Here is a 55,781-nt window from a genome sequence, read left to right as displayed (position 1 = left end):
GGACGAGCCCGTCCTGCGTCGAGTACAACAGCCCGCCGGTGATCGCGTAATACCGGCCCGAAAGCGGGTACAACAGCGCGGCGCTCTCGGCGCTGAACGCGTCGGGGCCGATGCCGGCGATGGCGTAGGCGGCGACGGCGACCCAGGCGACGCGGGCCCCGTACCAGCCGTAGCGCGTCCAGAGCCACGAGCGCTCGCGGAGCGCGGTGTCGTAGTAGAGCAACGATCCGGCCGCGAGCGGGACGAGGACGGTGTGCAGCGTGGCGTTCGCGGCGCCGATACCCAGCGGCCCCAACAGGGCGTCTACGTCCGGCGCGGCGGCGGCGACGACGACGACAGCGAGCGAGCGCCGGTCGAACGCCGCCCCGAGCAGGGCGACGCCGACGAGCGCGCCGACGGCGACACTGAGGAGGGTCGGGGGCATACCCGAGGCGTCGTGCTCGACCGGCATAGCGTTGTCCCGGAAGGGCGAGTTGCACCGCCCGCCCCTGTACGCTTATGCCGGCGGCCGACGCACTCCGGGACATGCGCGAGCCACGGGCGGAACTCGCCGAGCGGATCGCCGGCGAGGTGACGCTCTCGGACGACCCGGGGGCAACGCTCCGGAAGTGGCGCGAGGAGTTCGACGTCACCCAGACGGCGCTTGCCGAGGAGCTCACGGTGTCGGCCTCCGTCGTTTCGGACTACGAGAGCGGCCGGCGCGAGAACCCCGGGATCGGCGTCGTCCGCCGGGTCGTCGAGGGGCTGTTGGCGATCGACGAGCGTCGCGGTGGCGACCGGGTCCGCCAGCACGCCCGGGTCGTCTCCTCGGGGTTCGATCAGGCGGTCGTACACGACCTCCGGGAGTACCAGGCGACGGTGCCGCTGTCGCGGTTCTACGCCTCGATCGACGCCTCCCAGGTGGTCGCGGGCGACGCCGAGACGATCGCGGGCCACACCGTCATCAACAGCGTCGAGGCGATAAAGCGGCTCTCGAGCGAGGAGTTCTACCGCCTGTACGGCCAATCGACGAACCGGGCGCTCGTGTTCACCGACGTGACGCGGGGGGAGTCCCCGCTCGTTGCGCTGCGCGTCGTCACCCCCACGCCGTCGGCGGTGGTCCTCCACGGGATCGAGGGCGACGCGCTCTGGGAGCACGCGCCGGCGCTTGCGAGCGCCGACGGGGTGTCGCTCGCGACGACGACGACGCCCCTGAAGGCGCTTCTGGACGCGCTCCGCGAGTTTCCCTGATAAAATAACGTTATCCGGCTCGACGCCGTATCAGGCGTATGCACGTGACAACCGTTCGCGGCGTCGACATCCCGACGGTCGGACTCGGGACGTGGCGTCTCACCGGCGAACAGTGCCGCGAGACGGTCCGGACGGCGCTGGAACTCGGCTACAGACACATCGACACCGCCCAGCAGTACGGCAACGAGCGACAGATCGGCGGCGCGCTCCGCGACAGCGGCGTCGACCGCGAGGACGTCTTCGTGACGACGAAACTCGGCCGCGGGAACCGGGGGTACGACGACGTCCGCCGCTCGACCGAGGAGAGTCTCGCGAAACTCGGCACCGAGTACGTCGATCTGCTCTTGATCCACTGGCCGGACCTGACGACGCCGCTCGGGGAGACCCTCGCCGCAATGAACGACCTCGTCGCCGACGGCAAGGTCGGACACGTCGGCGTGTCGAACTTCGGGCTCGACCGCCTCGATCGCGCCCGGGGGCTCTCCGAGAACGAGATCCTGACCGACCAGGTCCAGTACAACCCCTACTGGACGCAGACCGATCTGCTCGACTACTGCCGGATCCACGACGTGGCGCTGACGGCGTACTCGCCGCTCGGTCACGGCGGGGCGCTCTCGGACCCGGTCCTCGAGGAGATCGGCGACCGCTACGGGAAGACGGCCGCACAGGTCGCGATCCGGTGGCTCGTCCAGCAGCCGAACGTCGTCACTGTCCCGAAGGCGACGAGCCGCGAGCACCTGGCCGAGAACGTCGACGTCTTCGACTTCGAGTTGAGCGACGCCGAGTGCGAACGCATCCGACAGCCCTCGAAGTCGCGGGCGCTGTCGAGTTTCCTCACGGGCCGGCTCCGCCGCGCCGCGCCGTAGCGGATCGGACGCGTGCGCCCGAAGGCGTGCGCACAGAGCGTCCGGTCCGGGCCGAATCGCTTCGGGGGAGCGTACCGCACAACGCTTTTTTACCGAATAGGCGACCATCCGATACGGATGGTCCCCGATACCTCTCCCTCCGGCGCGATCGACAGGCTGGAAGACGGCACGTCCGGCACGCTTCTCAACGCGCTCGTCGGCGGTGCCGTCGGCATCGTGCTCTCCTTTGTGCCGCTCTCGACGCTTCTCGGCGGCGCGGTCGCCGGCTACTTGGAGCGCGGCGGGAGCGACGGGATCGAGGCCGGCGCGATCGCCGGCGCGATCATGCTCGTCCCCTTCGCGGCCGCGGGGCTTGTCGTGTTGCTCGTCGTGTTCTCCGGTGGCGCGCCGCTCGGGTTCACCGTGATCGCGGTGTTGGTACTGCTTTTCGGGGCGCTGTACACGGTCGGTCTCGGCGCGCTCGGCGGGTATCTCGGGGCGTACGCCTACGAGAACTACTGAACGGGGCCTCGGGGCAGAGCGGGGCGGGGCGGCCGCCGGAACGGTGGGACTTATCAGAGTCCCCGGGTTTGTCATAGCCATGAGCGATATCGTCGTCACGCTGCCCGACGGCTCGGAGCTCTCCGTCGAGTCGGGGTCGTCGGTCGAGGACGTGGCACACGAGATCGGACCGGGGCTCGGCGAGGACACGGTCGCCGGGGTCGTCGACGGCGAACTCACCGACAAGGCCGACCCCCTCGAGGAGGACTGCGAACTCGTCGTCGTCACCGAGGACAGCGACGAGTACCGGCGGGTGCTGCGGCACTCGGCGGCGCACGTCTTCGCGCAGGCGCTCCAGCGGCTCCACCCCGAGGCGAAGTTGGCGATCGGCCCGCCGACCGACGAGGGATTTTATTACGACGTGACGGGCGTCGACCTTTCGGAGGACGACTTCGGACCGATCGAGGCGGAGATGGAGTCGATCATCGAGGCCGATCACACCATCGAGCGCGTCGAGCGCGACCGCGAGACGGCCCTCGATACCTACGCCGACAACGAGTACAAACGCGAGATCCTCGAGACCGAGGCGGCGGGCGAGGGGACGGTCTCGTTTTACGTCCAGGACGGCTGGGAGGACCTCTGTCGGGGCCCCCACGTCGAGTCGACGGGCGAGATCGGCGCGGTGAAGCTGCTCTCGATCGCGGCGGCGTACTGGCGCGGCGACGAGGACAACGACACGCTCACCCGGGTCTACGGGACGGCCTTCGAGAGCGACGCCGAGTTGGAGGCGTTCCTCGAGCGGCGCCGGAAGGCCGAGGAGCGCGACCACCGGAAGTTGGGCAACGAGCTCGATCTGTTCTCGATCCCCGACGTGACCGGCCCGGGGCTCCCGCTGTATCACCCCAACGGCAAGACCGTCCTCCGGGAGCTGGAGGCCTTCGTCGACGGGTTGAACGACGCCCAGGACTACGAGTTCGTCGAGACCCCCCACCTGTTCCGGACGGAGCTATGGAAGCAGTCGGGGCACTACGACAACTACGTCGACGACATGTTCCTGTTGGACGTCAACGACGAGGAGTACGGGCTCAAGCCGATGAACTGCCCCGGGCACGCGACGATCTTCAACGAGGGCAACTGGTCCTACCGGGATCTCCCGGTCCGCTACGCCGAGAACGGGAAGGTCTACCGCAAGGAACAGCGGGGCGAGCTCTCGGGGCTCTCGCGCGTTTGGGCGTTCACGATCGACGACGGCCACCTCTTCGTGAAGCCCGAGTCGATCGAGCGGGAGGTCAACACGATCATGGAGCAGATCAACGAGGTGCTCGAGACGTTCGGCCTCGAGTACGAGGTCGCGCTGGCGACCCGCCCCGAGAAGTCCGTCGGCTCCGACGAGATCTGGGAGCAGGCCGAATCGCAGCTCCGGGACGTCCTCGACGCGAGCGGGATGGCCTACGACGTCGAGTCGGGCGACGGCGCGTTCTACGGGCCGAAGATCGACTTCGCCTTCGAGGACGCCCTCGGCCGGAACTGGGACGGCCCGACGGTCCAGTTGGACTTCAACATGCCCGAGCGGTTCGATCTCTCCTACACCGGCGCGGACAACGAGACGCACCGGCCGGTGATGATCCACCGCGCGCTGTACGGCAGCTACGAGCGCTTTTTCATGGTGCTCATCGAGCACTTCGACGGGAACTTCCCGACGTGGCTCGCGCCCGAACAGGTCCGGATCCTCCCGGTGTCGGACGACAACATCGGGTACGCCAAACAGCTCAAAAACCGGTATCTCGACGCCTTTCGCGTCGGGATCGAGGACCGCTCGTGGACGGTCGGCAAGAAGATACAGGCGGCGCACGACGACCGCGTGCCGTACATGATCGTGGTCGGCGACGACGAGGAGGCGGCCGGAACCGTCTCCGTCCGGGACCGCTTCGAGGACGAGCGAAACGACGTCGACGTGGCGACGTTCGTCGAACACCTCGAAGGCGAGGTCGAGGCGAAACGGATCGAGCCGGACTTCGTCGGCGACCCGTAGGGTACTCGCCGCGCGCCGTCCGTCGCCCGTTGGCGCTACTCGTCGTCGTCCTTGAGGTCGTCGAGTTCGGCTTCGATCTCGGGGTCGCTCGCCCCGCGTTCGGCGTCGGGTTCGGCTCCGTCTTCGAGTTCGATGTCGACGTCTGTCTCGCCGTCGGCGTCGGTTTCGGCTTCTGTCCCGTCGGCGCCCGCCTCGGATTTCAGCGTCTCCAGTTCGGCGTCGACCTCGCCGGTCTGGCGGATCTCCTCGAGTTCGCGGTCGAGGTCGCTCTCCGTCGAGAGCGCGCTCTCGAAGGCCCCGCTCTCCTCGAGTTCGTCCATCGCGGCCGCCCGCGCTTCCATGTCTTCGGTGTCCTCGCGGGCCCGCTCGATCGACCGGGAGATGTTCTCCATCTCGTCGCCGGCGCCCGTCATCGCCTCGCTGACGCGGGCGCTGGCCTCGGCGGCCTCGTAGCGCGCTTTCATCGTCTCCTTTTCGGTCCGGAACTCCTGGATCCGGTTTTGGAGCTCGTTTTTCTTGTCGACGAGGTTGTCCTGGGTGCCCTGGAGGTCCGCGATCTGCGTCTCGAGGTCCTCGATCTGGTTCATCTTCTGTTTTTTCTTCTCCAGCGCGCGCCGGGCCAGATCGTCCCGGTCCTGCTCGACGGCCTGTCTGGCCTGTTCGTTGTGCTTTTCGACGTTCTCCTCGAGGCGGCGCTTTTGGATCTCGAGGCGCTTCTTTTGGGTCGTCAGGTCGGCGATGCCCTTCTTTACATCCTGCAGTTCGTCTCTGAGCTGTTCGTAGGAGTAATCGAGCGTCTCCTGCGGATCCTCGGATCGGTTCAGGACGGCGTTGACTTTCGACCGGATGACGTACGATGCCCGCGAGAGGATGCCCATATATCCCGGTCTTGTGCCCGCAACGATTAAAAGCCTACTCCGGCGCGGACGAACCCCCGGTCCGAAAGGAGAGATCCAGCGCCGGCGCGCTGTGGGTCAGCGCGCCCAGGGAGACGACGTCAACGCCGGTTGCGGCGTAGGCGGCGACGTCGTCGAGGCCGATCCCGCCGCTGGCCTCCGTCAACACCCCATCGGGCAGCGCGGCGACGGCCGCGTCCGTCTCGGCGGGGCCCATGTTGTCGAGGAGAACGGCGTCCGCGCCGGCCGCCGCGGCGGTCCGGGCCGTCTCGACGCTCTCGGCTTCGACCTCGATCAGCGTCGCGAAGGAGGCGCGCTCGGCGAACCGCTCGACGGCGGCTTCGACGCCGAGTTCCGCGATGTGGTTGTCCTTGATCATCGCCATGTGCGAGAGGTCGAGCCGGTGGGTGTCGCCCCCGCCGGCCGCGACGGCGCGCTTTTCGAGCCCCCGGAGGCCGGGCGTCGTCTTTCTGGTCCCGGCGACCGCGACCGAGTCCGACACCTCGCGGGCGGCCGACACCGCCGTTCGGGTCCGCGTTGCGATCCCCGAGGCGTGGCCGGCGACGTTCGTCGCGACCCGCTCGCCGCGGAGGAGCGCCGCCGTCGGACCGGACACCGAGAGCACGACGTCGCCGGGGGCGATCGCCTCGCCAGGGGGCGTCCGGGTCTCGACGGTCGCGCCGAGAGAGTCGAAGACGGCCGCGGCGGCGTCGGTGCCCGCCGCGACGCCCTCCTGTTTGGCGACGAGCCGGCCGGTCGAATCGCCCGGGACGTCGTTCGTCACGTCGTGGTGACCGAGGTCCTCGCGGAGCCACCGGTCGATCCGGGCGCGTTCAATCGGCATCGGCATCGGCACCGGCGTCGACATCGTGATCGACGTCAGCGTCGGTTCCGGCACCGACGGGCGGCTCTTCGGTGCGGTAGTGACAGCCGCGGGACTCCTCGTTGGCCGCCGCGGCGCGGGCGACGAGCAGCGCGGTGACGCAGGCGCTTCTGAGTTCGTACAGCGAGCGGCTCGTCCGGGTGCGGGCGTAGGCGTCGAGTTCGCCTTTGAGCCGCCGCAGCGCCGACACCGCGCGGTCGAGCCCGGCGGCCATCCGCTCGATCCCGACGCGCTCGTCCATCACGCGCCGCAGCCGGCGGAGCTTCTCGTCGGCGAAGCTGTCCGCCAACGCGGGGTCGCTGTCGCGGAACCCCGGCGCGTCGACATCCGGGACGCCCTGGCACGCGGCGGCGGCGTTTCCGGCGCGTCGCCCCCACACGAGCGCCTCGAGCAGGCTCGTCGAGGCGAGTCGGTTCGCGCCGTGGACCCCGGTGCGGGCGCACTCGCCGACGGCGAAGAGCCGATCGAGAGAGCTCCGGCCCCGGGTGTCGACGTCGATGCCGCCACAGAGGAAGTGCTCGGCGGGCGCGACCGGGATCCCCGCGTCGCCCGTCTCGGGGTCGACGCCGCGCTCGACGCAGGCGGCGTGTAGCTCCGGGAACGACTCGGCGAACGACAGCGGCGAGACGTCGAGCGTGACCCTGCCGGTCCGGGCGCGCTCCCGGCCGACGGCGCGGGCGACGACGTCCCGCGGCGCGAGTTCGGCGTCCTCGTGGTACGACGGCATGAAGCGCTCGCCGTCGCCGTTCCGCAACAGCGCCCCCTCGCCGCGGACCGCCTCGCTGAGGAGGAAGGTGCCGGTCCCGGCGCCGTCGCCGGCGAAGGCGGTCGGGTGGAACTGCACGTACTCCATGTCGGCCAACTCGGCCCCGGAGAGCGCCGCCATGGCGATCCCGTCGCCGGTCGCGGTCGCCGGGTTCGTCGTCCGCTCGTAGCACGCGCCGATGCCGCCGGTCGCGAGGACGGTCGCCGCCGCCCGGTACGGTTCGGGATCGCCGCCGCGGGCGAGCACCGCGCCGCCGACGCGACCCTCGGCGCAGAGCAACTCCAGCGCCGCCGTGTCCTCGAGGATCTCGACGCGGTCGTGGCCGCTCAGGCGCTCGAGGAACGGGACGAGGACGTGTCTGCCGGTCGCGGCGTCGACGTGGAGGATGCGGGGCTCGCTGTGGGCGGCCTCGCGGGCGTACTCGGGGTCGGCACCGCCGTCGAACGAGACGCCGAGTTCGTCGATCAGGACCTCACGAACGGCGGTGTCGGCCTCCCCGACGAGGACGTCGACCGCCTCGGGATCGGCGAGGCCGTCACTGGCCTCGATAACGTCGTCTTTGAACGCCGCCGGATCGCCGCGCGAGACCGCGATTCCCCCCTGCGCCCAGTAGGAACTCGACTGTTCGGGCCGCTCGGCCTTCGTCGCGAGGGTCACGTCAGCGCCGGCCTCGGCGGCCGAACGCGCCGCCGCACAGCCGGCAAGACCGCTTCCGACGACGAGGACGTCGGTCGTGTGCGCCATCGTCAGACCTCCAGCATCCGCTCTAGGGCGACCCCGGCCAGTTCCTTCTCGCGCGGCGGGACCTCGATGACGTTTCGCTCCCGGCCTGCGGCGAGTTCCTCGAGAACCCACGTCAGGTAGTTGGGATCGATCTGTCGCATCGCGTTGCAGTCCATGCAGGCGTCGCCGCACAGCGGCACGACGTTCACCTCGGGGTGCCAGCGCCGGAGGTGGTTCGTGAGGTGGATCTCGGTGCCGATCGCCCACGTCTCGCCGGGGGCGGCCTCGGCGACCGTCTCGCGGATCGTCGACGTGGAGCCGACCCGATCGGCCGCCTCGACGACCTCGCGGCGGCACTCGGGGTGGACGACGACCCTCGCGTCGTCGTAGGCGTCCCTGATCGCCCGGACGTGGCCCTCCTCAAACCGCTCGTGGACCTGACAGTAGCCGTCCCACAGCACGATGTCGGCCTCGGCGACCGCCGCAGCGTCCTCGGCCTCGGGGTCCCAGGGGTCCCACTCGGCGACCGAATCGCCCATGCCGAGGCGGTGGGCGGTGTTCTCGCCGAGGTGCTTGTCCGGCAGAAACAGCACCGTATCGCCGCGGTCGAGGGCGTACTCGAAGGCCCGGTGGGCGTTCGACGAGGTACAGACCAATCCGCCCTGTTCGGCGCAGAACGCCTTCAGGTCGGCGTAGCTGTTCATGTACGTCACCGGGACGATGTCGTCGCCGTCGGCGGCGGCGGTGAGTTCGTCCCACGCGGCGTCGACCTGCAGCGCCTCGGCCATGCCGGCCATCGGGCAGGACGCCTCCATCGAGGGGAGGACCACCGTCTGGTCGTCGTCGGTGATGATGTCGGCGGACTCGGCCATGAACGTCACGCCGGCGAACACGACGTACTCGGCGTCGGCGTCGGCCGCCTCCCGGCTGAGCTGGTAGGAGTCGCCGACGAAATCGGCGTGTTCGACGATCTCGCGGCGCTGGTAGTTGTGACCGAGGACGACGACGTCGTCGCCGAGTGCCTCCGTCGCCTCGGTGATGCGTTCGTTCCGCTCGCTCTCGTTCAGATCCCGGTACCGTTCGGGAAGCTGTTCGAGGTCGTCGTATTTGAAGAGACTGAGCTCTGATTCGAGGTTCGTGGTCTCCATTTCAGGCATCTTCGGGCACCGTTCGGTGATACGACAAACAGAACGCCGTTGTGATAAATTTTTGTCTTCAACAGTCCGCCTGCTTGAATTTGATTGTATGTGTACGGCCACATGCGTGATAGAACTGATCCATACCGCCGAACCGAACGGACGGTGTCGTGTGATCGCAGCGCCGGCCGTCGAGTCCCGGTGTCACTCCGGGCGGATCGACCGAGCGCCCGCCGGTTCCGGGCGGCGAGCGCGGCGTCTCGGCCGGGACGGAAGCCATTAGTTGCGGCCACCCGACGCCCCGCCATGGATACCGACGCGCTCCTCGAGGCCGTCCGCGAGGGCGACATCCGGCTGCACGAACTCGAAGCACACGCCGACGCCGACACCGCAACCGCGGTCCGGCGTCGCCTGCTGGCCGCCGAGACGGGGGCCGATCTCGAGACGATCGGCGCGTACGCCTTCGACGCCGCCGCCGCCGAACCGAACATCGAAAACGCCCTCGGCGCGGCGCAGGTGCCGATGGGCGTCGTCGGCCCAATCGACGTCGACGGCGGGGCGGTCGAGGGCGAACCGCGGCTGCCGCTCGCAACGACGGAGGGCGCCCTCGTCGCGTCCGTCAACCGCGGCTGTGCGGCCATCCGGGCCGGCGGCGGCGCCACCGCCCGCGTCCTGAAAAACGAGATGACGCGGGCCCCGGTGTTCCGCGTCGACGACGTCGCCGAGGCCGGCGAGACGGCCGCCTGGATCCGCGAGAACGTCGCGCTGTTGGCCGAGGCCGCCGAGTCGACGACGAGCCACGGCGAGTTGCGCGAGGTGACGCCGTACGTCGTCGGCGACAACGTCTTCGCGCGGTTCGGCTACGACACGAAGGACGCAATGGGCATGAACATGGCGACGATCGCGACCGAGGCCGCCTGCGAGCGCGTCGTCGAGGCGACGCCGGCCGAACTCGTCGCGCTGTCGGGGAACCTCTGTAGCGACAAGAAGCCGGCCGCGATCAACAGCGTCGAGGGGCGGGGGCGGACCGTCGCCGCCGACGTCGTCCTCCCCGAAGAGACCGTCGAGGGGTACTTCGGGACGACCCCGGCGGCGATCGCGGAGGCAAACACCCGAAAGAACCTCGTCGGGTCCGCGAAGGCCGGTTCGCTCGGCTTCAACGCCCACGCGGCCAACACCGTCGCGGCGGCGTTCCTGGCGACCGGTCAGGACATGGCCCAGGTCGTCGAGGGGGCGAACGCGATCACGACCGCCGACGTCCGGAGCGGGGGCGATCTCTACGCGAGTCTGACCATCGCCTCCCTCGAGGTCGGAACCGTCGGCGGCGGGACGAACCTGCCGACGCAGTCAGAGGCCTTGGACGTCGTCGGCGTCGGCGGCGGCGGCGACCCACCCGGATCGAACGCCGACGCCCTCGCGGAGGTCATCGCGACCGCCGCCCTGGCCGGGGAGCTGTCGCTTTTGGGCGCGCTCGCCTCGAACCATCTGGCGAGCGCCCACGAGGAGCTCGGGCGCTGATCACGCGTCGGCGCCGTCGGCGTCGTACACGCCCTCACGGACGAAAAGCACCGGACACGAGGAGTTCATCATGATCCGGTGGGACGTGCTGCCGAAGACGGCCTTGCCGGTCGGCGAGCGCCGGCGGCCGCTGAGGTACAACACGTCGCCGTCGACGGCGTCCGTCTCGGCGAGGATGGTCTCGCCTTCGGCGCCGATCGCGCCGCGGATCTCGAAGGGGACCGACGCCTCGGTGAGCGCCGCCGCGAGCGAGTCGACCCCCTCGAGTCTGGCGGCGAGTTCGGTCGGGGAGGGCCGCTCGTCGTCGAAGCCGGCCTCCTCGAGGCCGCTTTCGTACGCCGCTTCGGTGAACGCGTGCAGGAGGACCACGCGGGCGTCCGACGGCACCGCGAGATCGAGGATCGCCTCGGTCAGTTCGTCGGTCCGGGCGTCGTCGTTCGGCCCGACGGCGACGACGAGTGTCTCGAGCGTCATACCGGCTACCGAACGTCGCCGCGTAAAATACCGACCGGTTCCGGGGCGAAACGGGTGGTGTTTTTTATCAGGGCGTCGAAACGGGGCACGACCGGATGGCCGACGAGCACGAACAACCGACGGACGAATCGGTCCGAGAGGCGGTCGAGCGGTCCCGGAGCGGCGCGCCGGCGGTCGGCGCGGTCGTCCGCGACCGCTTCGAGACCGACGAGGTGTTTCAGCGCATCATCGCGGCGGCCGACGAGGAGATCGACACCGGCACCCGGGAGCTGTTTTTCAGCGCGCTGGCCGGCGGGTTTGCGATCACGCTGACGTTTCTGATCTACGCGTCGATGAGCGCCAAATCCGACAGCGCGGTCGTCGCCTCGCTGCTGTACCCGATCGGGTTCATCTACATCATCCTCGGCGGATACCAACTGTACACGGAGAACACGCTGCCGCCGGTCGCGCTCGTCCTCGAGCGGTTGGCGAGCATCCCGGCGCTGTTGCGCACGTGGGTCGTCGTCGCCGTGGGGAACTTCACCGGCGGACTGCTCGGTGCCGCCGTGCTCGCGTACACCGGCGTGTTCCCGCCGAGCACGGCCGCCGTCGCGGTCGAGATCTCCCGCCACGGGGTCGAAGCCGGGTTCTGGGACCTCTTTTTCAAGGCCGGCTTCGCCGGGCTGATCGTCGCCGGCGTCGTCTGGCTCGATTTCGCCGCCCGCGACACGACCTCGCGGTTCTTTCTCGTGTACGTCGCCTTTCTCATGATCCCGCTCGCCGACCTGTTTCACGTCGTCGTCTCCTTCACCGAGTTGATGTACCTCGTCTTCCTCGGCGAGGCCGCGCTGCTGCCCGGGATGGTCGGGTTCGTCCTGCCGGTCTTTCTCGGCAACACGATCGGCGGGATACTCCTCGTGACCGTCGTCAACTACTTCCAGACGACCGAACGGCGGTTAGAGGCGGCCCGCGAGGACGGCGTCGAACGGCAGTTGTCGGTCCGGGAGCTGATCGGCGGGAGCCGAGTCGGGCGGACGTACGTCCCGGCCGACAAGCCCCCAGCGGGGCGCGAGGAGGGGCCGCGGCGACGGGACGGCGGGGGCTGATGCGGCGACCGGTGACCGGCGACCGGCGATCGTCGGACAGCCGCGCCGCCTGCCCCGAGTTCTTGGGACCCGCGAAAGCGGAGCCCTCAGGAGACCGACCGCACCGTCAGCGCGACAAGCGCCACCGCCCCGACGACGAGCAGCGCAGCCCCGGCCGCAAACAGGCCCTCAACGGGGACGACCGCGCCCACCGCGAGCAGCGCCCACCCGAGCGCGGCGACGGCGTGGACGGTGCCGAGGAGCCGCTTGCCCCGTCGCACGTAGATGCCGCCGCCGCTCAACAGGCCGATCGCGAACACGAACGCCGAGAGGGTCCGGAGTCGGAGCTCCGTCCCGAGGACGTCGACCGGTTCGACGAAGGCGTTCATGACGAACAGGCCGATCCCGGCCGCGAGGGAGCCGACGATGACGAGCGGCGCGGGGTTGGTCTCGGGGGCGCGCTCGGCCATCTCCCCGTTCTCGTCGAAGTCCTCGGGGTCGAACCGGTACTCGTCGCCGTCGGTCACGCGCGATCACGCCCGCTGTCGGCGGGAGGGGTTCCGGCGTCGGCGGTCGCGGTATCGGCGGCGGTCCGTCCGCCGGCGGATCGTCCGGTCACAGCTTCCGGTAGCCCTCCTCGGTCCGCGTGATCTCGCCCGTCTCCCGGAGTTTCCCGATGGCGCGTTCGACGTACTCCTCGGGGACGCCCGCCGCGGTCGCGTACGCCGTGAGCTCCGCCGCGGTCGGCTCCTCGAGTTCGGACAGCCCGTCGAGGACGACCCGCTTTCGGCTCCGGGAGCGGGCCGATTCGCCGTCGGCGCGCGCTTCGGCGGCCGCGACCGCCTCGGCGTCGACGCCCGAGGCGGTCAGAAACGCCACCTCGTCCATCCCCACGTCGTCGATGTCGATCTCTCGGGGGTCGACGAACTCGCCGTCGTCGGCGCGCTCGGCGAGCATCGCGCTCCGGACGCGGGCGGCCGCCTCGGTGGTTTCGGTCTCGGCGAAGCCGCGGAGCTTCTCGAAGCGGTACCGCGAGCGACAGCGCGGACACCGGGTCGTCTCCGGCCGCCCCTCGACGGTCCAAAGCGACCGACAGTTCCGACAGCCGACGACCGTGTACATACCGGGAGTTCGACCGCGGTAAGTTGAATCTGCCGGGTTCGGCGGGGGTCCCCGGGAGGATCAATTACATTATATGTCCTTGGATGGGGTTAAGCTGGCATTATACTTTGAGGGGAAGCCTCTTGAGACGCAGTCACTTACAACTCGGCATGACCGAGCGAACCACTCACACCGCGAGCACCGATGGGCTCGCGGATCCGACCGACTACCGCGCGAACTGCGGTGTCGGCGTCGTCATGGACCTCGACGGCGGGCGGTCCCACGGGATCGTCTCGGACGGTATCGAACTCCTCGAGAACCTCGAACACCGCGGCACGACGGGGGCCGACGAGAACACCGGGGACGGGGCCGGGATCCTGGTGCAGACGCCGCACGACTTTTTCGACGACGAGATCGACGGCCTCCCCGGGGCCGGCGAGTACGCCGTCGGCTCGTTTTTCATGCCGCAAAACGAGCACTCGACGGCGCACCTCCAGGACATCACCGAGAACGTGCTCGAAGGCCACGGGCTCGACGTCTTCGCCTGGCGGGCGGTGCCGACCGACAACGGGACGCTCGGGCGGACCGCCGTCGAGTCGGAGCCGAACGTCGTCCAGTGTTTCGTCCGCTCGGAGCTCGAGGGCGAGGCGTTCGATCGCGCCCTCTATCTGGCGCGGCGCGACCTCGAAAACACCGTCGAGGCGCGCAAGCCGGACGACCACGCCCGGTTTTACATCTGCTCGCTCGACCGGGACACCGTCGTGTACAAGGGGCTGTTGACGGCTGAGCAGCTGTCGTCGTACTACCCCGAGTTGCGCGACGAGCGGGTCCGATCGACCTTCGCGATGGTCCACGCCCGCTTTTCGACGAACACCCTCGGCGCGTGGCACCTGGCACACCCCTACCGGAACATCATCCACAACGGCGAGTTCAACACGATACAGGGCAACATCAACTGGATGCGGGCCAGGGAGAACGACCTCGAGCACCCCGCCTTCGGCGAGGACATCGGGACGCTCTTTCCGGTCATCAACGACCCCGAGCAGTCCGACACCGCCTCCGTCGACAACGCCCTCGAGTTGCTCATGCACGGCGACCGGGAGATGCCGCACGCGCTCCGAATGCTGATCCCCGAGGCCTGGCGCGGCGAGGCCAACCGCGTCTCCGAGGAGCGACGCGAGTGGTACGACTACCACGCCTCGCTCGTCGAGCCCTGGGACGGGCCGGCCCTCGTCGCCGCGACCGACGGCGACCGCGTCGGCGCCGTCCTCGACAGAAACGGGCTCCGGCCGTGTCGGTACGACGTGACGGCCGACAACGAACTCGTGATGGCGAGCGAGGCCGGGGCGTTGGAGCACGACTTCGGCGAGATCGAGCGCCGCGACCGCCTGCAGCCGGGGCAGCTGTTCGTCGCCGACCCCGCGGAGGGTCGCATCGTCCCTGACGAGGAGATATTCGACGACCTCGTCGACGAGAAGTACGGCGAGTGGGTCGAGACCCACCAGACGACGATGGCGGATCTCGGCGGTCCGGACGACCCGAGCCCGCGGGGCGACGTCGGCTCGCTGCGCTCGCGGCAGGCGCTGTACGGCTACACGCACGACGAGTTGGACCACCTCATCGAGCCGATGGCCAAGGAGGGCAAGGACCCGGTCGGGTCGATGGGCGACGACACGCCGCTGAGCGTCCTCTCGCAGTTCAACCGGCCGCTTTTCACCTACTTCAAGCAGCTGTTCGCGCAGGTGACGAACCCGCCGCTCGATTACATCCGCGAGGAGCTCGTCACCTCGCTCGAGTCGCGGCTCGGCCACCAGCGGAACCTGCTCGGGGAGACGCCGGCGCACGCGAACCAACTCGTCGTCGGTTCGCCGGTCCTCACGGACGCGGAGACGGCGGAGATACGGGACCTCGACGGCGAGATCTCGACGGCGGTCGTCGACATCACCTTCGACCCCGACACCGACCTCGAGACCGCGATCAGGGACGTCCGCCGCGAGGCGACCATCGCGGCCCAAGAGCACGACATCCTCGTGTTGTCCGATCGGGGCGCGGGCGCGGAGGCGATCCCGATCCCGGGGCTGCTCGCGACCGGCGGCGTCCATCACCACCTCGTCAGAAACGGGCTCAGAAACCGCGTAGGGCTCGTTCTCGAGTCGGGCGACCCCCGGGCGGTCCATCACGTGGCGACGTGTATCGGCTACGGGGCGGGCGCGGTGAACCCGTATCTCGCCTACCGGTCGATCTCGGACATCGTCGCCGGGCCCGACGGGGCCGACGAGGAGGCGGCCGTCGAGGCGTACATCGATGCCGTCGAGGACGGCCTCCTGAAGACGATGGCCAAGATGGGGATCTCGACGGTCGAGTCCTACCAGGGGGCGCAGATCTTCGAGGCGGTCGGGCTGGACTCCGATTTCGTCGCCGAGTACTTCGAGGGGACGACCGCCCGGACCGAGGGCGCCGACATCGACGACATCGAGTCGGACCTCCGGAAGCGCTACGCGGTCGCCTTCGGCGACGACCCCGACCTCGAGCGGCAGGGCGAGTACGAACACCGCTCGTCGGGGATGTTCCACGAGTGGAACCCCGAGTCCGTCGGGACGCTCCAGAAGGCGGTCCGACAGGGCGACTACGAGCAGTACCGGGACTTCGCCGAACAGATGAACGACCAGACGGAGACGCTCCAGACGCTCCGGGGGCTCTTGGAGTTCGACGCCGAGGAAAGGGAGTCGATCGACGTCGAGTCGGTCGAGCCGGTCGAGTCGATCGTCGAGCGGTTCTCGACGGCGTCGATGAGCCTCGGGTCGCTGTCGCCGGAGGCCCACGAGAACAACGCGATCGCGATGAACCGCCTCGGCGGGAGTTCCGGGACCGGCGAGGGCGGGGAACCGCCCGAGCGGTTCGGGACCGAAAAGGAGTGCAACATCAAACAGGTCGCCTCCGGGCGCTTCGGCGTCACGTCGACGTACCTGGCGAACGCCGAGGAGATACAGATCAAGATGGCACAGGGCTCGAAGCCCGGCGAGGGCGGTCACCTACCCGGCAAGAAGGTCAACGAGATGATCGCCCACGTCCGGTACTCGACGCCCGGCGTCGGGCTCATCTCGCCGCCGCCGCTGCACGACATCTACTCGATCGAGGACCTCAAACAGCTCATCCACGATCTGAAGGCCGCGAACCCCGACGCGGACATAAACGTCAAGCTCGTCTCGGAAGCGGGGATCGGCACCATCGCCGCCGGCGTCGCCAAGGCCAACGCCGACGTCGTGCACATCTCCGGACACTCCGGGGGGACCGGGGCGTCGCCGAAGACGTCGATCAAGAACGCCGGGCTACCGTGGGAGCTCGGGCTGGCGGAGGCGAACCAGATGCTCCGCTCGACGGACCTCCGCTCGCGGATCAGGGTCTCCGTCGACGGCGGCATGAAAACCGGGTACGACGTCGCCGTCGGCGCGCTGTTGGGCGCAGAGGAGTACGTCTTCGGGACCGCTTCGCTCGTTACCTCGGGCTGCGTGATGGCCAGACAGTGCCACGAGAACACCTGCCCGGTCGGCGTCGCCACGCAGGACGAGGAGCTCCGGAGTCGGTTCCCCGGCGAGCCCCAGCACGTCATCAACTACATGACGTTCATGGCCCAGGAGCTCCGGGAGATCATGGCCGAACTCGGCTTCGAGACCGTCGAGGAGATGATCGGCCGCGTCGACGTCCTCGAACAGCGCAGCGACGTCGAACAGGAGAAGGCCAAGAAGCTCGACCTCTCGGCGGTGCTCGCACAGCCGGCCGGCGAGGACCGCTACAAGACCGAAGCGCAGACCCACGAGCTCGACGGAGCCCTCGATTGGGACCTCATCGAGGCCGCCTCCGACGCGATCAAGACCGGCGAACCGGTCCACATCGACCGCGAGATCTCGAACGTCAACCGCGCGGTCGGCGCGACGCTGTCGAACCGGATCTCCGAGCGACACGGGACCGACGGGCTCCCCGAGGACACGGTGCGGATCGACTTCGGCGGCACCGCCGGCCAGAGCTTCGGCGCGTTCCTCCAGGACGGCGTGACGATGCAGCTCACCGGCACGGCCAACGACTACGTCGGGAAGGGCCTCTCGGGCGGGAAGCTGATCCTCAACACGCCCAACGACGCCCCATACGAGCCCGAGGAGAACATCCTCATCGGCAACGTTGCCCTCTACGGTGCGACCCAGGGCGAGGCGTACATCAACGGGATGGCGGGCGAGCGCTTCGCCGTCCGGAACTCGGGGGTCAAGGCCGTCGTCGAGTCGGTCGGCGACCACGGCTGTGAGTACATGACCGGCGGCGTCGTCGCCTGCCTCGGGTCGACGGGCAAGAACTTCGCCGCGGGGATGTCCGGCGGCGTCGCCTACGTCCTTGACCGGGACGGCGACTTCGAGGAGAAGGTCAACTACGGGATGGTCTCGACGACCGACGACCTCGACGCCAGAGACCGGAAGATGCTCCGCCGGCTGATCGAAAACCACGTCGCCGCCACCGACTCCGACCGCGGCGCGTTCGTCCTCGAGAACTGGGAGACCGAACTCGGGAAGTTCGTCAAGGTGATGCCCGACGCCTACGCGGACGTCATCGCCGACCGCGAGGAGGCCGACGTCCGGACGGACCTGCCGAGCGCCGTCGGGCCCGCCGCCGGCGGCGACCACACCGGACAGGCCGCCTCGGACGACTGAGCCCGGGGGCGGGGGCGGGGGCGCGTTCGCCCGAGGGACCCGGAACGCTTAGTTGTCGGGCGGCCCCAACTCCGGTATGGGACTGCTCGGGTCGTTTCTGAAACCCAACCTCTTCCGTTCGAGCGCCGTCATCGGGATCGCCGACGACGCGATCCGACTCGCGCTCGGGGCCTCCGAGGACGCCCACCCCAACGAGTACATGGGGCAACTCCGCGGGCAGGACGCGCGGACGCTCGGGCTCGACCGCGACGGCACCGTCATCACCGACGTGTTGCTCGCGCCGGGGACGAAGACGAGCCCGACGAGCGCGGAGTTCAAGCCGACGTACATGCCGAACGATCTCAGCGGCGTCGGGTCGGTCCACTCCCATCCGAACGGCGTACTCCGGCCGAGCGACGCCGATCTGGCGACGTTCGGCCGGGGGCAGGTCCACATCATCGTCGGTGCGCCCTACGGCCGCGCCGACTGGCAGGCGTTCGACCGGGAGGGACGCCCGATCGATCTCGACGTCTTGGACGTCGAGGTGCCCGACGAGCAGTTCTTCGATTTCACGCAGGCCGACATCGACGGCGAGCTACGATGAAACGGGTCGTCGCACAGGGGACCTTCGACCTCCTCCACCCCGGGCACCTGGCGTACCTGCTGGAGGCGAAGGCGATGGGCGATCGGCTCTTCGTCATCGTCGCGCGCAGCGAGAACGTCACGCACAAGGCGCCCCCGGTGGTCCCCGACCGCCAGCGGCGGGAGATGGTCGCCGCGCTCGATCCGGTCGATGTCGCGCGCCTCGGGGACACCGAGGACTTCTTCGTGCCGATCAGGGAGATCGACCCCGACGTGATCGTCCTCGGACACGACCAACACCACGACGAGGCGCGGGTCGCCGAGCGGCTGGCAGCCGAGGGCATCGACTGCGAGGTCGCCCGCGCCGACGCCCGCGAACCGGGCGAGGGGGAGGAGGTCCTCTCGACGGGTCGCATCGTCGATCGGATCTGCGAGCGGCGCTGTTGAGCCCGGGTCAGGCGGTCGCGTCGGCGCGGACGGCGTCGTAGGCCGAACACAGCTCCTCGCGCACCCGATCGAGGTCGTGGCGGCCGGCCGTCGCCACCGCGTTCTCGCCGAGGCGTCGCCGGAGGCCCGGCGCCCCGGCGAGGCGCTCGAGCGCCGACTCGAACTCCTCGATCGTCTCGCATTTCAGGCAGTCCTCGCCGTCGGTGTAGAACTCCTCGAAGACGGGGATGTCCCGGAGGACGACCGCCGCGCCGCAGGCCATCGCCTCCAGCACCGCGATCCCCTGGTTTTCGACGTTCGTCGGGAACAGACAGACGTCGCCCGCGCCGTAGGCGCCCCGGATGTCCTCGATCCAGCCGGTGAACGTGACGTTCTCCGGGGGCGACCGGACGAGGCGTCGGACCGTCGGGTCGGCGTGGGGGCCGGTGTCGTAGGGGCCGAACCAGGCGAACTCGTAGTCGGTCCGCTCGGCGAGCGCACAGAACGTCCGGACGCCCTTGCGCGCGAACACGTTCCCGACCGCGAAGACGACGAACCCCTCGAGGTCGAACCGCCGGCGGTAGGGCTCGCGGAGCGCCCGGTGCCCGGAGAGGGCGGCGGCGTCGACGCCGTTTGTCACGGGACGGATCGGCGGGGTGACCGGGTAGGCGGCGAGGACCGACGCGGTGTAGGAACTCGGACACAACACGAGGTCTGCCCGCGAGTAGAGCCACCGCAGGTACCGCTCGACGGCGGGGCCGATCGCCGTCGATCCCCGGAAACTGCCGGCGAAGTCCTCCCGCGTGACGTGGGCGTGTACCACGAGCGGGATCCCCCGCCGTTCGGCGTGTTCGGCGACGGCGACCGTTCCCGGCCCGGCGAGGTTGCAGTGGGCGAGGTCGTAGGACTCGACGGCGTCGTCGCCGAGCGCCCACCTCGCCGCGGCCGCCGTCGGCGACCCGCCGGCCCACGGCGACGTCACGAGGCGGTGTTCGCTGTCGGCGAGGGCCTTCCGCTGGTTCTCGACGGCCGTGTGGATCCCGCTCCGACGGAGCCGGTCGGCGACCTCGAGGTAGTTGAGGACGCGCACGCAGCGTCCGTTCCGCCCCATCGGACATAAACGGCCGCATCGCGACGACCGGGAGGGCGGCGGGTCGGACCGGGGCGAACCCGGAACCGAGCGCGAGGGCGGAAACGAAGGCAAAAAAAGACGAAGGCGGAGCAAAACGAAACAGAGCAGAGCGGGACCGGAGACGGGACAAAGCCGAAGACGGAAACGGACGTGGAGGCGAGGAGGAACCGTCAATCCGTGCGGGAAAACGAAGCCGTCTTTGGGTGCCGATGTCTACGAAGGCTATGTCCACTGTACGCGGGGGGATCGCCCGCGAGCACCCCCGGGCGCTCGCGGCTCTCCTCACGGTCGTCGGGTACGTCGTCGTCGTGGGGACGCTGTACGCCGACACCGGGATCTACCCGGAGATCTCGGAGGGGACCGTCGACCTGCTGTCGGACGCGATCGCGGTCGTCAACACGGCGACGATCGGAACGCTGCTTGCGGGCATCTACTTCATCCGGACCGATCAGATCGAGAAACACCGGGCGGCGATGATCTCGGCGTTTCTGTTGATCCTCGTCTTTCTCGTGATGTACCTGCTGAAGACCGGCGGCGGCGGCCGAAAGGAGATCGTCGCGGGCGCGCCGCTCCGGAGCCTCTATCTGGGGATGCTCGGGGTCCACATCCTCCTGTCGGTGCTCGCGGTGCCGTTCGTGTTGTACGCGATCACGCTCGGGGTGACCCGGACGCCGAGCGAGCTGAAACGGACGGCTCACGCGACGGTCGGCCGGATCGCCGTCTCGGCGTGGCTCGTCAGCCTCGTGTTGGGCGTCGTCGCGTACCTCATGTTGACGTTCTACTACGGCCCCGAGCAGATCGAGTTCGTCCGGGGGATGGCGTAGGGCGATGTCACAAAAGGAGGCGATCCGGACGCGGGTCTGGGACCGCCTCGAGGAGGCCGGGCTCGCGCGGTTCCCGTTCCCGCCGCAGGGCCGGATCACCAACTTCGAGGGCGCGGCGGCGGCCGCCGAGCGGGCTATGTCGCTGCCGGCGCTGGCGGAGGCAGAGGCGGTCAAAGCGAACCCGGACGCCCCGCAGCTCCCGCTTAGACGCCGGCTGTTGGATCGGGGAACGACGGTGTACATGGCCGTCCCGCGGCTCACGCAGCGGGCCTGTTTTCTCGAACTCGACCCGGCGGGGATCGACGACACCGACGCCGCTGCGACGGTCTCGAAGGTGTCGGAGTTCGGGGTGCCGAGAGGGCCCGAGGCGGTCCCCGAGATCGACGCGATCGTTGCCGGGAGCGTCGCGGTGACCGAGGCCGGCGTCCGGATCGGGAAGGGCGAGGGGTACAGCGACCTCGAGTACGGGGTTCTCAGGGAGTTCGATCGGGTGGGCGCGGAGACGCCGGTCGTGACGACCGTCCACGACGAGCAGGTGATCTCCGAGGAGGTGCGGCCGGCCCGACACGACGTGCCGATCGACGCGATCTGTACGCCGACCCGGACGATCCGGACGGACGGACCGTTCGCGAAGCCCGACGGCGTGTACCGCGAGGACCTGACCGAGACGCAGCGCGCGGAGATCCCGGTCTTAGAGGCGCTCGAGTGAGCGAGGCGGGGGTCAGTCGGTCCGCGGGAGCGCGTACGCGCCGGCGACGAAGAAGCCGACCGAGAGGGCCGCGAGGACGACGAGGTTTGCGATCGGGTCCGCGCCGACGAGGCCCGCCCGCGCGGTGCTCGCGGCCGGCGTCGACGGGTCGTACGTCGCCGCCCGGAGCCCGCGGGCGAAGTACGTGAGCGGCGACAGTTCGATCAGCGGGACGAACCACGCCGGGAGCATGTCCGGCGGGACGAACGTCTCCGAGAGGAACAAAAGCGGGAGCGCAACGCCGTTCGACGCGGCGATGACGCCGTCCTGTGAGTCCGCGAGGCGACCCAACAGCGCGCCGAACCCACAGAACAGCGCGACGCCGAGGGCGACGTACGCGACGGCGAGCGGCGAGGCGACGAAGGCCGCGCCGGTCGAGAGGACGACCGAAACCAGGATCAGAAACGACGCCAGCCCGATGACAACGACGTTGACGAGCGTCTGTGCGAAGAGCCACTCGGCCCGCGTCAGCGGCGTCGTTGCGAGCTTCTCGAAGCGGTTGCCGGCGCGGTGGCGGGCGACCTCGCTGCCGACGCGGGACAGCGGCGTGAACAGGACGACGACGGCGAGATAGCCCGCCACGTAGTACCCCGGCGGCTCGGCGAAAAGCCCGCCACCGGCCGGGTCGGTCCGGACCAACACGCCGAAGATGAAGACGATGATGACGGGGAAAAAGAAGGTGAAAAACACCGCCGTCCGACGGCGGACGAAGGCGTGCCAGGCGGCGGTGGCCTCGGCCCCGATCCGGCGGGGACGGCTCACGCCTCGCCCCCCGTCGAGACGTCGGTGCCGGTCAGCGCGACGTAGACGTCCTCGAGGGTGGGCTGTCGCCAGGCGAGCCCGTCGTAGGCGACGTCGGCGTCGGTCAAGGCGTCGACGACCGCCGGGATCTCCCTCGGACCGGCCGCCACGGCGACGTATCGCGCGTCCGGGAGCCGCTCGTAGCCGGCAGCTTCGAGCGCCGCCTCCGCCCGCGTCTCGTCGTCGGCCTCGATCACGAGGCGGCTGTCGCCGCCGTGGCGGGCGATCAACGCGGCCGGCGAGTCGATCGCGACGAGTTCGCCGGCCGCGAGCAGCCCGACGCGGTCGGCGAGCGTCTCGGCTTCCGCCATGTAGTGCGTCGTCAGCAGGACCGTCGTGCCGCCGTCGGCGAGCGCCTCGATGAGCCGCCAGAGGTCCCGGCGGCCCGCGGGGTCGATCCCGGTCGTCGGCTCGTCGAGGACCAGCAGTTCGGGGTCGTTGACGAGGGCCGTCCCGACGCAGGCGCGGCGCTTTTGCCCCCCTGAGAGGTCCTCGTAGTGCGTCGTTGCGCTGTCGGTGAGACCGACGTCCTCGAGCACCGAGTCGGGGTCGCGGGCGTCGTCGTACAGCCCCGCGTAGTACGCGATCAGCTCGCGCGCGGTCAGCCGCTCTGCGGGCGCGAACTCCTGGGGGAGCAGCCCGATCCGGTGGCGGGCGACGTCGGTCGGCGGCCGACCGAACAGCGACACCTCGCCCTCGGCGTCGGTGGTCCCGGTCAGCGCGCGGATCAGCGTCGTCTTCCCCGCCCCGTTCGGGCCGATGAGTGCGAATATTTCGCCCGCCGAGATCGACAGCGAAACGCCCGAGAGCGCGACGGCCTCCCCGTACTGCCGACGAACGTTCTCGGCGTTGACGACCATACCCGATTCGAGAGGGGATGCGTCTAAAGGCTGCCGTTCGCGGGTGGCCGAAGAGGTGTGGTCGCTCAGGAGCGCAGCCGCCGGAGCCGCCGGAGCCGCTCGAGCCCCGGCCGGTAGAGCAACAGGAGAACTGTCACAACGAAGACGGCCGTCCCGAGGCCGTAGGTCTGCGTCTGTACCGCCGTCGTCACGGCCGCTCCGCCGACGACGCTGCCGAAGGCCGACGCGATGACCGGAACGGTACAGGAGACGCACGAAAAGAGCCCGAGCAGTCCGCCGGCGACGGCGCCTCTGGCCTCGATCGCGGTCGCGTAGACGAGGTACGCGAGGACGAAGTAGCCGAACGTCGAGTAGGGGACGACGGCGAACTGGACGAGCGAGCCGTCGTACAGCACCGCGGGGTTCCACCCCGGCGGGAGCTCGGTGAACTGCACCGTCAGCCCGACCGCCGGGCCGGACGCCGGGGTGACGATCCCCCCGACGGCGGCCAACACGAGGAAGTACCCGGCCCCGATCGCGGCGGCGGCGTACGTCGTCCGGCTGTCGGCGGGGTCCGGGGTGGTCCGGACGAGCGCCCAGACGCCGACGGTGATCCAGACGATCGGAAAAAACCAGTACGCCGTCGGCGTCCGGCCGCTGACGTAGCTGTACAGGAGGACCGCCAACACGAGCGTATTGGCGGTGACGGCGGTGTAGACAGCGGTGCGACGGGTGGAGTCCTCGAGCGTTCCGACCGCGTTTCGGACGGGCATCATACCGCGAGCCCGTCGACGACGACCGCGACGAGGACGAGACCGAGATACGCGTTCGAGGCGTGGAACGCCCGGAATGCGGCGCCCTCGGACTGTTCGTAGTGGAGCCTGACGACCATCCACAGGAACACGGTGCCGACGAGCACCGTCGTTGCCCCGAAGAGCCACCCGAGGTCCGAGACGGTCGCGAGGACGCCCGCACCCAGAAGCGTCGCCCCGAGGTACAGGAGGATCTGCTTTCTCGTTTCGGTCTCACCGCGGACGACGGGCATCATCGGGAAGCCGCCGCGTTCGTAGTCGTCGCGGTACGCCAACGCGAGGTTATAGAAGTGCGCGGGCGTCCACACGAAGATGAGCCCGGCCAGGACGAGGCCGACCAGACCGATCCGGTCCGCGACGGCGACGTACCCGATCAGCGCCGGGAGCGCCCCCGCAGCGCCGCCGAGGACGGTGTTTTGGACCGTGTTCGGTTTCAGTATGAGCGTGTAGACGACGCTGTAGAAGACGATCGCCGCGAGCCCGAGCGCGGCCGTGAGGAGGTTCACCGAGAGGAACGCCCAAAGCGACGCGACGGTCAGGACGCCGCCGAAGGCGAGCGCGTTCCGGACCGGCACGTCGTGGGTGGCGAGGGGGCGGTCGGCGGTCCGCTCCATCCGGCGGTCGATGTCCCGCTCGAGGACGTGGTTGAACGTTCCCGACGCGCCGATCGCCAACACGCCCCCGCCGAGCGTGAACGCCACGGTGCCGACCGAGGGGCGACCGGCCAGAACCATGCCGGCGGCGGCGACGAGACAGAGCAGCCACATCAGCCGCGGTTTCATCAGCCGGACGTACGCGCCGACGGTCGTTTTGAGCCGCTTGAGGGGCGAAAGCGCCGCGACCGCCGGCCGCTCGGCGTCCCCGTCGGTCCCGATCGCAGGGACCGTCGGCGCCTCGGGGGTCGTCTCGGGGGCGTCGTCGCGTCCGGTCTCCGCCTCCAGGTGCCACGCGAGCGCCGCGACGAGGGCCACAAAGATCGCCATCGCGACGAGGACGTGGAGCCGTTCGACCCCCGAACCGGTCGCCAACACGCCGCCGATGGCGGCCTGGATCGGGTACAGCGCCACGGCGAGCGCGAGGGCGGCCCTGACCCGGCGCGAGCCGTCCGACCAGCCGAGAAGCGCCGCGGCGACGACGACGACGCCGACGGTCGCGGCCGCGAGGCGATGAAGCAGCGCGACGAGGACGGCCGGGTCCGAGAGGTCGCCCGAACACAGCGGCCACCCGCCGCAGGCGGCCGCGGCGTCGGCGAGCGCCGCGGTCGCGCCGACGATCACGAGGACGTACACGCCGACGACGGCGGCCGAGAGGACCGGAACGAACTCGGGCGTACGCATTGTCCTACTGTTCGGTCCGCGAGCACTTACACCTCCCGCTTTCGACACCGCGGGGGGAAGGCGGCAGTTATTTGACCGAGTGTTTCCAAGACCCGATAATGAACGTGCGCCGTATCCTGCCGGTCGCGGTCGTGGGGGTTCTCGCGCTCGTAGCGGTCGAGCCGGCGGCGGCACAGAGCAGCATCAACGACGAGCTCATCACCGATCTCAACACGACGCTTCTGTACGCGGCGATACCGATCGCGATCATCGTCGAGGCGATCCTCATCTACGCGGTCGTCAAGTTCAAGAACAACGACGACCCGAAGCCAACCAGAGAGAACCGCCGCCTGGAGATCACGTGGACGATCACGACGGCGGTCGTGTTGCTCTTCGTCGGACTCGCCTCCTATCAGGTGTTGGCCGTCGAGGAGGTCGGGACGCCGATCGACAGCGAGGACCGGATCGAACCGGCCGTCAGCGAGGACCTCGAGGGGGCCGTCGGCCCCTACGAGGACGAGACGAACGCCGTCGAGGTCGAGGTCGAGGCGTACACCTACGCCTGGGAGTCACACTACGACGAGGGTGCGGTGACGGCGAGAAACGAGATACGCATACCGGCCAACAGGCCCGTCTACCTGCACATCTACTCGTCCTTCTGGCTGCACATGCTGCACGTCCCCGAGTTGGGGCTGAAGCAGTCGGCCTTCGTCGGCGAGTACAACACGATCAAGACGGAGGCCTACGAGACGGGGAGCTACCAGTTCTACTGCACGCAGTACTGCGGCGCGGGACACTCCCAGATGAACGGCGAGTTCATCGTCATGGAACCCGAGGCGTACGACGAGTGGCTCAGCGAGCAGCGAGCCCAGGAGTGAGAGCCGACGGGAGCGGCCGGCGGCATCAGATGGGTTTTTATCGTTCCGGCCGTACCACGCGACTATGAGCATCGAAACCGACGACGGCCGGGGCCACGGCCACGATAGTGAGCACCACCTCCCGGCGGTCGAGGACTGGCCCAAGGGCTTCGGAGAGGCCTCGTGGTGGCCGTTTATCAGCGCTCTCGGCGGCTCGGGGTTCTACATCGGCGCGGCGCTGTACGTCCTGGGGCAGGGACAGAGTCCGATCGTCAGCCCGGTCGCGGGCGGCGCCGTCTTCGTTCTGAGCACGTTCGTGTTCCTCACCGGCCTGTACGGCTGGCTGTACCACGCCTTCATCGTCGATTTCTGGGAGGGCGAGGCCGCCGATTTCGGCTTCCCGCTGAAGCTGACGATGCTTCTGTTCCTCGCGACGGAGGTCGCGACCTTCGGGGCCGGGTTCATCTACTACTTCTTCATCCGCGCGGGGTCGTGGAGTGACCTCCCGCCGATCGTCGCCGACGGCGAGGTGTTGAGCACGCTGGTGATCGCGAACACGCTCGTGTTGATCGCGAGTTCGGTGACGATCCACTACGCGCACCACGCGCTGTTGAACGGCGACCGGACGCGGTTCGTCCGGCTCCTCGGGGCGACGCTCGGGCTCGGGCTCGTCTTCCTCGCGGGGCAGGTCTACGAGTACTACGAGTTCATCGTCCACCTCGGGTTCAGCCTCACCGACGGCGCCTACGGGACGGCCTTCTACGGGCTGACGGGGCTGCACGGCCTCCACGTCAGCCTCGGGGCGGTGCTGCTCTCGATCCTGTTCATCCGGGCGCTGTACGGGCATTACTCCGCCGAAAAGCACGTCTCCGTCAGCACGGTCTCGATGTACTGGCACTTCGTCGACATCGTGTGGGTGTTTCTCGTCGTCGTGTTATACGTCGGCGCGATCGTCTGATCGATCTCGGGCCGACGGTCGGCAACCGACGCGTCTTTTTACCGCCGCGCCGATGGGTGCGTATGAGCACGGAGTCCGAACCGGCGTCCGACCGGTACGACAAGACGAGCCCGTGGCCGATCGTCGTGGTCCTCGGGCTCGTGTTCAGCGAGATCGGGATCGTCTTCGGGTTCTACCCGCTCGCGATCGGCGGGCTCGCGATGTTCGTCGGCAGCGTCTCCGGGATCGTCCACGAGGCGGGCTACGTCGCCTCGCCGTGGCGGCTGCTCTCGGGGCTCGGCGTGGCGCTCTGTGCGGTCGGCGTGCTCATCCTCGCGACGCAGGCGGACGTCACGGCCCCGAGCAGTTTCCTCGGCGCCGTCTCTGGCAACGCGGTCGAACAGCGGGGGATCACGGTGACCGGAACGGGCGTGGTGCTCGCCGCGCTCGGCGTCGCCGCGCCGAGAGTACTGCGGCGCTGAACGCCCGGCTCCGGGGCGTACCCCGACGCCCGCGCTCAAGCCCTGGCACCGACCGTGTAACCTATTACCCATCGCACCTCTAGAGGGCGTAATGAGTGACCGCATCTTCGACCGCGAAACGATGCTGGACCTGTCGGTCAACTTCATACCGCTCGGTATCCTCCTGTTTTTCGTGCTGCTCTTTCTCGTGTTGGCGCCGTTTCCCGGCGATCCGCTCATCGTCCTCGTCCAGATGAGCCTCGTCATCATCCCCGGGATCGCCCTGTTAATGTTGACGTACTACTCGGGGAACGCGATCGAGGGGAGCAGGGACGACGAGCAGGCGGAGCCGGGGTACTCCGAGGCCGACGCCGAGGTCGCCCGATCGGCCGGCGAGGAGTAGCCCCGAGCCGACGCCCCGGTCGGCCCGTGTCGGTGTTTTAACCCTTCGAGCGGCGCGGTGACCGCTGCGCCGCCGGAGTGTCCCCGGAGGCGCCGTCTGTCGCCGGGTCTGAGAGCGCAACCTTTCTGTACCCGCGGACCGACGTACGGAGTAGACAACCATGGTTGCAGAACAGCTCGCGATGGCAGCCCTCGTGGGGGCGGTCTTCCTCGCCGCGCTCGGGTTCGTCGCCCGGGTGAACGGCTGGTGGGGACGCCTCCCGTTCGTCGATCGCACCCGGGTCGCCACCGATGGCGGGCACGCACATGAACCAGGAAGCGGACTCGCACACAAACCCTCCGGGATCACCCGGTGGCTGACGACCGTCGACCACAAGGACATCGGCATCCTCTATGGGATGTACGGCGTCATCGCCTTCCTCTGGGGCGGCGTGTCGGTTATGATAATGCGGTTCGAACTGTTCACGGCCGCGGAGACGTACATCAGCCCCGAGATGTACAACGCGCTCCTGACGAGCCACGGCATCACGATGCTGTTTCTCTTCGGGACGCCGATCATCGCGGCCTTCTCGAACTACTTCGTCCCGCTTTTGATCGACGCCGACGACATGGCGTTCCCGCGGATCAACGCCATCGCGTTTTGGCTGTTGCCCCCGGCGGCCCTGCTCATCTGGGCCGGGTTTTTCACCATCCCGCTCGACATCGCGATCAGCCCCGCACAGACCTCCTGGACGATGTACACGCCGCTTTCGGTCGAGCAGAGCAACCCCGGCGTCGACCTCATGCTGTTGGGTCTGCACCTGACGGGCGTCTCCGCCACGATGGGCGCGATCAACTTCATCGCCACCATATTCACCGAGCGCGGGGACGACGTCACCTGGGCGAACCTCGACATCTTCAGTTGGACGATCCTCACCCAGTCGGGGCTCATCCTCTTTGCGTTCCCGCTTCTCGGGAGCGCGCTCATCATGCTGCTGTTGGATAGGAACTTCGCGACGACCTTCTTCGCGGTGGAGGGCGGCGGCCCGATACTCTGGCAGCACCTGTTTTGGTTCTTCGGGCACCCCGAGGTCTACATCCTTGTGCTTCCGATGATGGGGCTGGTCTCGTGGATCCTTCCGAAGTTCGCGGGCCGGAAGCTGTTCGGGTTCAAGTTCGTCGTCTACTCGACGCTCGCGATCGGCGTCCTCTCGTTCGGCGTGTGGGCACACCACATGTTCGGCAGCGGGATGGACCCCCGCATCCGCGCGTCGTTCATGGCGACGTCGCTCGCGATTGCGATCCCGTCGGCGGTCAAGACGTTCAACTGGATCACGACCCTGTGGAACGGCAAGGTCAGGCTGACCGCGCCGATGCTGTTCTGTATCGGGTTCGTCGCGAACTTCGTCATCGGCGGGATCACGGGCGTCTTCCTCGCGTCGGTGCCGGTGAACCTCATCCTCCACGAGACGTACTACGTCGTGGGGCACTTCCACTACATCGTGATGGGGATGATCGCCTTCGCCGGGTTCGGGGCGATCTACTACTGGTTCCCGATCGTCACCGGCCGGATGTACAACCGGAAGCTCGCGAAGGGGCACTTCTGGCTGTCGATGATCGGCGTCAACATCACCTTCTTCGCGATGCTTCTGGCGGGGTACTTCGGGATGCCGCGGCGCTACGCCACGTACAGCGACTTCAACCCCGAACTCGCCCCGCTCACGGAGATCACGTTCCTCCATCAGGTGATGACCGCCGGGGCCGTCATCATCGCCGTGGGGACGATCCTGTGGCTGCTCAACGTCGTCTGGTCCTGGAAGAAGGGCGGCAAAGTCACCGATCCCGACCCCTGGAACACGAAGGAGTACGGGCTTCACGGCCGCGAGTTCGCGTGGTTCGAACAGCAACTCGCCGCCACCGACGGCGGCGAGACGGAGTCCGAGAGCGCGGTCGCCACCGACGGCGGCGCGGACGGGGAGTCGGTCGCGACGGACGGCGGTTCCGAGCAGGCCTGAAGCGGGCCCGACTCGGAACGGGCGGAATCGGCGTTTCGTTCTGTCCTCTCAGACCGACGTTACGACAAGGACGATCGCGGTGAGCGACATGAGCAACGCGACACCGACGAGGACGAACAGGAGGTACTCCTTCTCGCTGAACTGCCGACGCGGTTCTGTCATACGGTCGGTTGGACACACCGGATGAAAAGCGTTTCAGAACGGACGGAGCGAAGAGAAAGCCTCATCGGCGTGGCATCCGGAGTCGTAGCTGTGAGCGAAGTGAACGGCGGGATCGGCGGACGGCGCGTGATCGTGACGCTCTATGTCGTCGTGATCGGGATCGCGGGCGGGATGGGTGCGGCGATCGGGAGCATCGGTCTGCGGGATCTCGAGGCTGTGACGTTTCTCGGGCTCGTGACGTTTCAGCCCACGCCGGTCGGGCTGGCCGCGTTCGGGATGTTGACGATCGGCACGCTTCTGACGGTTATTTTGGGGCTGGTCGTGGTCGTCTCCCGGCGGTATCCGGAGGCCTGAACGCGCGGCGATCACTCTCGGTTCTGGTTCGGGTCCGGATCCTGTAGCCGCTCCGTGGTCTCGACGAGGGGGTGGTGTGCGTAGTCGACCTCCTCGATGTCGTCGATCGACTCGAGGTCGCTTTTTTTTGCGGTCTCGGCCATGCCGAGATCGACGCGGGTGTCGAGGCGGATCAGGTAGGCGTCCATCTCCTCGATGCCGAGCCTGTCGGCGGCCTTGACGCGGTGGTGGCCGTCGGCGAGGAGGAGAGACCCCGCGTTGTCGATCACGACGAGCGGCTCGGCGAGACCGTTCTGGAGCTCGTATATCCGGCCCTCTAACTCGTCGGTGTACACCTTCGTCTGCGTCGGCGTCAGCGCCGAGAGATCGACCGTACGGCGCTGTTCGTCGGCCTCGACGCCGTGGATGTTTTCGAGCGTCTGTTTCAGTTTCCCGACCTTCTCGGGGGTGGCGCGCTCGATCTGCGAGCGGATGACGTCGGCGTTCGAGATGATCCCGACGAGGTTGCCGGCGTCGTCGACGACGGGGAGCCGCTGGATGCCCGAACGCAGGATGACGCGCGCGGCGTCCGTGATCCCCATGTCGGGGTGCGCGACGATGATGTCGTCCGTCATGATCTTGAATATCGGCTCCCGATCGTCGGCAAGCAGCAGATCTCGCGCGCTGATGAACCCGTTGACGCGGCGGCCGTCACAGACCGGAAAGCCGCTGTGCTCCTCGCTACCGGCGATGCGCTCTGCGACCTCGGCGACGGTTTCGTCCGGCGAGACCGTCACCACGTCGCGCGTCATGTAATCGTTCACCTTCGGCTTGGCGCCGCCTGGGTCCGCGTCGTCGGCCATTGCCACACCGACGGTCCCGCTGAATAAAAAGGCCACCGCCCGCGAGGGTACTCACGGCCCCTCGCCGGCGTCGATGAACTCGGAGTACACGAGGGCGGCGGCGTAGTCGGGCGCGATCCCGAGGGCGTCGAAGAACCGTTCCGTGACGACATCGGTGATGATCTCGCCACGTTCGCCCTCTGGCGAGCCCTCAGTGAGGATGCCGGCGGGGATCTGTGCGCCGGCCATGTCGGCGTGCCCGCCCGCGTTGCCGATCTGGCCGAACGCCTCCCGGAGCACCTCGCCGAGGTCCGTGTCGGTCCCGCGCGAGCGCGAGGAGACGAAGACGGTGTCGTCGGTGTACCCGAACACGAGCACGGTCGTCACGCCCTCCATGCCGAGCAACCGGTCGGCGGCCTGCGCCAGCGTGTCCCGATCCGAGAGCCGACCGACACAGGAGACGAGCACGCCGGACTCGACGGAGCGGTTCGCGATCGCGCGTCCGAGCGTCTCGATCGTCTCGGAGGTGACACTCGGGGACTCGACCTGCCGGAGGCGGTCGCCGTCGGCCGCGTCGATCAGCCCCGCGGCGGCCTCGAAGTCGGCGCCGGAGACGCCGCGGCTGAGATCCTGGGTATCGGTCCGGATGCCGTACAGGAGGCCGCTCGCGAGGGCCTCGCCGGGATCGATCCCGAGCCCCGTGAGGTGTTCTTCGATGAGCGTGCAGGTCGCCCCGACGCTGCTGCGCAGGTCGACGAACTCGGCCTCGACCGGTCCCCGCGGCGGGTGGTGGTCGATGACGATGTCGATCTCCGTGTCCTCGGGGAGGTCGTCGTTGACGCCGGGCTGGGAGTGATCGACGAGCGCGAAGGCGTCGTACGCGGAGAGGTCGGCGTCGGGCGGGACGCACCGCAGGTCGTACTCGAAGAGGTTAACCAAGGCGCGGTTCTCCTGGTGGTTGATCTCGCCGGAGTAACACGCGACCGCCTCGACGCCGGCGGCGGCGGCGATCCGGCGGAGCCCGATCGCGGCGGCGATCGCGTCGGGGTCCGGATCGCTGTGGGCGAAGACGCCGAGCGTCCCGTCGATGTCCTCGAGAGCGTGGCGGAGTCGCCGCGTCCGGATCCCGTCGCCGCCGACCCGTTCGGCGATGGTCCGGCCCGCCGCCCCAGGGATCTCGACGATCCGATCGGCGGCCGCCCGGACGGCGGTTCGGTCGTCGACGCCCGTGTCGCCGTCGACGCAGGCCATGAGGAACGCGTCGGGGTACGCCGCGCGGGCAGCGGCGACGACGGCGCGGAGGCGGGCCGGTCCGGGTTCGGCGACGACGACCGAGTCGGCGTCGCCGGCGACGGTGCGGACATCGGCGGCGACGGTGGTATCGACACAGCGGGCGTCGAAGCCGACGTCCCGGAGGGAGTCGGCCGCGTCCGCGTCCTCCGTGAGGACGAGAAGCGACGCCGACCGCTCCCGGAGTCGGGTCAAAAAGCGACGACCGATCGCCCCACAGCCGAGCACCAGACGATCCATACCGGACGGAGAACAGCGACGGCCTAAAGAGTGCTGAACGGTCCTCGTCAGAACAGCGCCGCCGCCGCGTCGAAGGCCGTCCCGTCGACGACCAAGATTCCGGGCAGCAGGACGACAGTCACGACCGCGGCCGTGAGCAGGGCCGCGTACAGCGCGGTCGGGTACCGCTCGATCGCGAACGGTTCTGCCGGCGATTCGATCCACATCGCCTTGACGACGCGGCTGTAGTAAAACAGGCTGAGGGCGCTGTTTATCGCCCCGATCAAGGCGAGCCACCAGACCCCCGCCCCGACGGCCCCCGCAAAGAGGTAGTACTTCGAGACGAAGCCGCCGCCGACGGGCAGGCCCGCAAGCGAGAACAGAAACACCGTCATCGCGACGCAGGCGATCGGGGCCTCAGCCCCGAGGCCGTTGTAGTCCTCGAAGGTCCGGCCGATCTCCCAGTGTTCGGCCAGCGCGACAAAGAGGAAGGCGCCGGTGTTCATGAAGCCGTAGACGAGCAGGTGTAACACGCTCGCGCCGAGGACGGTCGACTCGGCCCCGACGCCGCCGACGTTCGTCAGCGCGGCCAGGCCGATGAGGGCGTATCCGGCGTGGCCGATCGAGGAGTACGCGAGCATCCGCTTTACGTTCTCCTGTGTGGCCGCGGCGAAGTTCCCGACGGTCATCGTGACGACCGCGAGGATCTGGAAGACCAACACCCAATCGAGCGTGCCGGCGATGGTTTCGATCGGGAACCCGACGACGAGGACCCGGAAGGCGACGACGAAGCCGGCCGCCTTCGAGGCCGAGGACAGAAACGCCGCCACCGGCGCGGGCGCGCCCTCGTAGACGTCGGGCGCCCAGAAGTGAAACGGCACCGAGGCCGTCTTGAAGGCGAGTCCGCCGATGATCAACAGGATGCCGACGCCGAACACGCCCGGATAGGTCGCCGACGCCTCGCCGCTCGCGGCGGCGACGTCGGCCAACAGCAGGCTCCCCGTCGAGGCGTACACGAGCGAGATCCCGTACAGCATGATCCCAGAGGAGAGCGCCCCGACGAAGAAGTACTTCAACGCCCCCTCGACGGAGCCGCGGTTGTTCTTCAGGTAGGCGACGAGAGCGTACGAGGGCAGGCTCGTGAGTTCGAGCGCGACGAAGACGACGGCGAGGCTGTTTGCGGACGCCAGAAGCGACATCCCGGTCGCCGCGAGCAGGATCAGGAGGTAGTACTCGGTCTTGTAGGGCCGCCCGCGGGTGTAATCGAGCGACGCGACCGAGACGAGCGCCGTGACGCTGCCGAAGACGAAGGTGAAAAGCAGGCTCATCCCGTCGACGACGAGCTGCCCGCCGAACAGCGCGACGCCGCCGGCGGCGGCCCCGGAGGCCAACAGCAGCCCGGAGATCGAAAGCGCCGCGATCGAGCCCGCGGTCGAGACCACGGCGAGGACGAGCCCGCTCGTCTCCTCGGCGCCGAACGCGTCGATCACGAACATCGCAAGCGCCGCGAGGACGAACGCGGCCGCCGGGGCGAGAAGCGCCGTTGCGGCCGTCACCGAACTCGCGCTCACGGGCTCTCACCCCCGAAGTCGAAGGCGACGACGTCGAGCGTCGCGTCCCGGATCATCTCGAAGAAGATGTCGGGTGCGACCCCCAGCGCGATAACGAGAGCGAGAAGCGTCACGATCGGAACGATGTCGTGGGCGGGGGCCCGGGCGAGTTCGTAGTCGGTCTCGAGTCGGAACGGGCCGAAGAGCGACCGCTGCATCGCCCACAGGAGATACCCCGCGACGATGACGATCCCGAACATCGCCGCCGCGGTGAAAACCGGTGCGGCCGGCAGCACCGTTGAGCCGAACGCGCCGAGGAACACGAACAGTTCGGCCATGAAGCCGGCCATGAGCGGCAGGCCCATGTACGCGAACGCGCCGGCGACGAAGACGGTCGCCGTCACGGGCATCCGGCCGGCCAGCCCCGACATGTCGCCGATCATCCGGGTGTGGGTCGCGTTGTAGAAGACGCCGACGGTCATGAACAGGAGCCCGGAGATGAGCCCGTGGGCGATCATCTGGAAGGTCGCGCCGCCGACGCCGTAGACGGTGTAGGCGATCAGCCCGAGGATGACGTACCCCATCGACGAGACCGACGAGTAGGCGACGACGCGCTTGAGGTCCTGCTGGGCCAGGGCGAGCATCGCCCCGTAGATGATCGAGACCACCGCGATCGCCGCGATCGGAACGGCCAGGATCGCGGCCTGTTCGGGCAGCATCGTGAAGTTGAACCGCAACAGCGCGTACGTCCCCATCTTCAGGAGCACGCCGGCCAGAAGCACCGAGACCGGCGTCGGCGCCTCGACGTGGGCGTCGGGCAGCCACGTGTGGAACGGAACGATGGGGACCTTCACCGCGAAGCCGACGAACATTGCGAGGAAGGCGCCCATCGCGAGGGCGTCCGCCGGGATCGCCGCGGCGGAGGTCCCGAGCGAGCCGAGTTGCCCCGCCCGGAGCGCCTGTGCGACCTCCGGCATCCCCGTCGAGGAGATCGCGTCACCGAGGCCGAACACCAGCCCGAAGTAGCCGATGAACATCACGAGCGAGGCGATGTTGGTGTACACGAAGAACTTGATCGCGGCGTACTTCCGGCGCGGGCCGCCCCACACGCCGATGAGCAGGTACATGGGGATCAACACGGCCTCCCAGAAGACGAACCACAGGACGAAATCGAGCGCGGCGAAGACGCCGACGAGACTCCCCTCAAGGAACAACACGAGGCCGTAGAACTCGCTTTGTCGCTCGTCGATCGGCGTCCACGCGCTCAACAGCGCGAGCGTCGTCAGCACCGTCGAGAGGACGACGAGCGGCAGGGAGATGCCGTCGAGCCCGACGTGGTAGTTGACCGCGTACGGGCCGAAGCGAAGCCACTCGGTGAACGTCTCGTAGGCGATCTCGCCGCCGAGTAAGGCGTTGCCGCTGCCCTCGAAGGCGGCGTACGCGTACAGCGACAGCGCGAGCGGCGGGACCGACAGCCCGAGGGCGAGTTTGTGGGCGTACCGGTCCGGCGAGACGAAGACGACCGCGGCCGAGAGGAGACAGGCCGCGATGATGGCCTCGATCAGCATTCAGAGCCACCCCCCGAGGAGCGCGAACACGACGAGCAACACGAGCAGACACAGCGTGACGAGCGCCAGGTAGTTCGTCACAGTTCCGGTCTGGACGCGCCGGATCCGATCGCCCGAAAGGAGGCTCACGCTCGAGACGGCGTTGACGCCGCCGTCGATGACGCCCTGATCGAACGTGTCAGCCGCCGCCGACAGCCGGACGGTGAGTCCCTCCGCGAGCCACACCTGGTACTCGTCCTGGTAGTAGTTGTTCGCGAGAAGCGTCCGGATGCCGCCGAGTTTCGCCGTGTGGCGGGTCGGTGACGCGCCCCGGTAGAGCCCGTAGGCCGACCCGGCGCCGAGAAGCGCCAAGCCGAGCCCGAGCCCGGCGCCGAGAACCACCGTCGTCTGTTCGCCGGCGACGTACGCGCTCTGGTAGCCGGCGTAGTCGCTCAACAGCGCGCTGTACCGGCCGGCATGCGTCGACAGCCCGAGATCGCGGCCGAGGTACTCCGAGAGAAACGAGACCCGCAGGCCGGAGAGCTTCTCGACCGGAACGAGGTTGATCGCCCCGGCGACGACGGCCAGCACGCCGAGCACCACAAGCGGGAACCTGACGCTCGCGCCGACGCCGTGTGGGTCCGCGGCGGTGTCGCTTCTCGGCTCGCCGTGGAACGTCAAAAGCACCATCCGGATCGTGTAAAAGCCGGTGAGAAACACCGCCGACAGCGCCATCGCGTACGCGCCGAAAAGCAGCGGGCTCCCGCCGAGGGCGTGGACGAGCGTCTCGAAGAGGACCTCGTCTTTCGACCAAAAGCCCGAGAAAGGGAAGATGCCCGCAAGCGCGAGCGATCCGGCGAGGAAGGTGAGGTAGGTGACCGGCATGCGCTCTTTGAGCCCGCCCATCTCCCACATGTCCTCGTCGTGATGCATCGCGATGATGACCGATCCGGCCCCGAGGAACAACAGCGCCTTGAACATCGCGTGCGTCGTCAGATGGAAGAACGCGGCGACGTAGCTGCCGGCCCCGAGGGCGACCATCATGTACCCGTACTGGCTGATCGTCGAGTACGCGAGCACCTGCTTGATCTCGTCTTTGACGACCGCCATCGTCGCGGCGAACAGAGCGGTGAACCCGCCGACGAGCGCGATGATCCCGAGCACGGTCGGCAACAGCGCGTAGAAGCCGTACATCCGGGCGACCAGATAAACGCCGGCGGCGACCATCGTCGCGGCGTGGATCAGCGCCGACACCGGCGTCGGACCCTCCATCGCGTCGGGCAGCCAGGTGTGAAACGGGAACTGCGCGGACTTGCCCAACGCCCCGCCCAAGACGAGTAGCCCGAGCACGGAGAACCACGCCTCGGCGGAGAGCCCGAACGTCTCGACGGTCGTCTCGCCGGCGAGGACGCTCTCGGCGATCGCCGGGAAGCCCTCGCCGCCGGCGAAGCCGGCCGTGTTGAACGTGACGAGCACGCCGACGACCCCGACGAGAAAGAAGTAGTCGCCGAAGCGGGTGACGAGAAACGCCTTCTTCGCCGCCGACGGCGGCGCGTCCCGGCCGAACCAGTGGCCGATCAGCAGGTACGAACAGAGCCCGACGAGCTCGAAGAAGACGAACGCCATGAGCAGGTTGTCGGCGATCACGAACGCGAGCATACTGGCGGTGAACAGGCCGAGGCCGGCGTAGTACCGCGGCAGCCCCGGTTCGCCCTCGGCGTTCATGTAGCCGAGCGAGAAGACGTGCACGAGAAAAGCGACGAGCGAGACGATGACGAGCATCGCCGCCGAGAGCTGATCGATCAGGATGCCGAAGCTGAGGTCGAACGTCGCCTCGGCGTCGACGAGCGTGTACCACGTCTGGTCGTACGGTTCGCCGCTCACCAACAGCCACCCGAGCGTGAGTATGGAGAGCCCGAGCGTTCCGGCGGTCGCGAGTATCCCGGCGACAGCGCCGCGTTTCGGCATCCAGCGGCCGAAACACAGCGCGAGCGCGAACGATGCGAGCGGCAGGAGAACGATCGCCGGGGCGAGTTCGTATACTAGAGACATGTATTACCACCTGAGCGTTGTCGCTTCGGTCACGTCGACGTCGTCGAAGTTCCGGTACAACACGAGGATGATGCCGATCCCGACGGCGACCTCCGCGGCGGCGAGCGCCATCGTGAACAGGACGAACGTCTGTCCGGTCACCTCCCCCCAGTAGAACGCGAAGGCGACGAGGTTGATGTTGGCGGCGTTCAACAGTAGTTCGACGCTCATCAGAAACAGCATCGCGTTCCGGCGGGTGAGGACGCCGAACAGGCCGATACAGAACACGGCCGCCGACAACAGCAGGTAGTACTCGGCCGGGACGGTTTCGAGCACCATCAGTCCGGTCCCTCGTCCTCATCCGTTTTCGCGAGCATGATCGCCCCGTCGAGGGCGGCGTCGAGCACGATCGCGATCAGCACGAACGAGACGAGAAAGCCCTCGCTCGGGATCTCGCCGCCGGGGAGATCGAACATCGCGTACCCGATCGAGGCGGTCACCGAGCCCTCCGGGAACGCCCCCGCGGTCCCGAACCCGGAGGTGAGAAACACCGCCGCGAGGAAGCCGAACAGCGCGATCGCGAGCACCCCGACGGTCTTTTCGCCCCGGTAGAGACGCGGACGCGTCGTCATCCCATCCCCTCCGTGTCGGCGTCGACGTCGGCGTCGGGGGTGCGGTCGGGGGTCGGATCTGTGTCAGGGTCGGGATCGCGTCGAACGAGCATGACGGCGAACGTGATCAACACGAGCACGCCGCCGACGTAGACGAGGACCTGCATGACCGCGAGGAACTCGGCCCGCAGCATCACGTAGTGGATCGCGACCGACAGGAGCGCGGCGCCCAAAAGCAGCGCCGAGTGCCACACGTCGCGGGCCAACACGACGCCCAGGCTCGCCCCGATGGTGAGGAGGGCGAACAGCAGAAACGCCAGCATCTCGAACGGTACTACAGCCATTGTATATCCGTCGATCCGGACGCCTTTTGAAGATTTCCGTTTGGGTCCTCTCCGCGATGCGCGCGGCGTTTTGCGGCGGCGATCCGCCCGGGTCGGGACTCCCGGTCGGGGGTCAGTACCACGTCGCCCCGGAGTCGACGTTGAGATCCTGTGCGGTGATGTGTCTGCCGGCGTCGCTCGCGAGGTACGCGATCAGCTCGGCGACGTCGCCCGGGGTGACGAACTCGGCGATCGCGAGGTCGGCGTAGAAGTCCTCCTCGCGGACCTCCTCGGAGGGCCGGCCCTGTTCGTCGGCCTGGGCCTGGATCACGCGCTCGATCCGGTCGCCCTCCACCGGTCCGGGGCAGATCGAGTTGACCGTGACGCCGTCCTCGCCGAGTTCGTGGGCCCACGTCCGGCTCATTCCGATCATCGCCATGTTCGAGGCCGCGTACGGCGAGCGGTTCGGGTACGGGCGCTTGCCGCCGATCGACGAGACGTTGACGACCGTCCCCCGGTCGCTCTCCCGGAGGTGTTCGGCGGCGTGTTTCATACAGACGAACGGGCCGAACACCTTCACGTCGGTCATCGCGCGCCAGGCGTCGGCGTCGATCTCCTCGACGGGGGCGGTCGGACCCATCGCGCCGGCGTTGTTGACGAGGACGTCGAGGCCGCCGAACTCTGCGACGGTCGACTCGATCGACTCCGCGACGCTCTGTTCGTCCGTCACGTCGGTCTCGAGTGCCAGCGCGGCGTCGGTGCCGATCCGGTCTGCGGTGTCGTAGATCCCGTCGGACCGGGCCGCGATGGCGACGTTCGCGCCGTACTCCGAGAGCGTCACGGCGATCTCCTCTCCGATGCCTCCGCTCGCGCCGGTCACGAAGGCGCTGACCCCGCTCAGATTCGGCATACCGGTCGTTGCGACGGCGCGGTAATAACGTATTGCCCGCCGCGACGGAGCGATCGGACCGCCGAGGGCGGCTCAAAACGGCGCGTCGACCCGTCTGAACGGCGTCTCACACGGCGGGCCGTCGGCGTATCTGAAACGCCCCTCGGCGCCCAGCCGGATCAGCGACGACGAGCGGGTCCCGAACCCCTCGTCGTGAACGCAGACGCCGTACTCGTGGTCGCCGAGCGTCTCGCCCGCCCGCGTCGTCCACTCGGCGGCCGTTTCGTCGGGGCGGACGCCGAGTTCCGCCCGGAGACGGTCGGCGCGGTCGGCCTGTTCGCGGCCGGCGTCGGGCCGCCCCTCGGGGACGAACCACTCGCCGTCGAAGCCGACGTTGACGACGACGTGGACGCCGGGCGAGAGCCCGTGCGTGGAGAACCGATCGCCGTCGTGGACGAGGAGCGAACACGCGGTCTCGTCGGCGACGAGGAGGTGACACGGCGCGTACGAGCGCCGGCGGAGTTCGGCCTCGAGGGCGGAGACGGCCGCCGGCGCCGTCCGTTCGGCCAGGCCGTCGTCGACCAACAGCCCCCGGGACCGCTCGCCGTCGCCCGGGACCCACCGGTTCGTCACCGCGACGAGAACGCCGTCGTCGTTGTAGCCGAGCCAGGTCCCCCCGGCGCGTTCGTCCCGCGGCGCGAGGACCGCGGGGTCGCCGTCGCGGACGGCGGGCGGACTCGACGGGCGGTCGGTCGTTTCGTCGCGGTTGGCGGCGACACAGACGGGCGCGTCATCGAAGGCTCGCCAGGCGACGATGAGGGTGCACACGGAAACGGGTAGTGCGAACGGGGACTTAAGCGGATCGCGTCGGCTACGACGCCTCGAGCAGCCGGGAGACAACGGCCTCGCGGTCGACGGTCCCGGAGGGGGTCCGGGGGAGATCGGCCGCGAAGTCGACCGTCCGCGGGCGTTTGTACCCGGCGAGACGCCCGCGGCAGTGCTCCTCGATCGCCTCGGTCGTCGGGGTCGCCCCCGCGGCCGGGACGACGAGCGCGCCGACGCGTTCGCCCCACTCCTCGTCCGGGAGGCCGACGACGGCGCAGGCGTCGACGCCCGGATGGGTCCGGAGGACGTCCGCGACCTCGCCGGGATCGACGTTCTCGCCGCCGGTGATGATCGTGTCGTCGATCCGGCCCCGCACGTAGAGCCGCCCCGCCTCGTCGCGGTACCCGCGGTCGCCGGTCCGGAGCCCCAGAGAGCAGAACCGCTCCTCGGTCGCCGCCGCCTCGAGGTATCCCGGGGAGACCATCGGCCCCGAAACGACGATCTCGCCCGTCTCGCCCGGTTCGACGGGGCGGCCGCCGTCGGCGACGATCGAGACGTCGGCGAACATCAGCGGGTTGCCGACCGATCGGGGGGCCGCGCGGGCGGCCTCGGGGCGGGCCGTTGCGATCTGGGAGGCGGCCTCCGTCATGCCGTAGGTCGGCGCGATGGGGACGGAGCGGTCCTGTGCGCGCCGCATCAACTCGGGCGGGCAGGGCGCGCCGCCGAGCAGGACGAACCGCAGCGAGGGGAGTTCGCCGGCCTCGAGCAGCCGATCGAGCATCGTCGGAACGAGCGAGACGGCGCTCGCGTCGGCGGCCTCGAGCGCCGAGAGGGTCGCCTCGGGGTCGAACTCGCGTTGGAGCGACACCGCGGTGCCGTACAGCACCGACCGGTAGACGGGGGCGAGTCCGCCGGTGTGGTACATCGGGAGCGGGACGTGCCAGCGGTCGTCGGGCCGGAGGCCGAGCCGGAACGCCGAGGCGGTCGCGCTCGCGAGGACGTTCTGCAGCGTCAACACGACGCCCTTCGGCTCGCCGGTCGTCCCGGAGGTGAAAAGCACCGCGAGGGGGTCCGTTGCCGCCCACTCGGGGAGGTCGAACGGCTCCGGCGTCATCGCCGAGATCGCACTCGCGCCGTCGGTCGGCTCGTCGAGCGTCAGCGCCGCGTCGGCGGCCGAGGACACCGCCGGCTCCGTGTCGCGCTCGCAGACCACGATGCTGGGGTCGATCCGCTCGATGCGCGCGCGGATCTCCGGTTCGGTCAGCCGCGTGCTGATCGGGACGAGCACGGCGCCGAGACGCTGTGCGGCGTGGACCGTCGCGACGAACTCGGGGCGGGTTCCGGCACAGATCGCAAGCGAGTCCTCGACGCCGACGCCGGCCGCGGCCAACCGCCCCGCGAGCGTCTCGGCGCGGTCGTCGAGTTCGGCGTACGAGACGGGCTCATCGACGGGACCCGCCGGGGCCGTCGGGGCTATCGCCGTCGCTTCCGGCGTCGCGTTCGCCCGGACGGCGAGCCAGTCCCGCATCGTTCGGTCCGCCCGTTCACCCCGGTGGGATATTGCCTTTTCCCTGCGGGACGAGCGCGGCGCCCTCCTCGATCGGGGCGATCCCAGCCCGGAGATCGGCGGCGAGAAGCCCCCCGGTCGCCAGGCCGCAGGCGCGGACGTCGGGCAGCGACGCGGCCAGATGCACCGCCGCGGCGCGGGCGATGGCGCCGTCTATCGTCGTCGTGATCACGACGTCGGTGCCGCGGGACAGGGCGGCCTCGGCGACGCGGCGGGCGCGGTCGACGCCGCCGAGCGCCATCGGCTTACAGACGAGCACGTCGGCGGCGTCGGCCGAGCGGATCGCCGCCGGGCCGCACTCGACGACGCTCTCGTCGAGGGCGATGTCGACGCTGCGGCCCCGGAGGCGGGCGTGCGCCGAGAGCGCCGTGGCCGGGAGCGGCTGTTCGAGCACGGCGACGTCGAGCGCCTCGAGTCTCGGAAGCGCCGACGCCGCGGTGTCGGCGTCCCAGGCGCCGTTCGCGTCGAGTCTGAGTTCGACGTCCGGACAGCGCTCGCGGGCCGCCTCGATCCGTGCGAGGTCGGCCTCGATCGATCGGGCGCCGATCTTCAGTTTGACCGCCGGGTAGCCGGCGTCCACGGCGTCGGCGCACGACGCCGCGGTCTCCGCCGGGGAGCCGTCGCCGACCGTCGCGTTGACCGGCACGCGCGTCGCGCGCTCGGGACCGCCGAGGTGTCGGTACAGCGGCCGGTCGGCCGCCCGTGCCGCCGCGTCGAGGACAGCCAACGAGAGGCCGTGTCTGGCGGCCGGCGCGGCCGACAGCGCCTCGGCGTCGAGGGTCGATCCCGGATCGGCGTCGGCGTCGGGGTCGACGTTGGGGTCGACGTTGGGGTCGGCGTCGACCGAGGCGAGCGCGCGCTCGCACGCCTCGAAGGGCTCCGTCCAGCCAGCCAGCGGCGTCGCCTCGCCGGTCCCCGCCGCGTCGGTCGCCGTCGTCCGGACGACGAAGCCTCGCCGGGTCTCGATGGGGCCGGCGGCGGTTTCGAGCGGGCGCGAGAGCGGCAGCGAGAACGGTTCGACGCGCATGGTCGATCAGACGAACGCGGGGGCCGCGAGCCCGGCGGCGAAAAGCACCGAGTGGGCGAAAAGCAGTCGGCCGGTCCGTTCGAGCGCCGGGTTCAGCGCGGCCCCGTCGGTTCGGGTCCAGACGGTGTGTCCGATCCGGACCGCAAGCGGCGCGGTGAGAAGCGGCGCGAGCGCGGCGGCGTGGTACCCCCCGAGCCCGAAGACGACGGGCACGGCGTATGCGGTCCCGACGGCCGCGCTCCACTCGATCCGGCTGGCGCGGTACCCGAGGATGACGGCGAGCGTTCGCTTGCCGGAGGCGGCGTCCGTCTCGCGGTCCCGGACGTTGTTGACGACGAGGATGGCCGTCGAGAGACCGGCCGCGGGCAGGCCGGCGACGACGGCGGCGGGGGGGACGGTTCCCGCCGGGATCCAAAGCGGGAACGGACCGGCGACGCCGCCGACGGCCTGCACGTAGTAGGTGCCGCTGACGGCGACGAGCCCGAAGAAGACGAACACGAACAGGTCGCCGAGGCCGCGGTAGCCGTAGGGCAGCGGGCCCCCGGTGTAGGTGATCCCGGCGACGACGCTCGCCACTCCGACGACGAGGATCGGAACCCCGCCGACATAGACCAGGTACGTCCCGACCAGGACCGACAGCCCGAACGTCGCGTACATCGCGCGCTTGACCGAGCCGGGCTCGATGAGGCCGCCGGCGGTCACCCGCCGGAACCCCTCGCGGTCGTCCGTGTCGGCCCCCTTGACGGCGTCGTAGTAGTCGTTGGCGAAGTTCGTTCCGATCTGCAACAGGAGCGCGCCGACGAGCGCGAAGGCGGCCGGAAGCGGGTCGAAGACGCCGGCGCCGATCGCGAGTCCCGTCCCGACGAGCACCGGAGCCGCCCCCGCCGGCAGCGTCTGTGGGCGGGCCGCCATCAGCCAGGCCTTCCGGCGCGAGACCGCCGCGGTCATTGTCGGACGTGGGGGCGGCGATCGGATAAGTGCGCGGTGTCCGGACGGCGGGTGCGCCCCGTGTTGGCGGCGGGCCCCGATCGCGTCAGTAGTGCCACTCGAACCGCCGGAAGTCCGGCTCGCGGCCCTCGTTGAACGCGTCCCGGCCCTCCTTTGCCTCCGCTGTCATGTAGCCGAGGCGGGTCGCCTCGCCGGCGAACACCTGCTGGCCGACGAGGCCGTCGGAATCCATGTTGAACGCGTACTTCAGCATCCGGATCGCCATCGGCGACTTCGAGCAGATCGTGTCGGCCCACTCGTGGGCGACCGCCTCGAGGTCCTCGTGGGGGACGGCTTCGTTCGCCATCCCCATCTCGACGGCCTCCTCGGCGGAGTAGGTTTTCCCGAGGAAGAACACCTCGCGGGCCTTCTTCTGTCCGACCTGTCTGGCGAGGTAGGCCGATCCGAAGCCGGCGTCGAAGGAGGCGACATCGGGGTCGGTCTGGAGGAACTTCGCGTGCTCCTCGCTTGCGAGCGTCATGTCGCAGACGACGTGCAGCGAGTGGCCGCCGCCGACGGCCCACCCGGGCACGACGGCGACGACCGGCTTGGGGACGTGTCTGATCAGCCGCTGGACCTCGAGGATGTGGAGCCGCGGCGCGCCCGTCGGTTCGGCCTCAGAGCCGTCGGCGTCGCTTGCGTTTTCGGTTCGATCCTCGCCTTCGTCTTCGTCCCCATTGCCGTCCCCGTTTTCGTACTCGTAGCCCGCATCGCCGCGGATCCGCTGGTCCCCGCCCGAGCAGAAGGCCCACCCGCCGTCCTTCGGCGAGGGGCCGTTACCGGTCAACAGGATACAGCCGACGTCCGTCTGGCGTTTCGCGTGATCGAGGGCCGTGTAGAGCTCGTCGACGGTTTCGGGGCGGAACGCGTTGCGGACCTCGGGGCGGTCGAAGGCGATCCGCACCGCGCCGGTGTCGGTCGAGCGGTGGTACGTGAGGTCCTCGAACTCGTCGGTGATCGGGGTCCAGCGGTCCGTATCGAGCAGTTCCGAAGCCATGGCGTACGCTGGGGGCGCGGCGATGAAAAAGGTACACCGCGGGCGGGCGCGGGCAGTTTATACGATCGGCGGACCTTACCCGAGGTATGCGAGCACTGGTCGTCGGCGGGACGGGGTTTATCGGCACGCACCTCTGTCGGGAGCTAAACGAGCGCGGACACGACGTCACGGCGCTGTCGCGGTCGCCGGGCGACGCGGCGGCGCTCCCCGAGGACGTCGGGACGGCGATGGGCGACGTGACCGCCTACGACTCGATCGAGGGGTCGTTCGCGGGGGCCGAGGTCGTCGTCAACCTCGTTGCGCTGTCGCCGCTGTTCCGGCCGAAGGGCGGCAACGAGGCGCACTACCGGGTTCACAGGGACGGCACCGAGAACGTCGTTCGCGCGGCCGAGACGCACGGCGTCCGTCGGCTCGTCCAGTTGAGCGCGCTCGGGGCCGACCCCGACGGCGACACGGCGTACGTCCGATCGAAGGGCCAAGCGGAGGCTCACGTTCGGGAGTCCGAGCTCGAGTGGGTGATCGTTCGGCCCTCTGTCGTCTTCGGCGACGGCGGCGAGTTCGTCCGCTACACGAAGCGGCTCGCAACGCCGTACGTGACGCCGCTTCCCGGCGGCGGGACGACGCGGTTCCAGCCGATCTGGGTCGGGGACCTCGCGCCGATGATCGCCGACGCGACGGAGGGCTCGGACGGGGACCACGACGGGGAGACCTACGAGATCGGCGGTCCGGAGGTGCTGACGCTCGCCGACGTTGCGAGACTCGCCCACGCGGCGGACGGGCGGCCGGTCAGCGTCGTTTCGGTGCCGATGGGGCTCGCCGAGATCGGGCTCAGATCGCTCGATCGCGTCCCAGGGTCGGTGCTCGACGCCGTGCCGGGCGTGCCGCGGATGGGGTCGGACCAGTACCGGTCGCTGCAGTTCGACAACACCGTCGCGGACAACGACGCGGCGGCGTTCGGCGTCGAGGAGAGTGGCCTCCGTCGGCTGTCGGCGTATTTGGGCGTCTGAGTCGCGCCGACGGCGCGGTACAACGACCGGCGTCATTCTATCGTCTGACGTCGGCCGAAAGCTTATCAACGCGTTGGGTCCCTACCCTTCATAAGGACCAATGAAACTTGCAATGATCGGCTTCGGGCAAGCCGGCGGGAAGATCCTCGACCGGTTTCTCGAGTACGATTCGACGCGGGGGACCGGCATCGTTGGACACGCTGTTGCGGTCAACACCGCCAAAGCCGATCTGATGGGGCTCGACTACGTCCCGAACGGGAACCGCGTGCTCATCGGGCAATCGATCGTGAAGGGCCACGGGGCGGGGACGGAACCGGAGTTGGGCGAGAAGTGCGCACGCGAGGACATCGAGGAGATCCAGAGTTCGATCGACCAGATGGCCTCGAGCGAGATCGACGCCTTCCTCATCATCGCCGGGCTCGGCGGCGGGACCGGAAGCGGCGGCGCGCCGGTGTTGGCCGAGCACCTCCAGCGGCTCTACGTCGAGCCGGTGTACGGGCTCGGTATCCTGCCCAGCCGCGACGAGGGCGGGATCTACAACCGGAACGCGGCGCGGTCGTTTCAGGCGTTCGCCGAGTCGGTCGACAACCTCCTCACGTTCGACAACGACTCGTTTAAGACCGGCGGCGAGAGCCTCGGCGAGGGCTACGACGAGATCAACGACGAGATCATCACCCGCTTCGGCGCGCTCTTTTCAGCCGGCGAGGTCGAGGCCCTCGGCGACAACGTCGCCGAAAGCGTCGTCGACGCATCCGAGATCATCAACACGCTCGGCAACCACGGGGTCACGAGCGTCGGCTACGCCTCCGAGGCGATCGAGCTGAACGACGACGACAAGGGCCTGCTCGGACGGCTCCGCGGCGGCAACGACGAAAACGGCTTTTCGAGTGCGGGCGACGCGACGAACCGGATCACGGCGCTCGTACGGAAGGCGACGCTCGGAAAGCTCACGCTGCAGTGCGAGGTCGACAGCACGGAGCGGGCGCTGCTTTTGGTTTCGGGGCCGCCGGACGCGCTCAACCGCAAGGGGATCGACAAGGCCCGAAAATGGCTCGAGAGCCAAACGGAGTGCATGGAGGTCCGGGCGGGCGACTACCCGCTGCCGAACGAGCGGAAGGTCGCCGCGATCGTCGTCCTCGCGGGCGTGACGGACATCCCCCGGGTCAAGGAGATGCAGCGGATGGCGATCGAGGCCGAGGAGCGAAGCGAGGAGCTCAAATCCCAAAGCAAAGACGGTTTAGAGGAGCTCATCGAATACGGCGACGATGAACCGTAGCAGACTCGCCGCCGCGGCCGTCGCCGTGCTGCTGTTCGGCGCGCTGTTTTCCGGGCCAGCGGCGGCGGTAGGGAGCCAGCCACAGGACATCCCCGAGGAGTCGGAGGTGGGGACGGAACTCGAGGCGACCTTCGAGGTGACGGAGCTGTTCGACGAGTTCAACGAGTGGACCCTCGTCGCGGGGACCGAACTCGAAAACGCGACGTGGACGGTGCGGCAGTACAACCAGGCCGGCGATCAGATCTCCCGGGAGGACACCGACGGGCCGGAGGCGACGCAGTCGGTCGACATCGACGACGGGACGGCCACGATCGAGGTCCGCGTCACGGGGACGACGCCGGAGATCGAGAGCTACAGCTACGATCCGGAGGACCGCTTCGTCGTCGCGAACTTCACCCAACAGCGCAGCGGCGGGACGGACGCCGCCGTCGGGTCCCACGAGACCCACCACTTCACCGCCGAGAGCAGGGAGGCCCGCGAGGCCGTCGATAGCGCCCGCGAGGCCGTCGAGGGGTCGGGCTCCGCGGAGGCAGAACGGCTGCTCGGCAACGCGGTGTCCGCCTACGAGCGGGGGAACTTCGAGAACGCGATCGATCTGGCCGAACAGGCCGAGGGCGAGGCCTCACAGAGCCAACTCGTCAGAACCGGACTGCTCGTCGGCGGGGCCGTCGTCGTCGTCGTGGTGCTCGCCGCCGGCGGGTACCGCCTGTACAGGTCCAGACAGCAGGGGCCCGGCCGGCTGAAGTGATGTCGCTCGACGTCCTCGTCCCCTTCGCCGCGACGGAGCCGAAAACGCGTCTCGAAGGCGTGTTCGGCCCCGAGGAACGCGCCGAGTTCGCCCGGGCGATGCTCCGGGACGTCTGTGCGGCGATAGCGGCCGCCGGCGGGTCGCCGACGGTGCTCTCGACGGCCGAGGTCGAGAGCCGGTGGCCGGTCGTCGTCGACGAGCGCCCGCTGACGGCGGCGGTCAACGCGCGCTTGGAGCCGCCGATGGCGGTCGTGATGTCGGATCTCGCCCTCGCGACGCCGGAGGCGCTCTCGCGGCTGTTCGACGCCGACGGGGCTGTCGTCGTCGCGCCCGGCCTCGGCGGGGGCACGAACGCCCTCGTCGTCCGTCACCCGGAGTTTTACACCGACTACCACGGCGCGTCGATCGAGGACCACCGGCGCATCGCCGAGGAGATCGGCGCCGACCCCACGGTGGTCGACTCCTTTCGGCTCGCGGTCGACGTCGACGAGCCGGACGACCTCGTCGAGCTCACGCTCCACGGCGAGGGGGCCGCCGCGGCGTGGCTCGAAGGCGCCGCGGTCGGCGTCGACCCGGATCGGGGCGAAAAACGCGTCGGGCTGGACCGCGATCGCTCCTGACCGACAGCGATTCGTTTATTTTCCCGACCCACGCAGGGAGGGACGTGTTCGGCACAGAGGAGTACGGCGTCGAGGTGACCGTCGAGGCCGAAGAGACCGAGCGGCTGCTCTCGGTGACCCCGTCGGAGGTGTCGGCCGCCGACCGGCTGACGTTCGCTCGGAACGTCTTCGTGCCGTTGACCACCGCCTGCCGGTACACCTGCACCTACTGCACGTACTACGACCGACCGGGCGAGGCGTCGCTCCTGTCGCCGGCGGAGATCGAGGAGATCTGCGAGCGCGGGGCCGACGCCGGCTGCACGGAGGCGCTGTTTACCTTCGGCGACGAGCCCGACGAGCGCTACACCGCGATACACGACCAACTCTCGGAGCTGGGCCACAACTCGATCCACTCGTACCTCCGGGAGGCCTGCGGGATCGCCCTCGAGTGTGGCCTCCTGCCGCACTCGAACCCGGGCGATCAGACGCGCGAGCAGATGGAGCTGGTCGCCGATCGGAACGCCTCGATGGGCGTCATGCTCGAAACGACGGCGACGGTGCGGGCCCACGGCGGCCCCCGCTCGAAGGAGCCGGGCCAGCGGCTCGCAACAATCGCGACCGCCGGGGAGCTCGGGGTGCCTTTCACGACCGGGATCCTCGTCGGCATCGGCGAGACCGAGCGGGATCGCGCCGAGAGCCTGCTCGCGATCGCGGCGCTGCACGAGCGGTACGGCCACATACAGGAGATAATCGTCCAGCCGGTCGTCCCCAACGAGCGCTGGACGGGCGAGGCGCCGGCCCTCGGGACGATGCGGAAGGCGACGGCGATGGCGCGGGCGGCGCTGCCGGAGGACGTCAGCATCCAATCGCCGCCCAACCTCGCGCCCGTCGAGGAGCTGCTCGACTGCGGGATCGACGATCTGGGCGGCGTCTCGCCCGTGACGGACGACCACATCAACCCCGACTACGAGTGGCCGGCGCTGCGGGAGCTGCGGCGCATCGCCGAAACCGCCGCCGTGCCGCTTGAGGAGCGGCTCCCGGTGTACGATCGGTACGTCTCCCCGGAGTGGCTCTCCGATCGCATCGCGGCGGCGATCGACGCCGACGGGCCGGCCGGCCGGCGCTACCGGTCGCTTCTCGGCTGATCTTCAGCTCTCGCTAAAGGAGTCGAACTCGTCGGCGGCGACGATCGCCTGGACGGACTCGAGTGCGAGCGCCTCGAGGATCGCGTCCCCACCGCCCGTGCCGCGGACGACGCCCGATTCGGGGGTCGAGTCGGTGATCTCGAAGGCCGCCTCGGAGGCGTACGACTCGATGTCGCCGACGGCGTCGGACAGGAGCTCCTGTTGGGTCTGTCTGGCCTCGGCCTGGGCCTCCTCGGCGATCCGTCGGGCCTCGGCCTGATCGATCTCGCCCGCCTCGAGGCGCTGTCGGGCGTCCTGTTGGGCCGCCCGGGCGTCCTCTCTGGCCGCCTGGAGCGCCTCCTCGTCGATGGCGGCGACGAGCGTCACGTCGTGTTCGTCGGCCGATCCGTCGGTGCCGAGGGAACTACACCCGGCGACGGAGAGCGCGGCGGCCGCGGTTCCCGCTCCGAGCAGTCGGCGTCGCGAGACTGAGGGGTCCATCGGACGCTTGTTCGGTCGAGCGGCACCTAAGGCTGTTCATAGAAGCGGCGTGCCGTCCGCGTTCGGGCCGAGTTTCGGGCCGATCGGGCCGTCCCCGGCGTCGATGACCCGGCGTTTCTCGTAGTCCGTCGAGCGCTCGACGGGGATCCGCCCGATCGACTCGATCATGTCGACGTACTCCCGGAACGAGCGGAACTCCCCGTAGTCGCCGCCGGCCCGTTTCGTGATCTCCTCCGAGAGGATCGTTCCCATGAAGTCGTCGGCCCCGCAGGTGAGCATCTTCAGCCCCTGGGTGTCGCCGTACTTGACCCACGACGACTGGATGTGATCGACGTTATCGAGGTACAGCCGCGAGACGGCGATCATCAGTTCGTCCTCGTGGACCGACGCGCCGGTCTCGACCAGTCCGCGCTCTTTGAGCGGCGTCTCCGGGTGGACGAACGACAGCGGAACGAACTCCGTTATCGCGCCCGTCCGGTCCTGTAGCTCGCGGATCCGATCGAGATGCAGCGCGCGGTGGGCCTCGTTTTCGACGTGGCCGTACATGATCGTCGCCGTGGTGTCGAGGCCGACGGCGGCGGCGGCGTCCATCGCCTCGAGCCACTCGTCGGTCCCGATCTTGCCGGGGCAGATGATCTCCCGGACCTCCTCGACGAGGATCTCGGCGGCCGTTCCCGGCACCGAATCGAGGCCGGCGGCCTTGAGCCGCCGGAAGACGTCCTCGTAGTTCCAGTCCGTCCCCCGCCGGGCGTGGTAGGCCTCCTCGGGGGTCATCGAGTGGACGTGCGCACCGGCGGCGCTCATCGCCTCGATCTGTGCGGCGTAGCTCCCCGGATCGACCGCGTACGCCGAGGCGGGCTTGTAGTTGTGATCGCCCACACCCCCGCCGTCGCCCTCGCTCTCGGCGGCCTCGAGTATCTCGCGGTGCTCGTCGTCGAGGACGAGCGCCGGGTGGAGCCCGGACACCGAACAGACCTCGTAGGCGCCGCGTTCGATCGCGTCGCGGGCGATCTCGCGGGACTGCTCGGGCGTCTTCGTGAAGCCGTCCGTGTCGCCGTCGTGGTCGGTTTCGAAGCGCTGTGCGGCGTCCTTGAAGTTACAGAACAGACAGCCGACGTTGCAGGCGGTCGTGACGTTGTTGTTGAGGTTCGCAACGAAGGTCACCTCCTCGCCGACCACCGCAGCCCGGCGCCTGTCGGCCGCCTCGAGCACGCGCCCTTTGCGTTCGATGTCGATCCCGGGGGAGTCCGTCCCGGTGGTCAGCAGTTCGATCGCGTCCGGAACGTCGAGACGGACACCGGCGTCTGCTCGTTCGAGCGCGGACTCGAAGTTCCGGTCGGTCTCCGGTCGGTGGGCGAAGTCGAACCCCTCCCGGGGGACGTTCGCCGACGCCTCGAACGCGTCCATACCCACCTACTCGCTGCTCGAGGGTAAAAACCCCTCCGGGACCCGAGCCGTGGTGCCGTTTCAGAACTCGTCGAGACCGGATTGCTCGGCCGCCGACCGGATCGAGGCGCACGTCGACCAGGAGGTTCGCGTCGGCGGCGGGAACGTCCCGCGCTCCGCGTAGTACCGCCGGAGAAACGAGCGCGTCGTCGGGTCGCTCGGATACCCGCTGCCGAGGTCGCCGAAGCGCTCGCGGAGGGCCTCGACGTGTCTCTCCCGCCGGCTCTTGGCGACGACACTCGCCGCGCCGACGTGGTCGTCGCTCGCGTCCGCGCCGTGGGCGGCGCGGACCGAAACGCCCGCCGGGAGTCGCTTCTCGACCCGCGTCCCGAAGCGCGCCGCGTCGGTGTCGGCGGCGTCACAGAGCCCCCGGTCGCCGCCCTCGACGACGGCGGCGATGGCCTCGGCGTGCGCCGCGACGGTGAGGTCGTTCATGTTGCCGGCGTCGATCCGCTCGGGGGTGATTTCCGCGAGGCCGATCTCGATCCGATCCTCGGCCCGGAGGCGATCGGCGAGGGACTCCCGCTCGGGTGCCGAGAGCCGCTTCGAGTCGTCGATCCCGTCCGGCAGATCCGAGCCGCGAGCCCGGACCGCCGCGGCGAACATCGACCCGATGACGGGGCCCTTGCCGGCCTCGTCGGCGCCGAAACGCATACCCGACCTACCTCCGGCGGGGATAAAACCGTTCGCGTCCGGACGGCCGGCGGCGTGAACCGGGGACGGTCGGCTGAGACTACCAGTCGTTCGGCCGCCGCGGGATCAGGAAGCGCCCGACGGCCGCGACGAAGACGAGAATCGCACACAACGAGGCCGCGAGGACGATCGGGTGGGTGTCACCGAACCGCCCGGATCCGCCGGAGTCGTCGGAGTCAGCGGACCCGCCGGAATCGGCGCTCGGATCGGTCGCGTCCTCCGGCGTCGGGACAGTCGCCGCGTTACCGCCGGGACGGTCGTCCAACGGCGGCTGTCGGCCCGCGACGACGAACTGAGAGAACCCGGGCGTTCGGGCCGCAACGAGGTACCCGGCGTCGACGTCGGACACCTCGGTCGGTAGCGGCTCCCACCGGTCGCCGCCGTCGGGCAGTCGGTAGACGGTCAGGTGCGCCGGGTCGATGTCGCGCTCCTCGAGGTACGCCTCGGAGACGACCGCGCGGATCGTCGCGTTGTCGGTCCGGTAGGGCTTCGGGACCGTGATCTCGGAGACGGAGACGACCGAGGCGTTCCCCGGAAGCGGCGGGGCGCCGTCTGTCGGATCGGCGAGTTCCTCGATCGAGACCTCGCCGGAGGGACCGCTCGGAAGGGCGATTTCGCGGACGGTCGTCTCCTCGAAGGCGACGGTCGGTCCGGAGGCGTTCCGTGAGCCGCTCTCGATGCGGCGGGTCTCGACGAGAAGCGGCTCGTCGTCCGTGGCTCCGCCGTCCGTCGGCGACGTGCCGGCGTCGTCGGAGCCCGACGATCCGGTCACGTCGCCGGAACCGGCGCCGGCGGTACCGCCGCCGGAGCCGCCGCCACCAGACCCCACCGATCCGCCGCCAGCTCCGGTACCCGACGTCGATCCGCCGCCGTCGTCGCCGTCGGTGGAATTCCCCGTGGCGTCGCCGGAGCCGTCGGTCGTGACCGTTCCGTTCGGAAACGTCAGAGCGACCTCCGAGACGCCCGGCTCAAGCGGCACGGTCTCGTTTGCGGTCGCGTTGGCGGCCGGGATCCGAAAGGAGACTGTCCCGCCGGCGTCGCTGTCGACACGCAGTTTGTCGTCGAACGCGCCCGGGCCGCCGTACTCGCCCGCCGGGTCGATCCGGATCTCGGCCGCGGCGTCGCCGTCGACGACCGCGACGAGTCGCGTCCCGGCCGGGATGTCGGCCCCGTCGGCCTGCACCGCGGAGCCGTGAAACGAGGCCGGTTCGCCGGGCGCCTCGGCGGCGGCCGAGAGCCCGATACCGCCGCAGAGCACGGTGAGAGCCACTATCAGCCCCGTCGCGACCGACAGGAACAGGAATCCGCGCGGTGGCGTCGGCGTCTCACGAGCCATCGTCGCCCCCGGACTCGGTGAACGCCGGCGCGACGACGTCGCGGACGAGCGGCGCTCCCCCGCGGTCGACGCGGATCCAGTACGCCTGTTCGGTCCCGACTGCCGCCGTTCCGTCGGCGGTCCCGTTCGTCCGGTTGTACAGCCACCCGCCGGCGTCGGTTCTGACGACGAAGGCGTCCTCGCCCGCGCCGTAGCCGTACTCCGTCCAGGCGAGGTCGGCCGAGATCTCCCGGGAGGCGTTCGCGGAGGTGTCGTAGTTCGAGCTCCCGAGGTGCCAGCCGTCGTCGAGTTCGACGGTCGCCGAGTCGTTCGGGAGGTCGGCGGAGGCCTCCTCGTCGGTCACGAACTCGAAGCCGAGACGCGCCCCCTCGTCGGCCGAACGGAAGTACAGTCCGCTGTGGAGGTGTTTGGCTTCGGTGTGTCGGTGATGGAAGGTGTCGCCCTCGGCCGCGTCGGCCACACTCTCGTAGCGGTCGGTCGTCGCGTTCCACCTCGCGAGGTCGCGCGCGCCGTCGGCGTCGACGCGGACGGTGGCCGGTTGCGGGATCGATTCGGTCGTCCACGCCGACCCGCCGGGCTCTCGGACGCGGTGGACGAGCGTGATTCCGGTCGCGTCCGTCCGAGTGTGCCCCTCGAACCCGACGGCGACGGTTGCGTTCGTCCCGGTCTCGACGGCCGCCGCGTCGATCGCGGTCGGATCGAACTCGACGGACGCGTTCGGACCGACCGCCCCCGGATCGACCTCGCGCGTGACGCCGCCGGGGCCGGCCGCGACGGTCTCGTTTCCGAACCCGACGGTGACCGTCTCCGCCGTGTCGGTGACTGCGTTGCCGTTCGCGTCGCGGAACGCCCCGAACTCGACGGTGACGTTCCCGCCGGGGTCTGTCTCCGTGCCGACGAACTCGTGGTCAGTCCGGACGGAGATCCCCGCGACGCTCGTGATCGGCCCGGTGGCAACGATCTCGGCGTCGTCGCGTGTCGACCCGCCGTGGTCGTCCCGCGTCGAACTCCGGACGGCCGCCGCGTCGGGGACAAGTTCGCCCTCGTAGGGCATCGCCTCGACCGAGATCCGGTACCGGTCGGGCGCGTCGGCTTCGAGGGCGTACGTCCGGACGCCGTCGTCGAAGTCCTCGGCCGTGAGGTTCCGTTCGAGCGCCCAGACGTTGTCCGATCCGAGCGCCCCGTCGCCGCCGTAGTCGGTCCCCTCCCACGGCGCCGTCGGCGTCGGCGCGCCGCCCTCGTGGTCGAACGTGACCGTCCCCGATCCCGCCGTGCGCCGGAGTTCGAGATCAAGCCGATCGACGACCGCGCCGCCGGCGCCCAGGTCGACGGCGAGCGCCGCGGTACCGCCGTCGGCGTCGAAGTCCCTCGATTGGCCGACGGCGGAGACGGTCACGTTGTCGGGGTAGACGGTCACGTTCTCGATCGTCTCCGTGACGGCCCCCGGTGCGTGGGTGTTTGGCCCCTCGATGTCGGTTATCTCGAGGGTCACGTCGAACACGCCGAGCGGCGGTTCGACGTCGCCGTTCCGACCGAGTCGGATCCCGTCGCGGTCGGCGGTGTCGATCGTGACGCCCTCGGTGGTGTAGGTGCCCTCCGCACCCGCAAGCGTCGCGTCGAGAACCGGCTTGCGCACCTCGTTGCCGAACTCGTCGCTGGCCGTCTCGACGTCGATCGAGCGGTTCTCTGAGAGCCCGAGTTCCGACCCGTTGTCGACGTTCCCGAGTGCGAACTCCTCGACCTCGCCCGGATGGATGTCGAACAGAACCGGCGCGTCGGTTCTGACGTCGGCGTCATCCGTCAGTTCGGCGTTGTTCTCGCCCTCGACGTCGACCTCGAACAGGTCGGTCCGGTGGTAGCGAGCGGCGGCCGAGC

General features: G+C 69.3%; 53 protein-coding genes and 1 pseudogene (1 of these 54 running past the window's edge). 22 read left to right on the top strand and 32 right to left on the bottom strand.

From position 1 onward, the window contains the following. Positions 1-424, bottom strand: the 5' portion of a protein-coding gene (locus Q0916_RS03400; RefSeq protein ID WP_299234394.1) for a hypothetical protein. The gene continues 239 nt to the left of window position 1, outside the view; only the first 424 of its 663 coding nucleotides appear in the window; the start codon lies at positions 422-424; its stop codon lies off the left edge, out of view. Positions 425-525: 101 nt separating this feature from the next. Here Q0916_RS03400 and Q0916_RS03395 point away from each other — a divergent pair, with 101 nt between their 5' ends. The 4 genes from Q0916_RS03395 to thrS all read left to right on the top strand — a co-directional run bounded on the left by Q0916_RS03395 (position 526) and on the right by thrS (position 4,608). Further along, positions 526-1,230, top strand: coding sequence for a helix-turn-helix domain-containing protein (locus Q0916_RS03395; RefSeq protein WP_299234393.1), 705 nt, complete (start codon positions 526-528; stop codon positions 1,228-1,230). A 38-nt stretch (positions 1,231-1,268) separates the two neighbouring features. Then, on the top strand, positions 1,269-2,096 hold the full coding sequence (locus Q0916_RS03390) for an aldo/keto reductase (RefSeq protein WP_299234390.1): 828 nt from the start codon (positions 1,269-1,271) through the stop codon (positions 2,094-2,096). 117 nt (positions 2,097-2,213) lie between these two features. Next, positions 2,214-2,597, top strand: coding sequence for a DUF5518 domain-containing protein (locus Q0916_RS03385; protein WP_299234388.1), 384 nt, complete (start codon positions 2,214-2,216; stop codon positions 2,595-2,597). Between the two features lie 79 nt (positions 2,598-2,676). Beyond that, positions 2,677-4,608: a threonine--tRNA ligase gene (gene thrS, locus Q0916_RS03380; RefSeq protein ID WP_299234386.1), complete on the top strand. Its 1,932-nt coding sequence runs from the start codon at positions 2,677-2,679 to the stop codon at positions 4,606-4,608. 35 nt (positions 4,609-4,643) lie between these two features. Here thrS and Q0916_RS03375 read toward each other — a convergent pair whose 3' ends face one another. Genes Q0916_RS03375 through nadA form a run of 4 tightly spaced genes read right to left on the bottom strand, consistent with a single transcriptional unit; the run spans position 4,644 to position 9,033 of the window. Then, positions 4,644-5,486: a PspA/IM30 family protein gene (locus Q0916_RS03375; protein WP_299234384.1), complete on the bottom strand. Its 843-nt coding sequence runs from the start codon at positions 5,484-5,486 to the stop codon at positions 4,644-4,646. 34 nt (positions 5,487-5,520) lie between these two features. Further along, the gene (gene nadC / locus Q0916_RS03370; protein WP_299234490.1) at positions 5,521-6,348 is read right to left on the bottom strand and encodes a carboxylating nicotinate-nucleotide diphosphorylase; all 828 of its coding nucleotides are present in this window, start codon (positions 6,346-6,348) and stop codon (positions 5,521-5,523) included. Then, a complete protein-coding gene (locus tag Q0916_RS03365) occupies positions 6,338-7,903 on the bottom strand; it encodes an L-aspartate oxidase (protein ID WP_299234487.1) in 1,566 nt (521 codons plus the stop codon). Before Q0916_RS03365 ends, nadC begins: the two co-directional genes overlap by 11 nt. Continuing rightward, on the bottom strand, positions 7,900-9,033 hold the full coding sequence (nadA, locus tag Q0916_RS03360; protein WP_349254501.1) for a quinolinate synthase NadA: 1,134 nt from the start codon (positions 9,031-9,033) through the stop codon (positions 7,900-7,902). The genes Q0916_RS03365 and nadA overlap by 4 nt, the downstream gene beginning before the upstream one ends. Positions 9,034-9,318: 285 nt before the next feature. On the opposite strand from nadA, the gene hmgA reads away from it, so the two are divergent. Next, on the top strand, positions 9,319-10,530 hold the full coding sequence (gene hmgA / locus Q0916_RS03355; protein ID WP_299234380.1) for a hydroxymethylglutaryl-CoA reductase (NADPH): 1,212 nt from the start codon (positions 9,319-9,321) through the stop codon (positions 10,528-10,530). On the opposite strand, the gene Q0916_RS03350 is transcribed toward hmgA, so the two are convergent. After that, positions 10,531-11,004, bottom strand: a complete 474-nt coding sequence (locus tag Q0916_RS03350; RefSeq protein ID WP_299234379.1) for a universal stress protein — start codon at positions 11,002-11,004, stop codon at positions 10,531-10,533. It abuts the gene before it with no gap. Between the two features lie 95 nt (positions 11,005-11,099). On the opposite strand from Q0916_RS03350, the pseudogene Q0916_RS03345 reads away from it, so the two are divergent. After that, positions 11,100-12,029, top strand: a pseudogene (locus Q0916_RS03345) (formate/nitrite transporter family protein); the annotation flags it as partial. Positions 12,030-12,175: 146 nt separating this feature from the next. Here Q0916_RS03345 and Q0916_RS03340 read toward each other — a convergent pair. Beyond that, positions 12,176-12,595: a hypothetical protein gene (locus Q0916_RS03340; RefSeq protein WP_299234373.1), complete on the bottom strand. Its 420-nt coding sequence runs from the start codon at positions 12,593-12,595 to the stop codon at positions 12,176-12,178. Positions 12,596-12,683: 88 nt separating this feature from the next. Beyond that, the gene (locus tag Q0916_RS03335; RefSeq protein ID WP_299234370.1) at positions 12,684-13,190 is read right to left on the bottom strand and encodes a DUF5817 domain-containing protein; all 507 of its coding nucleotides are present in this window, start codon (positions 13,188-13,190) and stop codon (positions 12,684-12,686) included. A gap of 149 nt (positions 13,191-13,339) precedes the next feature. Between Q0916_RS03335 and gltB the strand changes: the two genes are divergently transcribed. The 3 genes from gltB to Q0916_RS03320 all read left to right on the top strand — a co-directional run bounded on the left by gltB (position 13,340) and on the right by Q0916_RS03320 (position 18,874). Then, positions 13,340-17,866 carry a glutamate synthase large subunit gene (gltB, locus tag Q0916_RS03330; protein ID WP_299234368.1) on the top strand — a complete coding sequence of 1,509 codons (4,527 nt, stop codon included), beginning with the start codon at positions 13,340-13,342 and terminating at the stop codon, positions 17,864-17,866. Between the two features lie 76 nt (positions 17,867-17,942). Beyond that, entirely contained in the window at positions 17,943-18,449 is a 507-nt protein-coding gene (locus Q0916_RS03325) for a Mov34/MPN/PAD-1 family protein (RefSeq protein ID WP_299234365.1), read from the top strand. Further along, the gene (locus Q0916_RS03320; RefSeq protein WP_299234362.1) at positions 18,446-18,874 is read left to right on the top strand and encodes an FAD synthase; all 429 of its coding nucleotides are present in this window, start codon (positions 18,446-18,448) and stop codon (positions 18,872-18,874) included. The genes Q0916_RS03325 and Q0916_RS03320 overlap by 4 nt, the downstream gene beginning before the upstream one ends. A 7-nt stretch (positions 18,875-18,881) precedes the next feature. Here the strand turns inward: Q0916_RS03320 and Q0916_RS03315 are convergent, their stop codons facing one another. Continuing rightward, the gene (locus Q0916_RS03315; protein ID WP_299234360.1) at positions 18,882-19,943 is read right to left on the bottom strand and encodes a glycosyltransferase family 4 protein; all 1,062 of its coding nucleotides are present in this window, start codon (positions 19,941-19,943) and stop codon (positions 18,882-18,884) included. 266 nt (positions 19,944-20,209) lie between these two features. Here Q0916_RS03315 and Q0916_RS03310 point away from each other — a divergent pair, with 266 nt between their 5' ends. Beyond that, complete coding sequence (locus Q0916_RS03310) at positions 20,210-20,809, top strand: DUF420 domain-containing protein (RefSeq protein WP_299234357.1); 600 nt, start codon at positions 20,210-20,212, stop codon at positions 20,807-20,809. A gap of 4 nt (positions 20,810-20,813) precedes the next feature. Beyond that, positions 20,814-21,518 (top strand): 5-formyltetrahydrofolate cyclo-ligase, encoded by a 705-nt coding sequence (locus Q0916_RS03305; protein WP_299234354.1) that lies wholly within the window; start codon positions 20,814-20,816, stop codon positions 21,516-21,518. Between the two features lie 12 nt (positions 21,519-21,530). Here the strand turns inward: Q0916_RS03305 and Q0916_RS03300 are convergent, their stop codons facing one another. The 4 genes from Q0916_RS03300 to Q0916_RS03285 all read right to left on the bottom strand — a co-directional run bounded on the left by Q0916_RS03300 (position 21,531) and on the right by Q0916_RS03285 (position 25,346). Then, positions 21,531-22,319: an ABC transporter permease gene (locus Q0916_RS03300; protein WP_299234351.1), complete on the bottom strand. Its 789-nt coding sequence runs from the start codon at positions 22,317-22,319 to the stop codon at positions 21,531-21,533. Continuing rightward, positions 22,316-23,218: an ABC transporter ATP-binding protein gene (locus Q0916_RS03295; protein ID WP_299234347.1), complete on the bottom strand. Its 903-nt coding sequence runs from the start codon at positions 23,216-23,218 to the stop codon at positions 22,316-22,318. The genes Q0916_RS03300 and Q0916_RS03295 overlap by 4 nt, the downstream gene beginning before the upstream one ends. 65 nt (positions 23,219-23,283) lie before the next feature. Beyond that, positions 23,284-23,973: a DUF7546 family protein gene (locus tag Q0916_RS03290; protein ID WP_299234344.1), complete on the bottom strand. Its 690-nt coding sequence runs from the start codon at positions 23,971-23,973 to the stop codon at positions 23,284-23,286. Beyond that, positions 23,970-25,346, bottom strand: a complete 1,377-nt coding sequence (locus tag Q0916_RS03285; RefSeq protein WP_299234342.1) for a heme o synthase — start codon at positions 25,344-25,346, stop codon at positions 23,970-23,972. The genes Q0916_RS03290 and Q0916_RS03285 overlap by 4 nt, the downstream gene beginning before the upstream one ends. Before the next feature lie 98 nt (positions 25,347-25,444). Between Q0916_RS03285 and coxB the strand changes: the two genes are divergently transcribed. The 6 genes from coxB to Q0916_RS03255 all read left to right on the top strand — a co-directional run bounded on the left by coxB (position 25,445) and on the right by Q0916_RS03255 (position 30,492). Further along, positions 25,445-26,203 (top strand): cytochrome c oxidase subunit II, encoded by a 759-nt coding sequence (coxB, locus tag Q0916_RS03280; RefSeq protein ID WP_299234340.1) that lies wholly within the window; start codon positions 25,445-25,447, stop codon positions 26,201-26,203. Positions 26,204-26,267: 64 nt separating this feature from the next. Then, positions 26,268-27,140, top strand: coding sequence for a cytochrome c oxidase subunit 3 (locus tag Q0916_RS03275; protein ID WP_299234338.1), 873 nt, complete (start codon positions 26,268-26,270; stop codon positions 27,138-27,140). Positions 27,141-27,202: 62 nt separating this feature from the next. Next, positions 27,203-27,601, top strand: coding sequence for a DUF7541 family protein (locus tag Q0916_RS03270; RefSeq protein ID WP_299234336.1), 399 nt, complete (start codon positions 27,203-27,205; stop codon positions 27,599-27,601). A gap of 91 nt (positions 27,602-27,692) precedes the next feature. Next, entirely contained in the window at positions 27,693-27,983 is a 291-nt protein-coding gene (locus Q0916_RS03265) for a DUF6684 family protein (protein WP_299234334.1), read from the top strand. 160 nt (positions 27,984-28,143) lie between these two features. Further along, positions 28,144-29,976 carry a cytochrome c oxidase subunit I gene (locus Q0916_RS03260; protein ID WP_299234332.1) on the top strand — a complete coding sequence of 611 codons (1,833 nt, stop codon included), beginning with the start codon at positions 28,144-28,146 and terminating at the stop codon, positions 29,974-29,976. Between the two features lie 252 nt (positions 29,977-30,228). Beyond that, complete coding sequence (locus Q0916_RS03255) at positions 30,229-30,492, top strand: DUF7520 family protein (protein WP_299234330.1); 264 nt, start codon at positions 30,229-30,231, stop codon at positions 30,490-30,492. Between the two features lie 11 nt (positions 30,493-30,503). On the opposite strand, the gene Q0916_RS03250 is transcribed toward Q0916_RS03255, so the two are convergent. The 14 genes from Q0916_RS03250 to Q0916_RS03185 all read right to left on the bottom strand — a co-directional run bounded on the left by Q0916_RS03250 (position 30,504) and on the right by Q0916_RS03185 (position 45,176). Continuing rightward, on the bottom strand, positions 30,504-31,334 hold the full coding sequence (locus tag Q0916_RS03250; protein ID WP_299234328.1) for a CBS pair associated ParBc domain-containing protein: 831 nt from the start codon (positions 31,332-31,334) through the stop codon (positions 30,504-30,506). Positions 31,335-31,385: 51 nt separating this feature from the next. Beyond that, positions 31,386-32,843, bottom strand: coding sequence for a DHH family phosphoesterase (locus tag Q0916_RS03245; protein ID WP_299234327.1), 1,458 nt, complete (start codon positions 32,841-32,843; stop codon positions 31,386-31,388). Between the two features lie 47 nt (positions 32,844-32,890). Further along, positions 32,891-34,393: an NADH-quinone oxidoreductase subunit N gene (locus Q0916_RS03240; protein ID WP_299234324.1), complete on the bottom strand. Its 1,503-nt coding sequence runs from the start codon at positions 34,391-34,393 to the stop codon at positions 32,891-32,893. Beyond that, on the bottom strand, positions 34,390-35,940 hold the full coding sequence (locus tag Q0916_RS03235; RefSeq protein ID WP_299234321.1) for a complex I subunit 4 family protein: 1,551 nt from the start codon (positions 35,938-35,940) through the stop codon (positions 34,390-34,392). Before Q0916_RS03235 ends, Q0916_RS03240 begins: the two co-directional genes overlap by 4 nt. Continuing rightward, positions 35,941-37,971 (bottom strand): NADH-quinone oxidoreductase subunit L, encoded by a 2,031-nt coding sequence (gene nuoL / locus Q0916_RS03230; RefSeq protein ID WP_299234318.1) that lies wholly within the window; start codon positions 37,969-37,971, stop codon positions 35,941-35,943. A 3-nt stretch (positions 37,972-37,974) separates the two neighbouring features. Continuing rightward, positions 37,975-38,289 (bottom strand): NADH-quinone oxidoreductase subunit NuoK, encoded by a 315-nt coding sequence (gene nuoK / locus Q0916_RS03225; protein ID WP_299234315.1) that lies wholly within the window; start codon positions 38,287-38,289, stop codon positions 37,975-37,977. After that, complete coding sequence (locus Q0916_RS03220; RefSeq protein WP_299234312.1) at positions 38,289-38,582, bottom strand: hypothetical protein; 294 nt, start codon at positions 38,580-38,582, stop codon at positions 38,289-38,291. The genes nuoK and Q0916_RS03220 overlap by 1 nt, the downstream gene beginning before the upstream one ends. Next, positions 38,579-38,905 (bottom strand): NADH-quinone oxidoreductase subunit J, encoded by a 327-nt coding sequence (locus Q0916_RS03215; protein ID WP_299234309.1) that lies wholly within the window; start codon positions 38,903-38,905, stop codon positions 38,579-38,581. Before Q0916_RS03215 ends, Q0916_RS03220 begins: the two co-directional genes overlap by 4 nt. Before the next feature lie 112 nt (positions 38,906-39,017). Next, complete coding sequence (locus Q0916_RS03210) at positions 39,018-39,794, bottom strand: SDR family NAD(P)-dependent oxidoreductase (RefSeq protein ID WP_299234306.1); 777 nt, start codon at positions 39,792-39,794, stop codon at positions 39,018-39,020. A gap of 72 nt (positions 39,795-39,866) precedes the next feature. After that, positions 39,867-40,601 (bottom strand): NRDE family protein, encoded by a 735-nt coding sequence (locus tag Q0916_RS03205; RefSeq protein WP_299234303.1) that lies wholly within the window; start codon positions 40,599-40,601, stop codon positions 39,867-39,869. Between the two features lie 43 nt (positions 40,602-40,644). Beyond that, entirely contained in the window at positions 40,645-42,126 is a 1,482-nt protein-coding gene (locus Q0916_RS03200; protein WP_299234300.1) for a class I adenylate-forming enzyme family protein, read from the bottom strand. A gap of 16 nt (positions 42,127-42,142) precedes the next feature. Next, the gene (locus Q0916_RS03195; RefSeq protein ID WP_299234297.1) at positions 42,143-43,192 is read right to left on the bottom strand and encodes a mandelate racemase/muconate lactonizing enzyme family protein; all 1,050 of its coding nucleotides are present in this window, start codon (positions 43,190-43,192) and stop codon (positions 42,143-42,145) included. A 6-nt stretch (positions 43,193-43,198) separates the two neighbouring features. Next, a complete protein-coding gene (locus Q0916_RS03190; protein WP_299234294.1) occupies positions 43,199-44,140 on the bottom strand; it encodes a 1,4-dihydroxy-2-naphthoate polyprenyltransferase in 942 nt (313 codons plus the stop codon). A gap of 85 nt (positions 44,141-44,225) precedes the next feature. After that, on the bottom strand, positions 44,226-45,176 hold the full coding sequence (locus Q0916_RS03185) for a 1,4-dihydroxy-2-naphthoyl-CoA synthase (protein WP_299234291.1): 951 nt from the start codon (positions 45,174-45,176) through the stop codon (positions 44,226-44,228). 86 nt (positions 45,177-45,262) lie between these two features. Between Q0916_RS03185 and Q0916_RS03180 the strand changes: the two genes are divergently transcribed. The 5 genes from Q0916_RS03180 (at position 45,263) to cofG (ending at position 49,951) form a co-directional block, all read left to right on the top strand. After that, positions 45,263-46,183, top strand: a complete 921-nt coding sequence (locus tag Q0916_RS03180) for a complex I NDUFA9 subunit family protein (protein ID WP_299234288.1) — start codon at positions 45,263-45,265, stop codon at positions 46,181-46,183. A gap of 100 nt (positions 46,184-46,283) precedes the next feature. After that, positions 46,284-47,459: a tubulin/FtsZ family protein gene (locus Q0916_RS03175; RefSeq protein ID WP_299234286.1), complete on the top strand. Its 1,176-nt coding sequence runs from the start codon at positions 46,284-46,286 to the stop codon at positions 47,457-47,459. After that, positions 47,449-48,207: a hypothetical protein gene (locus Q0916_RS03170; protein WP_299234283.1), complete on the top strand. Its 759-nt coding sequence runs from the start codon at positions 47,449-47,451 to the stop codon at positions 48,205-48,207. Before Q0916_RS03175 ends, Q0916_RS03170 begins: the two co-directional genes overlap by 11 nt. Beyond that, positions 48,207-48,827, top strand: a complete 621-nt coding sequence (gene cofC / locus Q0916_RS03165; RefSeq protein WP_299234280.1) for a 2-phospho-L-lactate guanylyltransferase — start codon at positions 48,207-48,209, stop codon at positions 48,825-48,827. The genes Q0916_RS03170 and cofC overlap by 1 nt, the downstream gene beginning before the upstream one ends. A gap of 44 nt (positions 48,828-48,871) precedes the next feature. Then, positions 48,872-49,951, top strand: coding sequence for a 7,8-didemethyl-8-hydroxy-5-deazariboflavin synthase subunit CofG (cofG, locus tag Q0916_RS03160; RefSeq protein WP_299234277.1), 1,080 nt, complete (start codon positions 48,872-48,874; stop codon positions 49,949-49,951). 3 nt (positions 49,952-49,954) lie between these two features. Here the strand turns inward: cofG and Q0916_RS03155 are convergent, their stop codons facing one another. The 5 genes from Q0916_RS03155 to Q0916_RS03135 form a co-directional block, all read right to left on the bottom strand. Then, positions 49,955-50,431: a hypothetical protein gene (locus tag Q0916_RS03155; protein WP_299234274.1), complete on the bottom strand. Its 477-nt coding sequence runs from the start codon at positions 50,429-50,431 to the stop codon at positions 49,955-49,957. A 36-nt stretch (positions 50,432-50,467) separates the two neighbouring features. Then, positions 50,468-51,838, bottom strand: coding sequence for a 7,8-didemethyl-8-hydroxy-5-deazariboflavin synthase subunit CofH (cofH, locus tag Q0916_RS03150; protein WP_299234271.1), 1,371 nt, complete (start codon positions 51,836-51,838; stop codon positions 50,468-50,470). 60 nt (positions 51,839-51,898) lie between these two features. Then, positions 51,899-52,531 carry a ribonuclease HII gene (rnhB, locus tag Q0916_RS03145; RefSeq protein WP_299234268.1) on the bottom strand — a complete coding sequence of 211 codons (633 nt, stop codon included), beginning with the start codon at positions 52,529-52,531 and terminating at the stop codon, positions 51,899-51,901. A 79-nt stretch (positions 52,532-52,610) separates the two neighbouring features. Further along, positions 52,611-53,840 (bottom strand): PGF-pre-PGF domain-containing protein, encoded by a 1,230-nt coding sequence (locus Q0916_RS03140; protein WP_299234265.1) that lies wholly within the window; start codon positions 53,838-53,840, stop codon positions 52,611-52,613. A gap of 55 nt (positions 53,841-53,895) precedes the next feature. Continuing rightward, positions 53,896-55,781 (bottom strand): hypothetical protein (locus Q0916_RS03135; protein ID WP_299234262.1); only part of this gene is annotated, 1,886 nt, incomplete at its 5' end.

Origin of the sequence: Natronomonas sp., from assembly GCF_028274965.1 — an archaeon.
Classification (GTDB): domain Archaea; phylum Halobacteriota; class Halobacteria; order Halobacteriales; family Haloarculaceae; genus Natronomonas.
Note: the sequence above shows the minus strand (reverse complement) of the source record. Positions and strands in the feature narration are given on the sequence as shown.

What these genes read in the sequence shown, in the direction of transcription:
- Q0916_RS03395 (WP_299234393.1), top strand. Translation starts at nt 526, where the DNA reads ATGCGCGAGCCACGGGCGGAACTCGCCGAGCGGATCGCCGGCGAGGTG.
- Q0916_RS03390 (WP_299234390.1), top strand. Translation starts at nt 1,269, where the DNA reads ATGCACGTGACAACCGTTCGCGGCGTCGACATCCCGACGGTCGGACTC.
- Q0916_RS03385 (WP_299234388.1), top strand. Translation starts at nt 2,214, where the DNA reads ATGGTCCCCGATACCTCTCCCTCCGGCGCGATCGACAGGCTGGAAGAC.
- thrS (WP_299234386.1), top strand. Translation starts at nt 2,677, where the DNA reads ATGAGCGATATCGTCGTCACGCTGCCCGACGGCTCGGAGCTCTCCGTC.
- Q0916_RS03375 (WP_299234384.1), bottom strand. Translation starts at nt 5,486, where the DNA reads ATGGGCATCCTCTCGCGGGCATCGTACGTCATCCGGTCGAAAGTCAAC.
- nadC (WP_299234490.1), bottom strand. Translation starts at nt 6,348, where the DNA reads ATGCCGATTGAACGCGCCCGGATCGACCGGTGGCTCCGCGAGGACCTC.
- nadA (WP_349254501.1), bottom strand. Translation starts at nt 9,033, where the DNA reads ATGCCTGAAATGGAGACCACGAACCTCGAATCAGAGCTCAGTCTCTTC.
- hmgA (WP_299234380.1), top strand. Translation starts at nt 9,319, where the DNA reads ATGGATACCGACGCGCTCCTCGAGGCCGTCCGCGAGGGCGACATCCGG.
- Q0916_RS03350 (WP_299234379.1), bottom strand. Translation starts at nt 11,004, where the DNA reads ATGACGCTCGAGACACTCGTCGTCGCCGTCGGGCCGAACGACGACGCC.
- Q0916_RS03335 (WP_299234370.1), bottom strand. Translation starts at nt 13,190, where the DNA reads ATGTACACGGTCGTCGGCTGTCGGAACTGTCGGTCGCTTTGGACCGTC.
- gltB (WP_299234368.1), top strand. Translation starts at nt 13,340, where the DNA reads ATGACCGAGCGAACCACTCACACCGCGAGCACCGATGGGCTCGCGGAT.
- Q0916_RS03325 (WP_299234365.1), top strand. Translation starts at nt 17,943, where the DNA reads ATGGGACTGCTCGGGTCGTTTCTGAAACCCAACCTCTTCCGTTCGAGC.
- Q0916_RS03320 (WP_299234362.1), top strand. Translation starts at nt 18,446, where the DNA reads ATGAAACGGGTCGTCGCACAGGGGACCTTCGACCTCCTCCACCCCGGG.
- Q0916_RS03310 (WP_299234357.1), top strand. Translation starts at nt 20,210, where the DNA reads ATGTCCACTGTACGCGGGGGGATCGCCCGCGAGCACCCCCGGGCGCTC.
- Q0916_RS03305 (WP_299234354.1), top strand. Translation starts at nt 20,814, where the DNA reads ATGTCACAAAAGGAGGCGATCCGGACGCGGGTCTGGGACCGCCTCGAG.
- Q0916_RS03295 (WP_299234347.1), bottom strand. Translation starts at nt 23,218, where the DNA reads ATGGTCGTCAACGCCGAGAACGTTCGTCGGCAGTACGGGGAGGCCGTC.
- Q0916_RS03290 (WP_299234344.1), bottom strand. Translation starts at nt 23,973, where the DNA reads ATGATGCCCGTCCGAAACGCGGTCGGAACGCTCGAGGACTCCACCCGT.
- Q0916_RS03285 (WP_299234342.1), bottom strand. Translation starts at nt 25,346, where the DNA reads ATGCGTACGCCCGAGTTCGTTCCGGTCCTCTCGGCCGCCGTCGTCGGC.
- coxB (WP_299234340.1), top strand. Translation starts at nt 25,445, where the DNA reads ATGAACGTGCGCCGTATCCTGCCGGTCGCGGTCGTGGGGGTTCTCGCG.
- Q0916_RS03275 (WP_299234338.1), top strand. Translation starts at nt 26,268, where the DNA reads ATGAGCATCGAAACCGACGACGGCCGGGGCCACGGCCACGATAGTGAG.
- Q0916_RS03270 (WP_299234336.1), top strand. Translation starts at nt 27,203, where the DNA reads ATGAGCACGGAGTCCGAACCGGCGTCCGACCGGTACGACAAGACGAGC.
- Q0916_RS03265 (WP_299234334.1), top strand. Translation starts at nt 27,693, where the DNA reads ATGAGTGACCGCATCTTCGACCGCGAAACGATGCTGGACCTGTCGGTC.
- Q0916_RS03260 (WP_299234332.1), top strand. Translation starts at nt 28,144, where the DNA reads ATGGTTGCAGAACAGCTCGCGATGGCAGCCCTCGTGGGGGCGGTCTTC.
- Q0916_RS03250 (WP_299234328.1), bottom strand. Translation starts at nt 31,334, where the DNA reads ATGGCCGACGACGCGGACCCAGGCGGCGCCAAGCCGAAGGTGAACGAT.
- Q0916_RS03245 (WP_299234327.1), bottom strand. Translation starts at nt 32,843, where the DNA reads ATGGATCGTCTGGTGCTCGGCTGTGGGGCGATCGGTCGTCGCTTTTTG.
- Q0916_RS03235 (WP_299234321.1), bottom strand. Translation starts at nt 35,940, where the DNA reads ATGCTGATCGAGGCCATCATCGCGGCCTGTCTCCTCTCGGCCGCGGTC.
- nuoL (WP_299234318.1), bottom strand. Translation starts at nt 37,971, where the DNA reads ATGTCTCTAGTATACGAACTCGCCCCGGCGATCGTTCTCCTGCCGCTC.
- nuoK (WP_299234315.1), bottom strand. Translation starts at nt 38,289, where the DNA reads ATGGTGCTCGAAACCGTCCCGGCCGAGTACTACCTGCTGTTGTCGGCG.
- Q0916_RS03220 (WP_299234312.1), bottom strand. Translation starts at nt 38,582, where the DNA reads ATGACGACGCGTCCGCGTCTCTACCGGGGCGAAAAGACCGTCGGGGTG.
- Q0916_RS03215 (WP_299234309.1), bottom strand. Translation starts at nt 38,905, where the DNA reads ATGGCTGTAGTACCGTTCGAGATGCTGGCGTTTCTGCTGTTCGCCCTC.
- Q0916_RS03210 (WP_299234306.1), bottom strand. Translation starts at nt 39,794, where the DNA reads ATGCCGAATCTGAGCGGGGTCAGCGCCTTCGTGACCGGCGCGAGCGGA.
- Q0916_RS03200 (WP_299234300.1), bottom strand. Translation starts at nt 42,126, where the DNA reads ATGCGGGACTGGCTCGCCGTCCGGGCGAACGCGACGCCGGAAGCGACG.
- Q0916_RS03195 (WP_299234297.1), bottom strand. Translation starts at nt 43,192, where the DNA reads ATGCGCGTCGAACCGTTCTCGCTGCCGCTCTCGCGCCCGCTCGAAACC.
- Q0916_RS03190 (WP_299234294.1), bottom strand. Translation starts at nt 44,140, where the DNA reads ATGACCGCGGCGGTCTCGCGCCGGAAGGCCTGGCTGATGGCGGCCCGC.
- Q0916_RS03185 (WP_299234291.1), bottom strand. Translation starts at nt 45,176, where the DNA reads ATGGCTTCGGAACTGCTCGATACGGACCGCTGGACCCCGATCACCGAC.
- Q0916_RS03180 (WP_299234288.1), top strand. Translation starts at nt 45,263, where the DNA reads ATGCGAGCACTGGTCGTCGGCGGGACGGGGTTTATCGGCACGCACCTC.
- Q0916_RS03175 (WP_299234286.1), top strand. Translation starts at nt 46,284, where the DNA reads ATGAAACTTGCAATGATCGGCTTCGGGCAAGCCGGCGGGAAGATCCTC.
- Q0916_RS03170 (WP_299234283.1), top strand. Translation starts at nt 47,449, where the DNA reads ATGAACCGTAGCAGACTCGCCGCCGCGGCCGTCGCCGTGCTGCTGTTC.
- cofC (WP_299234280.1), top strand. Translation starts at nt 48,207, where the DNA reads ATGTCGCTCGACGTCCTCGTCCCCTTCGCCGCGACGGAGCCGAAAACG.
- Q0916_RS03155 (WP_299234274.1), bottom strand. Translation starts at nt 50,431, where the DNA reads ATGGACCCCTCAGTCTCGCGACGCCGACTGCTCGGAGCGGGAACCGCG.
- cofH (WP_299234271.1), bottom strand. Translation starts at nt 51,838, where the DNA reads ATGGACGCGTTCGAGGCGTCGGCGAACGTCCCCCGGGAGGGGTTCGAC.
- rnhB (WP_299234268.1), bottom strand. Translation starts at nt 52,531, where the DNA reads ATGCGTTTCGGCGCCGACGAGGCCGGCAAGGGCCCCGTCATCGGGTCG.